The sequence below is a fragment of the Pantoea piersonii genome, assembly GCF_003612015.1.
Lineage (GTDB): Bacteria > Pseudomonadota > Gammaproteobacteria > Enterobacterales > Enterobacteriaceae > Pantoea > Pantoea piersonii.
In genome coordinates this window covers 115,344-172,447 of the sequence record NZ_RARB01000008.1, presented here as the reverse complement: position 1 = coordinate 172,447, position 57,104 = coordinate 115,344, and the positions used below count along the sequence as shown (strand labels likewise).

Below are 57,104 nucleotides of genomic sequence, written 5' to 3'. Positions count from 1 at the left end.
ATGGAGCTGCAGGATCACGCCGGTATCGGCCACACACAGCTGATGGCGATGCGCGATAAGCTGCTGGAGATGGCGGACAGCAACCCGTCGCTGTCGCGTGTGCGCCACAACGGTTTGGACGATAGCCCGCAGCTGCAGATCGATGTCGATCAGCGCAAAGCGCAGGCGCTGGGCGTCTCGATCAATACGATCAACGATACCCTGACGACCGCCTGGGGGTCGACCTACGTTAACGACTTCCTCGACCGCGGACGCGTGAAAAAGGTCTACGTGCAGGCCGCGCCGGCATTTCGCATGCTGCCGGACGATATTAATCAGTGGTATGTGCGCAACAGCAGCGGCGGTATGGTGCCCTTCTCCGCTTTCGCCACCAGCCGCTGGGAGACCGGCTCGCCGCGCCTGGAACGCTACAACGGCTACTCCTCAATCGAGATTGTCGGCGAGGCGGCGCAAGGCGTCAGCAGCGGCACAGCGATGGATGTGATGGAACAGCTGGTGGAAAAACTGCCGCTCGGCGTCGGTTTTCAGTGGACCGGCGCCTCGTATCAGGAGCGGCTGTCAGGCTCGCAGGCGCCTGCGCTTTACGCCATTTCACTGCTGGTGGTTTTCCTCTGTCTGGCGGCGCTCTATGAGAGCTGGTCGATTCCCTTCTCGGTAATGCTGGTGGTGCCGCTCGGCGTGGTCGGCGCGCTGGTCGCCACCTGGCTGCGCGGGCTGGAAAATGATGTCTATTTCCAGGTAGGGCTGCTGACGGTCGTGGGCCTCTCGGCAAAGAACGCTATTTTGATCGTAGAGTTTGCCAACGAGATGAACAGCAAAGGCGGCGAGCTGGTCGAGGCGACGCTCTCCGCTTCGCGCCAGCGCCTGCGCCCGATTCTGATGACTTCGCTGGCCTTTATTTTCGGCGTGCTGCCGATGGCGATCAGCGCAGGCGCCGGCTCCGGCAGCCAGCACGCGGTCGGAACCGGCGTTATGGGCGGCATGATCTCCGCCACGCTGCTGGCTATCTTCTTTGTGCCGCTGTTTTTCGTGCTGGTGCGTCGTCGCTTCCCGCTGCGGGCAAAGCCGCACGACTGAGTGCAAAAGTAAAGGCAGCCACCGAAGTGGCTGCCTTATTGCTATGTGTGGTCAGAATCAGAGCAAGGGGGAATCTTCCTGCCTGTTCGCCGCGCGTTACTTGTTGCGTAACATCGCCGCGATGAATTCTTTCCAGTTCCCCATTTCAGCGTCAATCATATAGACCTCTCTCTTATTGTGCTGTCGATTCTACGCGTAAATTTTCGTCAGGTGAATACGGTTACACCTGTTTTCACTATCGGCAAAGGCGATTAATTACTGTAGTTTTTTCGATCTGCTAGCTGACGCACATTTCAGCAAACCGCTATAAACGCAGAGAAAAAGCTGCTATTAACCGGACCAGCTCGCTTAAGCACACTCTAAGATAATTCTTAACAGGATCATGATAAACAGCGTGACAATAACCCGCACGAATGAAAGCGGTTACTAAGACAAATCCTAATGATTTTATTCGCGTTATTTCGCTGCTTTTCCCGCGAGGCGGGTTAGCACGCTGGCTCACTGTGGTAAACTGATGCCCTCATTTTTTGACGAGGGATCCTGATGACAGCGCAGTGGGTGATGTACGGCATAAAAAATTGCGACACCATAAAAAAAGCGCGCCGCTTTTTAGAAGCCGCCGACATCGACGTCGCGTTCCATGATTACCGCGCCAGCGGGCTGAGCGATGCGCTGCTGACGCAGTTTATCGATCAGCTAGGCTACCAGACGCTGCTTAACACGCGCGGCACGACCTGGCGCAAGCTGCCGGAAGCGGAACGCGACGCCATTACCGATAGCGACAGCGCCAAAGCGCTGATGCTGGCGCAGCCCGCCATCATTAAACGTCCCCTGCTGCGCGCGCCGGATGGCACGCTGCTCTCCGGCTTCAGCGAAGCCGCTTACCACGCGTTTCTCCAGGAGAAGTCATAATATGTTCTGTCCTGTAATCGAACTGGCGCAGCAGCTCATCCGCCGCCCCTCGCTGAGCCCGGATGACGCGGGCTGTCAGGCGCTGCTGATCGCGCGTCTGGAAGCGATTGGCTTTCACGTAGAGCCGATGCACATCGACGACACGCTAAACTTCTGGGCGACCCGCGGTCAGGGCGAAACGCTGGCGTTCGCTGGCCATACCGACGTAGTGCCGCCGGGTGACGCCAGCCGCTGGATCAATCCGCCCTTCGAACCCACCATTCGCGACGGCATGCTGTTCGGCCGCGGCGCGGCGGATATGAAAGGTTCGCTGGCGGCGATGGTGGTCGCAGCGGAACGTTTTGTCGCGGCGCACCCCAACCATAAAGGCCGCCTGGCGTTTTTAATTACCTCTGACGAAGAGGCGAGCGCGAAAAACGGCACGGTGAAGGTGGTAGAGCGTCTGATGGCGCGTCACGAGCGCCTGGATTACTGCCTGGTCGGCGAACCCTCCAGCACCGAAGTGGTGGGCGACGTAGTGAAAAACGGCCGTCGCGGCTCGATGACCGCCAACCTGACCATTCATGGCGTACAGGGCCACGTCGCCTATCCGCATCTGGCGGATAACCCGGTGCACCGCGCGATGCCGGCGCTTAATGCGCTGGTCGCCACCGAGTGGGATCGCGGCAATGAATTTTTCCCGCCGACCAGCATGCAGATCGCTAACGTGCAGGCTGGCACCGGCAGCAACAATGTGATCCCGGGCGAATTCTTTGTGCAGTTCAATTTCCGCTTCAGCACCGAACTCACCGATCAGATGATTAAAGATCGCGTCGCGGCGCTGCTCGACAGCTATCAGCTGCGTTATACCCTGGAGTGGGCGGTTTCTGGTCAGCCGTTCCTGACGGCGCGCGGCAGGCTGGTTGACGCCGTGGTTAAGGCGGTATCGCACTATAATGAAATTAAGCCGCAGCTGCTGACCACCGGCGGCACCTCAGACGGGCGCTTTATCGCGCGAATGGGCGCACAGGTGGTTGAGCTTGGCCCGGTGAATGCCACCATTCACAAAATCAACGAATGCGTGAAGGCAGCCGATCTGCAGACGCTGAGCCGCATGTATCAGCGCATTATGGAACAGCTGGTCGCCTGATCGCGATCGAGAGGAGCAGGCAAATGGAATTTATTAAAGATTACTGGTGGATCATTGTGATCCTGTTGCTGGTCGGCGTACTGATGAATGTTTATAAGGATCTGAAACGCATCGACCATAAAAAATATATGGCGAATAAACCCGACCTGCCGCCGCATCGCGACTTTAACGATAAGTGGGACGATGACGACGACTGGCCGAAGAAGAAGAAGTAACAGGTCAGACTACGCTTCCCTGCTGACGCCCTCGCCTGCGCGAGGGCGTTTTTACATCATCATAATCACATCGTCGTCGCCCGGTTTCGCTCCGCTTAACGCCTCATCGAAATAGCGCTTCGGCACGGTGTAGTGCAGGTGCTTCAGCGCCAGCGCCATGCTGCGGTCGTCTACCGCGTGCGGCAGATCTTCCACAATATCGAGCGTCACGTCCCCGCCCAGCGCGGTCAGCCGCTGCGCAGCCTGCTCGGCGTGCTGCATCGGGATCTGCTCGTCATACTCGCCGTGGATTAAATGGATAGTGGTGCGCGTCGACGCCTGCTCCGGCAGCGTAGCGTAGCGGCCGCTGAAAGCCACGACGCGGCCCGCCAGATCCGGCTGCGCTTTCACGCCCTCCAGCACCATGGTGCTGCCCTGCGAGAATCCCACCAGCGCGGTAGCGTCGGCGCGCACGCCGCTCTGCTCCTGCCAGTGTCGCACTGAATCGACGAACTGGGGCAGTACGGCGTTAACCCGCTGCTGCTCGCTCTGGTCGTGCTGCGCGGTTTCACTGAACCAGTAATGGCCCGGCGCAGGCGCGCCGACCGCCACTACCTGCGCCTGCGGAAACTCGCGCGCGAACCAGCCACCCAGCTGCGCCATAGAGTGGGGATTATCGCCGACGCCGTGGTAGAGCAGGAACAGCTGCTGCGCTGTCGCGCTCGGCTGCTGAACAATAACGTATTGCAGTGTCATATCGACCTCCTCAGATCACTATACGCCGCCTTGCGCGGAGCGCTATTGGGAAAATTTGAACAAGTTTGTGGATTTATTCCACTTGCTGACGCAGCTGACTGGCGCGCGCCGCGTCCAGCGCGCTCAGGGCGGCGGCGGCGTCAAGGCGGAGTTGAGTGACCAAAGCCTTGCGCCCGCTCAGCCCGGCCTGCTGCGCGAGGTGGCCAATATCCGCCTGCGGCTGCAGCGCGGCCTTCAGCAGCGGAGGAACAGAAATCCTGGCGGCGAGCCGGTGCAGCACCGGCAGGCTCGCCTCAAGCGGTCGCTGCGCCCAGGCGAACCCCGCCGCCAGCCAGGCGTCTTCGTCGTTGAAAGAGAGCGGCATCTCAGGCAGCGCAATGGACTCCGTTACCTGCTGACGCAGCTGCGGCCAGTCGCGCGCCAGCCGCTCAGCAGCACGCTGCTGAAGATCCGCGCCTGCGGGCGTCAGCGCGCGAATCGCCATCGCCGCATAGCAGCCGCTGCTGGCCTCGCGCTGCGTGCCGATGCGCACCAGAGTAAAGCCGCAGGCGCGCCAGAAGGCCCACAGCGCCTCGGTATAGCCGAAGCTGACAGAAAGAAAATCAACATCCTGTCGCCTCTGCGCAGCGGCCACTAATGCCTGCCCGATGCCCTGACGACGCTGTTCCGCCGCCACCGCGATGCGGCTGATACGGCGGGACCGTAGCGTCGCCGCCTCGACAAATCCGGCGTGCGCGGCCAGCGACTGTGCGACCAGGTTGCCGCGTGGCCGTCGCCTGCCCGCCCAGACCGCCTGCGCCAGTTCGGGCGTTAAGCCGCCCTCCTCCACCAGCCAGAGCGCGCCCTGTAAAGCGGACGCTTCGCCGCTCAGCCACAGCGTCATGCCAGGCGCATCCATTAACCGCCTCAGATCGAGCGGCGAGGTGCGATAGTGCGCGCTGGCCAGCAGGCGGTATGCGGCTTCCGGCTGCGCGGGGTCGTCGCGCCAGGCATCGGCGGGCATGAGCCGCGGCGCGGCGGGCAGGGAAACCGGCACGGGCGCGGCGTCCTCAAACAGCAGCGTCTGGTTGATCCAGGCTTCCAGCGGATCCTGACGCGACCAGCGCAGCGGCTCATCCAGCGTAAAGTAACGCACCTGCGCCAGTCCGGCGCAGAACTTCAGGATAAAACCTCGCCCGGTGCCCTCGTATCCCTGAACCGTGGTAGTCAGCAACACGCGCGGGAAGCGTGCCACCAGTTGGGTAAGGAGCGGCGCAGGGATCGCCGCGGCTTCATCGACTATCAGCCAGTCAGCGGCGGGAACATCGGGCTGAGCGAGAATGGCGTCGGGCGCCATAAAGTGAAAATGATCTGCCGCAAAGCGCATCACCACCTCTGTAGAGGCTTTCGCCGGCGCGGTGATAAGCGCCCGGGGGATCTGCTGCGCCAGCATTCCCGCCAGTGCCGATTTGCCGCGGCCGCGCGGCGCGGTAAGCACTGCGACGCCTGACGTCATCGCCAGCAGCTGCTGGACTATCGCTTTTTGTTGCTGCGGCGCGCAGCACTGCCAGCGAGGCATGATTGGCAACGGCGCGATACGCGCAGGCTCATCCTGTCGCAGCAGCGCCACGCCAGGATCGGCGAGCATCATTTTTTGCAGATGGCGAACAAAGTGCGGCGCAGGAAGAGGATGAGCGACGTCGGCCCAGCGCAGGCTGTCCTCGTCAGGCTGCTGCGGCCAGCGCATCCACGGCGGCGCTAACAGCAGTAGCCAGCTTCCGGCGCGCAGCGTGCCCGCCAGCGCGGCGAACGCCTCCGCGTGAAAACCGCGGCGCGCATCGAAAACAGCGTGAGTAAATTCGCGGCCGAGCAGCGTGCGTAACGCCGCTGGCGCGCAGTGCGGAAGGTTGTCGTCGACGGGGGCATCACTCACCACCAGCCAGTCGCCGGGTAAAGCGGCGCGCCATTCGGCGACGCGCGCCAGCGACCAGTCCGACTCGCCGCTAATGACGCAGAGCCGTCTGACGCCCGCCTGCTGCATCTGACGGCTGAGCTGTTCAGGCGACATCAGTTAGCTGCAAAGGTGTTGCACTGTCCAGGATCGCCGCTGTCGAATCCGCGTTTAAACCAGCTGTAGCGCTGCTCCGAGGTGCCGTGCGTAAAGCTGTCAGGCACCACGCGTCCCTGGCTGCGCTGCTGCAGGCGATCGTCGCCAATAGCCTGCGCCGCGTCGAGCGCCTGTTGCAGGTCGCCGGTTTCCAGCCAGTTATCTTTGCTGACGTAGTGACCCCAGACGCCAGCGAAACAGTCCGCCTGCAGCTCCATTTTTACCGACAGATGGTTGATTTGCGTCTGGCTCGCGCCCTGCTGCATTTCGCGCACTTTCGGTTCGATGCCGAGCAGTTTCTGCACATGATGCCCCACCTCATGCGCGACAACATAACCCTGCGCAAACTCGCCGCCCGCGCCGAGCTTGTTTTTCATTTCATCGTAGAATGACAGATCGATATAGACGCGTTGATCCGCCGGACAGTAAAACGGCCCCATCGCCGTCTGGCCAGTACCGCAACGGGTCTGGGTCGCGCCGCGGTACATCACCAGCGTCGGCGCGGTATACTCTTTGCCCATCTTCTGGAACAGCTTGCTCCAGGTATCTTCGGTGGAGGCCAGGATAACGCGGGTAAATTTCGCTGCTTCGTCGTCATTGGTGCTGACGCGCTGCTGCTGGCTGGTGGGCGCGACATTGCCGCCGGTAAGCAGCCCCGTCAGGTCATAACCGTAATAGCCAGCGACCGCGACCACGACTAACAGAATAATGCCGCCCTTCCCACGCGGCAGCCGGATCTGCCTTCCGCCGCCATAGGCTGGCCCTTGATCTCGACGGTCTTCTACATTGTCGCTCTCGCGACGTCCTTGCCAGCGCATAATCTGCTCCTGATTAAGATAGTTACCGTGATTTTAGTTGTGCGGCGAGACAACTACCAGCCTTGCGGCCAAATGAAAAAAGGAGAGCCGGGGCTCTCCTTTTCGCTTTCAGACGAGGTTAGTTCAGTCGAGCTTAACGCCCAGCCGCTGCGCTACCTCTTCATAGGCTTCGATCAGGCCACCCAGGCTCTGGCGGAAACGATCTTTATCCATCTTGTCCATCGTCTGCTTGTCCCACAGGCGCGCGCCGTCCGGCGAGAATTCGTCACCCAGCACCACTTCGCCTTTGAACAGGCCGAACTCCAGTTTGAAATCGACCAGGATCAGGCCTGCGTCGTCAAACAGTTTGCTCAGCACCTCGTTGGCTTTAAAGGTCAGCTCCTGCATGCGCGCCAGGTTCGCTTTGCTCACCCAGCCGAAGGTTTCACAGTAGGATTCATTGACCATCGGGTCATGCTTCGCGTCGTCTTTAAGGAACAGATCGAACAGCGGCGGATTGAGGATCATCCCCTCTTCCACGCCCAGACGTTTTACCAGCGAGCCGGCCGCGCGGTTGCGTACTACGCACTCCACCGGCACCATCTCCAGCTTTTTCACCAGCGCTTCGTTGTCTGAAAGCAGCGCCTCCATCTGGGTCGGAATGCCCGCTTCCTGCAGTTTTGTCATGATGAAATGGTTGAACTTGTTGTTTACCATTCCTTTGCGATCGAACTGCTCGATTCGGGCTCCGTCGCCTGCTGACGTATCGTTGCGGAATTCGAGTACCAGCAGATCCGGATTGTCGGTGCTGTATACGGTTTTCGCTTTACCGCGATACAACTCAGCTCGCTTTTGCATCTTGTTAACTCCAGACTTGAAAATTTCGGGTGTTCTGCGACGGCGGGCCGCTGGGGATTGCCGCGACGCAATCGTTTACTTCGCCGCGCGCTATTATGCCAGAGACGAAAAAAAAAGGCCGGAGAATCTCCGGCCCTGAGGCGATTTATTTGTTAAGAGCCGCCTGGAACACGGCCACCAGCGCATCGTTCTGCGACTGGGTGAGCACGTGGCCTTTAGGATCGATAAACTGCAGGCTGCTGCGGTTATCCAGATCGCCGACCTGTACTTTATAGTCGCCGTTCGGCAGTTCCGGATCTTTCGCGCCGACATCATCCCACGCGCTGCTGCCCGGCGATTTATAGGTGACGCTGAGGCTGCCCTGCGGACGGTTGCTGTCGGTTACTTCCATGCCAACGCGCTTCATCGCCTGCGGCAGACGCTGCCAGGCGACGTTGAACGGCGTACGCAGCACCAGCATCGGCAGACCGGTATCGTCCGCGCCGCTCTGCACGTCAATGCTGCCGCTGGCGCGACCCGCCGCCGCGTTTTCGCTGGCAAGGTCGATTTTGTCCAGCCCGGCGCTGATGGCATTAAGCATCTGCGCGGTGTAGCGCTGGATTTGCACCGGCGACGTGACCGCTTCGCCTTTCTGCTGCAGCTCAAGCAGGCGCACTGTCAGCACCTGCTGGTAGCTCTGCGACTGCACGCTGATCTCATAGCGGCCGCGATACTGATTGTCTTCGTCGGCGCGATTCCACTGCACCCAGTCGGTGGTCAGCTGCTGCCGCGCATCGTTACGCTGCGCAACAGGGAAATTGCTGGATTCGACAACTTTACTCACCTGCGACCAGACGGAGCCGCGGTTTTTTTCCAGCATCAGCACGCCGGTATTGCCGGTAAACTGCGCGCGCGCGCCGTTAACCAGCGCCAGCGGCTGAGCCGGCGGACGAATGTCGAGCTGCTTGCCGACGTTGCCGCTGGCGGTGGTGTGCGGCACGTCGTAATCGCCATGCGCCACCGGCAGGATCATGCCAGCCGGCGCCTGCAGATCGTGCAGCTCGCTGGCCTGTAAATAGGACTCGTCACCGCTTACCTGACGTTTATAACGCTGATCGCTAGAGCACGCCGTTAACAGCATCGCAGTAGACAGCGCCACGACGGTCGCAACCGTTGAGCGCTTTACAGAATGATTCATTGAAACTCCCTAACTTATCGCAAACCCGCTTTAATCAGCGCCTGCTCAACTTTTGGTATGGCCGCTGAAGTCAGCGGCGTCATCGGCAGACGCAGCGTGTCACTGGCGATTAATCCTAACTGTTTCGCCGCCCATTTGACCGGGATAGGATTGGGTTCACAGAAAAGCGTCTGGTGCAGATGCATCAGACGCTGATTCAGACGACGCGCCTCGGCGAAATTGCCCTGTTGCGCCAGCGCGCACAGTTCAGCCATTTCACGCGCCGCGATGTTGGCCGTTACCGAAATAACGCCCTTGCCGCCCAGCTGCATAAGGTCCAGCGCGCTGGCGTCGTCGCCACTGACAATAATAAAGGCCTCATCGACCAGTGCTTGGATCTGGCTAACGCGCGATAAGTTCCCGGTCGCCTCTTTGATTCCGATAATATTTTTGATTTCAGCAAGGCGCGCGACGGTTTCTGGCAGCATGTCGCAGCCGGTGCGTGAGGGGACGTTATATAACATTTGCGGCAGCGCCGTGCTTTCCGCGATTGCTTTAAAGTGCTGGAACAATCCTTCCTGTGTCGGTCGGTTATAGTACGGCGTTACGGTCAGGCAGCCAACCACGCCGCTGTTTTCGAAACGTTTGGTGAGAGAGATGCCTTCTGCGGTGGCGTTGGCGCCGGTACCGGCAATCACCGGAATACGTCCGTCCGCCAGCTCCAGCGTCAGCATCACCACATCGCCATGCTCTTCATGGCTCAGAGTCGCGGATTCGCCGGTGGTGCCGACGGAGACGATCGCCGCGGTGCCGCTGGCGACGTGATAATCAATCAGTTTCTTCAGACTCGTACGGCAGACATTACCTTTGTCATCCATTGGCGTAACGAGCGCAACAATACTTCCCGTGAACATTGGCGATCCCCTCGACAAACAAGTGCTTCATGGTACGTTTTACTTCTGTTGAAAAGCAAGCAGGCCACGCCCCTCCTGCGCTTGTCAGCAGTTTTTTTTATGTTTACCTTATGGTTATTAGCGAATGAACAGGAAATCCCACTTTGCCGCAGTCTCAACCCCACCATTTGGTGATCACCGCACTGGGTGTTGACCGTCCGGGTATCGTCAATACCATTACCCGCCACGTCAGCAGCTGTGGGTGCAATATCGAAGACAGCCGTCTCGCCATGCTCGGGGATGAGTTCACCTTTATTATGTTGCTCTCCGGCAGCTGGAACGCCATCGCGCTGATCGAATCGACGCTGCCACTGAAAGGCGCGGAGCTTGAGCTGCTGATCGTGATGAAGCGCACCAGCGCCAGAACGCGTCCGCCGATGCCGGCGACGGTCTGGGTTCAGGTCGAGGTGCCTGATTCACCCCACCTTATTGAACGGTTCACCGATCTGTTCGACAAACATGCGATGAATATCGCTGAGCTGGGTTCGCGCATCAAGCCGGGTCAGGCGGATCAGACGCCGACGCTCTATATTCAAATAACGGCGCATAGCCCGGCGGGCGTCGGCGACTCGCAGTTTGAACAGGCGTTTTATGGACTGTGTCGCGAACTCAATGCCGAAGGTACGCTGCGTTTTTACAGCCTGGCCGATGAAGATGCGGCGACGCTTCAGGGTTCACGCTAAGCTGTAAATAAACCGGGGCTATTCCTCCACATCACTGATGTCTGGCTATGTGGCGCAATATCCCCTGATGGCGACTGTCCACCTGACGCGGTTCGTCAGGCAGCCTGTCGCCCACAGCATAAAGAAAAATGGAGAGTAGTGATGAATCCACTGAAAGCCGGTGACACCGCACCGAAATTTAGCTTGCCCGACCAGGATGGCGAACAGGTAAATTTAACCGACTTCCAGGGACAGCGCGTTCTGGTCTATTTCTACCCGAAAGCGATGACGCCGGGATGCACAGTGCAGGCCTGCGGCCTGCGCGACAATATGGATGAACTGAAAAAAGCGGGCGTGGAGGTACTGGGTATCAGCACTGATAAACCAGAAAAGCTGTCGCGCTTCGCTGAAAAAGAGCTGCTGAACTTTACGCTGCTCTCTGATGAAGATCATCAGGTCTGCGCGGCGTTCGGCGTCTGGGGCGAAAAATCCTTTATGGGTAAAACCTATGACGGCATTCACCGCATTAGTTTCCTGGTCGGCGCCGACGGCAAGATCGAAAAGGTGTTCGACGATTTCAAAACGTCCAACCACCACGATATCGTGATGGATTACCTGAAGTCGCTTTAACACACGCGGATGCGGCTTAGCGCCGCATCCCGCCGCCTCTCTTTACGAGACAGCACTTCCCGAAAGCGGCGTTTGCGTTTCCGCTACCCTGACACAGTTTCGCCCGTCATTTTTCGCCTGATAAAGCGCGGCATCTGCCTGTTTCAGGCTCTGTTCCAGCGGCACCGATTCATCTTGCCAGGCCGCCACCCCGACTGAAAGGGTGATAGTGCCGACATCGGCAAGCGATGCCGCGGCGATCTCGGCGCGTATGCGTTCGGCAATGCGGCGCGCCTCTTCGATATCGGTCATTGGCAGCAGCATCAGGAACTCCTCTCCGCCGTTGCGGCATACCACATCGCTCTGACGCGCGCTGGCGTTCAGCGTTTCCGCCACCTGCTGAATCACCCGATCGCCAACATCATGCCCCCAGTTATCGTTGACCCGCTTAAAATGATCGATATCCAGCGCCAGCACGGCGAACGGCTGACGCATCGTCTGATAAAAGTCGAGCACCGCGCTCAGGCCGCGCCGGTTGAGCAGCTGCGTCAGCGGATCGGTCTGCACTTCTGACTTAAGGCGGCCGATTTTGTCCTGCACCAGGCCGATGCCGGTCAGCAGCGCGCGTTTTACCTGCGCCGCCTCGAAATACCAGGCATGAACAGCGCTGAGCTCCTGTGAGACGCCGGGCGCATCCATCTGACGCGCCTTACGCGCCAGCTGCCAGAGCGGCAACGCAATCAGCCGCGCCAGGATCACCGCCACCAGCAGCGTCAGCAGCGCGAAAGGCACCGAGCGTTTCAGCACCTGCATCAGCAGGCCGGAGAGCGGCTCAAGCGTTACGGCGGTGGGCTTAAGCGCCACCACCGTCCAGCCCGTAGTCGGCACCACCGCATAGCCAGCGAGGCGCGACGGTTCGCCCGCCAGCTGTAGCTGTAGCGAGCCGTTGGTCTCTTCATCATGACCGTTAAGCAGCGCAGGCAGCGTTTTGCCAATCAGCTGACCGTTCTGGTGATAGAGCACCCGGCTCTCGCTGTCCAGCACGTAGACGCTGGTGCCGTCGCGATAGTACTGCTCGCCGAGCAGCGTATTTAAAATGCTTTTCTTTTTCAGGTAGATGGTGCCGCCCACATAGCCGAGATAGCGTCCGTCACGGCTCCAGATCGGCCAGGAGACGAAGATAATCAGGTTGTTCGCCGCCGAAATGGTGGGTTTGCTGATGGCGGGCTGCCGCGCGCTTAGCGCTTCGCGCGACGCCTCGCTGGTAAGATGCATGCCCTGCAGCATCAGGGATTCTGGCGAGATAGCCTTAACGACGCCGTTAGCGTCGACCACCGCCACTGAGTTAAAGCTGCTGGTCTGCTCGCGCAGGCGATCGACCTCCCGACGCAGCAGAGCGGGATCGTTAAAATCGTCGCCGAGCAGCCTGGCGCTGTAGTGCAGCTGCGACTGCGCCAGCTGGAAAAAGATTTCGGTAGTGGAGGCCAGTTTGGTGGCATAGGCGCGGTTCGCCTCCAGCGTGCTGTCGATCAGCGCCATACGCTGCACGCGCCAGGTAGCATAGAGCGCGTTGGTCAGCGTAACCACGATGCTGACGATAGCGAGTAACGCGATAAGCGTGCGCAGATCGGTTCGGGGACGCAGGCGCATTAACATAGCGCGCCCGCTGCAAAAGATAAATACATGCTGAAAGGCCTGAGAATGTCGTTATTGTTGGAGGTTATCTGCCCTGGTGAGGCAAGAGGCAAGTGTACACCCTGCCGCCCTCCTGAGCACCTTTCCAACCGTTACATTCTCTGAAACCCGCGATTCGCGCCCGGCGCTAATCGATCAAACCGTGCTGATCGTAGAAGGGCCAGGGACCGGAATAGTCGCCGATGGCGCACTGGTGCGTCACCATGCCCTGCTCCGGCTGCCAGCAATGCAGCAGGAAGCCTGGCGGCTCCAGCACGAAATGGGCCGGGCCGTCCGGTTGCAGGTCAAGCGCCACCTGATGGGAAACGCCCGGCGCACACACCGCCAGCGTACCGGCGAAACGTGTCTGCAGGCTGCGATGCAGATGGCCGCACAGGACCCGCTCTACCTGCGGATGGCGGGCAATAATGGCCGCGAGCGCGTCGGGATTGCGCAGCCGCTGGCGATCCATATGATCGATGCCGCAGGTAAAAGGCGGATGGTGCAGCATGACCAGCGTCGGCGCAGCCGGTTCGCGCGTCAGGCTTTCCTCCAGCCACGTCAGCTGATATTCATCGACATAACCCCAGGGCTGTTCCGGCACGCTGGAGTCGAGCGCGAGCAGCTTCAGCGGCCCTACCTTCAGCTGCCAGTTAAGCGTAGCGCCGTGCTGGAGGTAGTCATGATCGATAAAGACGGCGCGCAGCGCCTGGCGATCGTCATGGTTGCCCGGCATCAGGCGGAACGGCAGCTGCAGGCGGCGCAGGGCCAGACGCAGCGTCTGATACTCCTCCACCGTGCCGAAATCGACCAGATCGCCGGTGATCACCACCATGTCCGGCTGCGGCCGCAGCGCGTTAAGGGTGTCAATGGCGCGCAGTAGCGCGGCCTGCGTATCCACTTTTTTATAGGACAGGCGACCGTTCGCCTTAATATGCAGATCGCTGATTTGCGCAATCAGCGTAGGTTTGGCAAACACAAAACTCTCCTTAATAACCGGTAAATTCTAGCGCGGCGCGCGGCGCCAGCGTCCAGGTAACGCGTTGCCCGGCGTGCCAGGCTTCCCGCGCATGACGCTCCACCTGAATCGGCGCGGCGAGACCGATATCGATCTGCAAACGCTGCGCGGCGCCTAAAAAAGTGCTGCCGACAATGTAGCCGTGGCGCGCGTAGCGGTTGTCGTCCGCCAGTAAGATATCCTCCGGGCGGCAGAACTGACGCGGCTCGCCGTGGACGTCGGTCTCGACGCAGTTAATCGCGCCGACGAAATCGGCGACGAAGCGCGTCGCCGGCCGCTGGTAAATCGCCTGCGGCGTGTCGATCTGGGCGATACGCCCCTGCTCCATCACCGCGATGCGGTCGCCGAGCGCCATCGCCTCCTGCTGATCGTGCGTGACGTAAACGGCGGTAATCGCGAGCTTTTTCAGCAGCGCACCGATCTCAAGCCGCAGACGCTCGCGCAGTTTGGCGTCAAGTGCCGCCAGCGGCTCGTCGAACAGCAATACTTTCGGCCGCGCGGCCAGGGCACGCGCCAGCGCCACGCGCTGCTTCTGCCCGCCGGAGAGTTTGTCGATAGCGCGGTTCGCCAGCGCGCTGAGATCCACTAGCGCCAGCATCTCTTTCACCCGCGCTTCACGCTCAACACGCGCCACGCCCTGCACTTTCAGGCCGTACTCGACGTTCTGCGCCACGTTCATATTGGGAAACAGCGCGTAGTTTTGAAACACCATGCCGACATTGCGCTTCTCGATCGGCAGCGCGGTGACGTCGCGATCGTCGAACCAGACTTTGCCGCCCTCGTCGCTGCTCTCCAGCCCGCTGATAATGCGCAGCGTGGTGGTTTTGCCGCAGCCGGATGGCCCGAGCAGCACCAGGGTTTCACCGGCGTGAACGGTAAGATCGAGCGGATGCAGCGCGGTATGTTGATGAAAGCGGCGCGAGCAGCCGCGCAGCGTGACGGTAACGGCATCGTTATTCATGCCAGCTCCTTAACAGCGTTTCGCGTCGCCTGGCGCGTCAGCCAGTGATTGCAGGCGTTCAGCATCAGCAACAGCGGTAAAATCATAACGATAAAGATCAGCGTGTAGGCCGATCCCACTTCCAGCCGCATCGAGGCGTAGCTGTCCGCCAGCCCTACCGGCAGCGTTTTCGTCAGCGGCGTATGCAGCATCCAGGTGATATTGAACTCGCCTACCGAGAGCGTAATTACCATAAACGCGCCCGCCAGGATGCCGTTGCGGCAGTTGGGCACCACAACGGTGAAAAAACGACGCCAGAATCCGGCCCCCAGGCTGGCGGCCGCCTCTTCAAGGCGCGGCAGCTGAATCGCCTGCATCACCGCCAGCACCGGACGGATCATAAAGGGCAGCGTAAAGAGCACGTGGCCGATCAAAATAAACAGCCAGCTGTCGCGCAGGCCGTTAAACCGACCATAGAGCAGAATAATGCCGAGCGCGGTAGCCAGACCCGGCAGCGCTACCGGCAGCATCAGACACTCTTCGATGCGGGCGGACCAGCGCGGCGGCGCCTTCAGCAAACCCCAGGCAGCGGGCAGCCCGATCGCGACGGTAATAGCCAGGCAGCAGAGCGCAATCAGCAGCGACAGCCAGAAGGTATCGGCGTACAGCTCCCATACCTGTCCGACCCACTTCAGCGTCAGGCCGCTGCGCAGGCCGATAAAGTAGTTCTCCGTGACGCCCGCCAGCATCGACAGCACCACCGGCACGATCATAAACAGCGCCGTCAGCGTGGTAATGCCGGCCTGCAGATAAAACAGCGTACGACGTTTCATCACGCTTCCTCTCCCGACGCCCGCGTCAGGGCGCGCGCCAGCATCAGGCCCAGCCAGGCTACTGCCCCCATAACCACCGACAGCGCCGCAGCGGTGGCGAAGTTGGCGTAGTTGGTGAACTCGCCGTAAATAGTCAGCGGCAATACGCTAAGGCTGGTGCCCAGCGTAAACGCGGTGCCGAAGGCGCCCATGCTGGTGGCGAAGCAGAGCGCGCCGCTGGAAAGCAGCGCCGGCTTCAGTCCCGGCACGATGACGTCCCAGGTAATGCGCCACTGACTGGCACCCAGCGAACGCGCCGCCTCTTCCAGCGAGCGATCCAGTTTTTCGCTCGCCGCCACCAGCGTGACGATGGCGCGCGGCAGCGAAAAATAGAGGTAGCCGATAAAGAGGCCGCTGAGCGAATAGGCGAGCGTCCAGCGCTCGTGAAACAGGCTCATGCTCAGCTGCGCCAGCACGCCCTGGCGGCCCGCCAGCATCACCACCAGGAATCCCACCACAACGCCGGGAAAGGCGAGCGGAAAGGTCAGCAGCGCCAGCAGCGTGCCGCGCCCGGCGAAGCGCTGACGCGCCAGAAAACAGCCGACCACGGCGGCGATCAGCAGCGTCATCAGCGTCACCGCCAGCGACAGCAGCACAGTGTTGAGCAGGCTTTGCAGATACTGCGGCTGGCTAATGACCGTCCAGTAGCCGCTCTGCTGCGTGGTGCGGTCGGGCGTGACGCCGATCTGCAGCAGACGCGCAAAAGGCAGCAGCCAGAAGGCGGCAAAAAACAGCAGCGCGGGCAGCAGCATCCAGGGCCAGCGCGCGCCCTGATGCGCCCGACGGCGCAGGGCCGTCGGCGCGCGGCTGCGGGTATCCAGCAGCGACATTAACGGATCTCGCTCAGGTAGCGGGCGGAAAAGGCTTTCTGCGCATCGGCCATCTGCTGGTAGTCAACAGTCTGGGCGCGGGCGTAGTCGCTGTCAGGCAGGAACTTCGCCTTCGCCTCGGCGGACATCGCCGACGGGCGCACCGGGCGCAGATAGGCATTAGCCCAGATAGCCTGCCCTTTATCCGAGAGCACATAGTCGATCACTTTTTTGCCGTTGGCTTCGTGCGGCGCGTTCTTCACCAGGCTGATGACGTAAGGCACCGTTACCGTGCCCTCTTTCGGGATCACAAAGGCGACGTTGGCATGGTCTTTATATTTTGCGCGGTAGGCGTTGAAGTCGTAGTCGAGCAGAATCGGGATCTCGCCTGAAATCAGGCGCGCATAGGCGGTCTGCTTTGGAACGATCGGCTGATTGACCTGCAGCTTTTTGAACCAGCTGAGCGCCGGAGTAAAGTCCTGCATGGTGCCGCCTTTCGCCTGGTTCACCGCCACGGCGGCGACATAGCCAACAAAGGCGCTGGAGGGGTCAAGATAGCCCACCATACCTTTATATTCCGGCTTGAGCAGATCATCCCAGGATTGAGGCACCGGCGCGCCGCCCAGCGCATCGACATTGACCATAAAGCCCATGGTGCCGGAGTGCAGCGCCACCCACTTGCCGTCGGGATCTTTCATGCCTGCCGGGATCGTATCCCAGTGCGCCGGTTTGTAGTCGGCGATCACGCCAGTGCCCGCCGCCTGGATGCCAAAGCTTACGCCGTAATAGACCACGTCGGCGACCGGATTGCTCTTCTCGGCAACCATCTGCGCCAGCGCCTGGCCGGAGTTTTTATTGTCCTGCGGCACCTGAATGCCGGTGTCGCGCGCGATGGCTTTCAGCTGCGTTCCCCAGTCCGCCCATTCCGGCGGGCAGTTGTAGCAGATCGCGCTTTCCGCCGCGTGGGCGGTCTGGCTCGCCATACCGCATGCAGCCAGCAGCGCCGCAGCGGTTAACATTTTCATTTTATTGTGCGTTGACATGTGGATTCCCTGGAGTTGACGAAAGTAGAGCGCGGCGCGGGCGCGATGCTCTCGCCCAACCGCAGGTGGTGTGCCAGCATGCGGGGCCCGCCGCTGGATTGTTGTAAAAGCATATCGATAGCGCATGCGCCAAGCAGATCGCTGGGCTGCACTACCGAGGCAAGCGACGGTGAAAGATGTTCGCCGGTTTCAATGCCGTCGAAGCCCATAATTGAGAGCTGAGTTGGCACCTGAACGCCTGCGCGTGCGGCGGCACCCATCAGGCTGATGGCCAGCAGGTCGTTACTGCAGATCACCGCCGTCAGCGGATTTGCACCCTGCAGACGTGGCCGCAGCTGCTGAAAATCGGAGCGCGTATGGCTCGGCATCTCAATCAGCGGAAAGGGTTTCAGCCCCGCCTGCTGCATCGCATCGCAGTAGCCGAGAAAGCGCTGCTGCGCGCGATCGGACTGCCAGACCGGCCCGGTAACCATGCCGATATGACAATGGCCCAGCGTCAGCAAATGTTCAGTGGCTTCTGCCATCGCGCGGCGGTTATCAACGCAGACGCTCGGCCAGCCCGCGCTCTGCGGCACGTTATGCGCCAGCACAAACGGCATCTGCGCCGCGGCAAGCGTTGGCAGCACGGCGCTGCGATCCGCGTCGGCCACCGTCAACACCAGCCCGGCGACGCGCTGACGCAGCATATGCTCCACAATCGCCGCTTCGCGCTCGGCCTGATAGTCGCTGGTGGCGACCAGCAGGCCAAATCCGGCCAGTCGCGCCTGTCGCTCCATCGCCTGAAGCTGCTGCGCAAATACCGGGTTTAACAGCGAGGGCAGCAATACGCCAAGCGTGGTGGAGCTTTGGGTGCGCAGCTGACGCGCAATATGGTTGGGCCGGAAGCCAAGCTGGTCGGAAGCCGCCAGCACGCGCTGCAGCGTACTCTCTTTCAGCAAATGGGGATCGGAGAAGGCGCGCGCCGCCGTGGCGCGAGAAACGCCCGCCAGTTTCGCTACGCTGACTAAATCCGTCATTTTTCCCCCTCAATACGCTGATGAGAACGATCTCATTGGCGCTCAAAGTAAAGGGGTTGTATGACAGAACAATCGCAGCGGGATGACGAACAGATGACAGCGGCGCGCGGCCGCTGTCAGAGAGAGGTTTACAGCATCAGGAAGGCGTAGCCTTCGTTTTGCAGCGTTGCGACGGTGGTGCCGCTGGAGATGGTGTGGGTAACGCGCTGATCGATCCACTCGCGCTGCAGGTTGTGGAAAGCCACCGACTGGTCGCAAATCGACACCTTCACGCCCGCTTTTTCCAGCTCGTCGATCAGCTTAAGGTTCGGGTTGTCCACGCCGTACGCTTTGTGGAACTGCTCGTTGTTCAGCGCCGCCGACACCGCATCGCTGTTGATCGATACCACGAAATTCAGCTGATTCAGCGGCACGCCTGCGGCGTAATAGAGGTTAGTCACGCGGGCAACGCGCTCCAGCCCCAGGTTCGGCTTACGAATATCGCCTTCACTGCGGTTAATCTGGAACACGATTTTATTGCTCAGGCCCGGTACGGTGCCTGGCTTATAAGCGGGCGTATCGACATAGTGAATTTTGCCGTAGCCTTCAATCGCGGGCGTACTCCAGAAATCTGCTGGCTGCGTGTTGTTATCGGCGAATTTGCCGCTTACTTTTTCATATAATTCCGGCAGCTGTAACACATTGCCGCCAATAAAACCGGCTATAGCCGCCACCACAATATAGGCCGCTGGACGCATCGTTATTCTCCTGCTTGTTATTTTCAAAGTGTGATTACATCTGTAGCCATGCGTAACCCTGGTTCTCCAGGGTTGAGACCGTGGTCGGGCTGGAAAGCGCATGGACAACTGATTTATCGATCCAGTCGTTGGGGTAATGGTGGAAAGCCACCGACTGGTCGCAGACGGAGACCTTCACGCCCAGCTTATTCAGCTCGCCGATAAGCTTGAGGTTGGGATTGTCTACGCCATAAAACTGTTTGAAATGGGCGTTATCCAGCATCGCTGGCGTTGCGTCACCCGTCACCGAGACCACGAATTTCAGATCTTCGGCGGGCACGCCGGAGGCGACATAGAGATTGACCACGCGCGCTACGCGCTCCAGGCCAAGGTTAACGTCGGTCATCTCGCCGTCGCTGCGGGTGATCTGGAAAACGATTTTATTGCTCAGGCCCGCGACCGGTTTAAAGGCGGCATCCGGCTCGTAGTGGATCTTTCCGTAGCCTTCGACGGCAGGTGTGCTCCAGAAGCCTTCGGGATCGCTGGGTTTGGCGGCGAAGTGGTTAACGACCTTTTGATAGAGCGCGCCGCTCTGGGTAACGCCCGCGCCAACAGCACCGCCAATAATGGCGATGAGCGCGTAAGATACAGCTGAACGCATAAATTATCTCCGGACAACAGCGTAGGGCTGATTCACATCCTGAATCGGGTGAGCTATCTATACCACAGCCCCGGCGTGGCAAAAGGGTGCGGCGCTGAGCCGCTGCGCCCTATTAATTTCAAATGAAATTATTAATTCACCAGCTTAATAAAGGAGTTTGATGGCGCTGCGTGTACAGCTCTGTATTGAGGTGGATCGATATAAAAGAGAAGAGGCAAGGAGAATAAAAAGGTCTGGGGTAAATAACGGGCCAGCGATTAATGTTGTTCAAAAGACTAGCGCTATTTCACAATAAAAATTATTGATTTTCACTTTCACTCCCCAGCGCTTTTTCGGCTGTTTTTTTCAGAGTAAGCCTGGAAAAAAACATGCCACATTCAATTTTTTTGAGCAAATTTACATATCTTTAATCGAGAGAGGGATCAGGAGCCCACTGATTCAACTGGAGAAAGCGCCTTTTACAGGCTCGTGAATAAAAGCGTTCGCTGCTACAGCGCGATTATGCTGGCGATGCGGCGTACCAGCGTCAATGCGCGTCGTGTTTTTTAATGAAAGCTTGCCAGCCGTTAATATTCAATTTTTTGCTGCAAAAGCACTGTTACGGCCTCCGTTAATGGCGGAGCAGACCGTTTCTTTCTCTCAAGGCTCTGGTTAAGATAGACGCGACGCGTCTTTTACCCTGAAAAAGCACAATGTACTTTCCAGGCCTCTGAGTTTCTCTACAGGATCCAGGCATGTTGAACCGGTTAAAGAAAACGCTACTCGCCGCGCTGCTTCCCACGCTGATGCTGATGCCGCACGCGCCTGCCTGGGCTGACGTCAGCGACTCGCTGCCTGATATGGGCACAACCGCGGGCTCGACGCTCTCTATCGGCCAGGAGATGCAGATGGGCGACTTTTATGTGCGTCAGCTGCGTGCCAGCGCGCCCTTGATTAACGATCCCCTGCTCAATCAGTATATTAACCAGCTCGGCCAGCGGCTGGTCGCCCATGCCGACTCGGTAAAGACGCCCTTTCACTTTTTTCTGATCCAGAACGACGAGCTTAACGCCTTCGCCTTTTTTGGCGGCAACGTGGTGCTGCACGCCTCGCTGTTTCGTTTTACCGAGAATGAGAGCCAGCTCGCCTCGGTAATGGCGCATGAAATCTCTCACGTCACCCAGCGCCATCTGGCGCGCGCAATGGAAGATCAGAAGCGCAACGCGCCTTTGACCTGGGTCGGCGCGCTGGGATCGATTTTGCTGGCGATGGCCAGTCCGCAGGCGGGCATGGCGGCGCTTACCGGTACGCTGGCGGGTACGCAGCAGGGCATTATCAGCTTTACCCAAGGCAATGAACAGGAGGCCGATCGCATCGGCATTCAGGTGCTGCAACGCGCCGGATTCGACCCCGAAGCGATGCCGAATTTTTTACAGAAGCTGGCCGATCAGAGCCGCTTCTCCTCGAAACCGCCGGAAATCCTGCTGACGCACCCCTTGCCGGACAGCCGCCTGGCGGATGCGCGCAACCGCGCCAACCAGATGCGCCCGGTGGTAGTGCAGTCCTCGCAGGATTACTACATGGCGAAAGTGCGCGCGCTCGGCATGTACGCCACCGGCCGCAACCAGCTTACCGACGAGCTGCTGGATGAGTATGGCCGCGGCAATAGCCGCCAGCAGCAGGCGGCGCAGTACGGCAAAGCGGTGCAGTTTTTACAGGCGAAAAGTTTCGCCAGCGCGAAAAAGATCATTGAGCCGCTGCTGGCGAAGCAGCCCGATAACATCTGGTTTCTCGATATTATGACCGATATCGATATCGGTCTGAACCAGCCGCAGCAGGCGATCGCGCTGCTTAACGCCGCAGGTGGCGCAAAAAACAGCCCGGTGGTGCAGCTTAACCTGGCGAACGCTTACGTCGAGGCGAAACAGCCCGCTAACGCCAGCCGCATTCTTAACCGCTATACCTGGTCGCATCCTGACGACCCCAACGGCTGGGATCTGCTGGCGCAGGCGTCAGCGCAGCAGGGACTCAATGACGAAGAGATGTCGGCGCGCGCCGAGACGCTGGCGCTTAACGGTCAGCTCGATCAGGCGATCACCGCCCTGAGCAGCGCCAGCGCGCAGGTGCCTGTCGGCAGCCTGAAGCAGGCGCGCTACGACGCGCGAATTGACCAGCTGCGCCAGTTGCAGAGCCGTTTTAAACAGTATCAAAAAGGATAAACGCCGATGGTCACTCTTTATCACAACCCGCGCTGCAGTAAGAGCCGCGAAACACTGGCGCTGCTGGAGGCGCAGGGCATCGAGCCGGAAATCGTGCGCTATCTGGAGACCCCGCCAGATCGCGAAACGCTGCAAATCCTGCTGCAAAAACTCGGTCTGAGCAGCGCCCGTCAGCTAATGCGCACCAAAGATGAGCTCTATAAAACGCTGCGGCTGGAAAACGCCAGCGAAAGCGAACTGCTTGACGCGCTGGCGTCGCACCCGGCCCTGCTGGAGCGGCCCGTGGTCGTCAATGGCGATCGGGCGCGAGTCGGCCGTCCGCCGGAAGCGGTGCTGGCGATCCTTTAAAGACCGAGCGTCTCTTTTACGAAGGGAATGGTGAGTTTGCGCTGCGCGCTGATGGAGGCGTGATCGAGACGATCCAGCGTATCGAACAGCGTGCGCATTTCGCGATCGAGGCGTTTCAGCAGGAAGCGCCCCACGTCCTCTGGCAGCTCAAATCCTCGCATGCCGGCGCGCAGTTGTAGCGCCTGCAGTTTATCTTCATCGCTCAGCGGTTGCAGCCGGTAGATCTGGCCCCAGTCGAGGCGCGACGCCAGATCGGGCAGATTAAGATTAAGCTGCCGCGGCGGCCGATCGCCGGTGATCAGCAGTCGGGTTTTGCCCGTTTCCAGGATGCGGTTATAGAGATCGAAGATCGCCATTTCCCACGCCTCTTCTCCCGCGATGCATTCGATATTGTCGATGCAGACCAGCGCCAGATGCTCCATGCCGTCCAGCACGTCCGGCACAAACCAGGTCCGTTTATCCAGCGGCACATAGCCGACCGCTTCGCCGCGCGCCGACATCTCCGCGCACGCGGCGTGCAGCAGATGACTGCGGCCTCCGCCTTCGCGCGACCAGAAATAGAGATAGCTGCCGTGTTGCTGATTGAGGGCGCCTTTGAGCGCGGCAATAAGGGACGGGTTTTCTCCCGGCCAGAAGCTGGCGAAAGTTTCGTCGTCCGGTAAATAAAGTGGCAGTGACAGTTGTGCCGGCGTGTTCAGAAGCACCTCAAAGAGAACAGGCAAAAAACGGGGCAAGTCTACCACAGTTTTCGCCGGGAGAGGATAACGGGCGTCCCTGCCCGCAGGGGCTTAGTGACCGCCCTTCTCTTCAGCGTCCAGCACTACTTCCTCCGGACGCAGCAGCGAAATAACGCGGAAAATCAGCGCCAGCAGCACGCCGACCAGCGTCGCCAACGCCATGCCTTTCAGCTCGGCGGCGCCGATATACACTTTCGCTCCGCTGACGCCGATGATCAGGATAACGGAGGTCAGGATCAGGTTTTGCGCCTTGCTGTAATCGACCTTCGATTCAATCAGCACGCGGATGCCCGACGCGCCAATCACACCATAAAGCAGCAGCGAGACGCCGCCCATGACCGGCACCGGGATCGCCTGAATTGCCGCCGCCAGTTTGCCGACGCACGACAGCAGGATAGCGATGATCGCCGCGCCGCCGATTACCCAGGTGCTGTAGACGCGGGTAATCGCCATAACGCCGATATTTTCGCCGTAGGTGGTATTCGGCGTCGAGCCGAAGAAGCCAGAGATGACGGTTGAAAGACCGTTCGCGAACATTGAGCGGTGCAGGCCGGGATCGCGGATCAGATCTTTTTTCACGATATTCGCGGTTACGACCAGATGCCCGACATGTTCAGCGATGACCACCAGCGCAGCGGGCAGAATCGTCAGCATCGCCGCCCATTCGAAACGCGGCGTATAGAAGGTCGGCAGCGCGAACCAGGGCGCGTTATAGACCGGCGTCCAGTCGACGATGCCCATTGCGAAAGAGAGCGCATAGCCCACGACCACGCCGACCAGGATAGGGATAATGGCGAGGAAACCACGAAACAGCACCGAGCCGAAAACCGTCACCGCCAGCGTCACCAGCGAAATGATTATCGTCGTGCTGTCGGCGCTGCTCCCTTCCGCCGGCAGCAGACCCGCCATATTGGCCGCCACGCCCGCCAGCTCCAGCCCGATAACCGCCACGATTGCGCCCATCGCCGCCGGCGGGAACATCACGTCGATCCAGCCGGTACCCGCCTTTTTCACAATCAGCGCGACGATACAGAACAGCACACCGCACAGGATAAAACCGCCCAGCGCCAGCTCATAGCCCAGCGGCAACAGCAGCAGCACCGGCGAGATAAAGGCGAAGCTGGAGCCGAGATAGGCGGGGATTTTGCCTTTACAGATAAAAAGATAAAGCAGCGTGCCGACGCCGTTGAACAGCAGCACCGTTGCCGGGTTGATATGGAACAAGATCGGCACCAGCACCGTCGCGCCGAACATAGCGAAGAGATGTTGCAGGCTGAGCGGTATGGTTTGCAGTAACGGCGGGCGTTCGCTAACGCCAATGGCGCGACGAGTCATCATTTATCCCCTTAAAAGGTTGTGTTTTTTTGCCAAAAAAAAGCCGACTCTCTGGTCGGCTGATTCAGTTATTTAGTCCCGAAAATTTTGTCGCCGGCATCGCCCAGCCCCGGAATGATATAGCCCTTTTCATTGAGTCCATGATCGACTGAAGCGGTGTAGAGCTCCACGTCCGGATGCGCCTTCTCCAGCGCGGCGATCCCTTCCGGCGCGGCAACCAGAACCAGCACTTTAATGCTGGTGCAGCCCGCTTTCTTCAGCAGATCGATAGTGGCGATCATCGAGCCACCCGTTGCCAGCATCGGGTCGACCACCAGCGCCAGACGCTCTTCGATATTGGAAACCAGCTTCTGGAAGTAAGGCACCGGCTCCAGCGTCTCTTCATCGCGGTAGACCCCGACCACGCTAATACGCGCGCTCGGCACATGCTCAAGCACCCCTTCCATCATCCCCAGACCGGCGCGCAAAATCGGCACTACGGTGATTTTTTTACCTTTGATTTGATCGATTTCCACCGGGCCGTTCCAGCCTTCGATGGTGACGCGCTCGGTTTCCAGATCGGCGGTGGCTTCGTAGGTCAGCAGGCTGCCGACTTCCGACGCCAGCTCGCGGAAGCGCTTCGTACTGATATCGTGCTCACGCATCAGGCCCAGTTTATGTTTGACCAGCGGGTGTTTGACTTCCACGATCTTCATTGGTGTTCTCCCGGAATGAGTTGAGCTAAAAAAAATCGCGGGATTATACCGCCTTTTCGCAAGCGCGCCATATGTCGTTGCGCAAAGAGGGAAACTTTAGATCCTGCATTCAAGGATTGATGAAAATCGTCCGGCGCGCAATTTGACCAGGCAATGGGGCTCGCAAACGTTTGCCTGCGCTGTTAGAATTGCCGCGCTTTTTGTTAACCACCAACCGCAATCGCGTGGGGATTCCGCAGTGACCGACAAGACCTCTCTCAGCTACAAAGACGCCGGCGTTGATATCGATGCTGGTAATGCTCTGGTTGACCGTATTAAAGGCGTAGTGAAAAAGACTCGCCGCCCGGAAGTGATGGGTGGGCTGGGCGGTTTCGGCGCACTTTGCGCGCTGCCGCAGAAATATCGCGAGCCGGTGCTGGTCTCCGGAACCGACGGCGTCGGCACCAAGCTGCGTCTGGCGATGGATCTGAAGCGCCATGACGCTATCGGTATCGATCTGGTCGCCATGTGCGTGAACGATCTGGTGGTTCAGGGCGCGGAACCGCTGTTTTTCCTCGACTATTACGCTACCGGCAAGCTGGACGTCGAGACCGCCTCTTCCGTTATCACCGGCATCGCCGAGGGCTGCCTGCAGTCCGGCTGCGCGCTGGTCGGCGGCGAAACCGCAGAAATGCCGGGCATGTACCACGGCGAAGATTATGACGTGGCCGGTTTTTGCGTCGGCGTGGTCGAGAAATCGGAAATTATCGACGGGTCAAAAGTGCAGGACGGCGACGTGCTGATCGCGCTGGGCTCCAGCGGCCCGCACTCCAACGGTTATTCGCTGGTGCGCAAAATCCTCGAGGTGAGCCAGACCGATCCGCAGACTAAGCAGCTGGACGGCAAACCGCTGGCGGATCATCTGCTGGCGCCGACCCGCATCTATGTGAAAAATATCCTGAGCCTGATCGAGCAGGTCGATGTCCATGCGATTGCCCACCTGACCGGCGGCGGCTTCTGGGAAAATATTCCGCGCGTACTGCCGGATAATACCCAGGCGATTATCGACGAGAAGAGCTGGGAATGGCCTGCCGTCTTTAACTGGCTACAGCAGGCAGGCAACGTCAGCCGTCACGAGATGTACCGCACCTTTAACTGCGGCGTGGGCATGGTGATCGCGCTAAGCGCCACCGAAGCGGATAAAGCGGTCGAGCTGATGCGCGCTGCAGGCGAGAAAGCCTGGAAAATCGGCGTGATTAAAGCTTCAGATGCGGAAGAGCGCGTGGTTATTAACGCATGAAAAAGCTGGTTGTGCTGATTTCCGGCAACGGAAGCAATCTTCAGTCCATCCTCGACGCCTGCGCAAGCGGGCGTATTAACGGCAGCGTCGCTGCCGTTTTCAGTAATAAATCGACCGCTTTCGGCCTGACGCGCGCGCGCGAGGCGGGCGTGCCGACCCATACGCTGGCGGCCAGCCATTTTCCCGACCGCGAAGCCTTTGATCGCCAGCTGATGCAGGAGATCGACGCCTACGCGCCCGATCTGGTGGTGCTGGCGGGCTATATGCGCATTCTGAGCAGCGCCTTTGTCGCTCACTATCAGGATCGCCTGCTGAATATTCATCCTTCGCTGCTGCCGAAATACCCCGGCCTGCATACCCATCGTCAGGCGCTGGAGAATGGCGACGCCGAACACGGCACGTCCGTGCACTTCGTCACTGACGAACTGGACGGCGGTCCCGTCGTGCTGCAGGCCAGCGTGCCGGTCTTCCCCGGCGACAATGAAGATGAGATCACCGCGCGCGTGCAGCATCAGGAGCATGCAATCTATCCGCTGGTGATTAGCTGGTTTGTCGAGGGACGTTTAGCGATGCGCGAAGGCAAGGCCTGGCTGGATAATCAGCCGCTCCCGCCGCAGGGCTATGCGCACGACTAACAGATACCGAGCCGTTGCCAACAGGCGGCTCGCAAAGTTACACGCAGGCGTCCCGCGTCAGGGACGCCTTAAACGCTTTTGCAATGGGCTGATGTCACCCTCCGCTAGCCGTAGCGTCCGGTAATGTAATCCTCAGTGCGTCGGTTGCGCGGCGAGGTAAAAATGCGATCCGTTTCATCAAACTCCACCACCGCGCCCTGATGCATAAAGGCGGTGTAGTCGGAGACGCGCGACGCCTGCTGCATATTGTGAGTGACCAGCACCAGCGTAAAATGCTGCTTCAGCGTGGTCATCAGCTCCTCAATCACCAGCGTAGAGATGGGATCGAGCGCCGAGGTCGGCTCATCCAGCAGCAACACCTCCGGTTCGATAGCAATGGCGCGGGCGATGACCAGACGCTGCTGCTGACCGCTGGAAAGCGTCAGGGCGTTCTGCCCCAGCTGATCTTTTACTTCGCTCCACAGCGCCGCCGCGCGCAGCGCGCGTTCGCACGCCTCGTTCAGCACCCGTCTGTCGCGCACGCCCTGCAGCCGCAGGCCATAAATCACATTCTCATAAATCGATTTGGGAAACGGATTGGGCCGCTGAAACACCATGCCGATACGACGCCGCAGCGCCGACAGATCCTGCGACGGCTGCATAATGGCGTGGTCGCCCAGCAGAATCTCGCCCTCAATGCGGCAGCTATCCACCACGTCGTTCATGCGGTTAAAACAGCGCAGCAGCGTCGATTTGCCGCAGCCGGACGGCCCAATCAGTGCGGTAATGCGCTTCTCAGGAATACGCAGCGAAATATCGTGCAGCGCCTGACGCTCGCCATACCACAACGAAAGGTGGTTTAGCGTCAGCGCCGTTTCGGTATCAGGCATCATAGTCATCATCTTTTATTGGGTCATCAGGCGATAGCGTTCGCGCAGCCGATGGCGCAGCGCCATCGCCAGCAGGTTGAGCGACAGGATAATCACCACCAGCAACAGCGCCGTAGCGTACACCAGCGGACGATCGGCTTCGACATTGGGGCTCTGAAAGGCGAGATCGTAAATCTGGAAGCCGAGGTGCATAAACTTGCGGTCGAGATGCAGATAAGGAAAGACCGCATCGACCGGCAGCTCCGGCACCATTTTAACCACGCCTACCAGCATCAGCGGCGCGGTCTCTCCCGCCGCGCGCGCCACCGCTAAAATCAGGCCGGTCAGCATCGCGGGAAGCGCCATCGGCAGCACGACATGCCACAGCGTCTCCGCCTGGGTCGCGCCCAGCGCCAGCGAGCCTTGGCGCAGCGAGTCGGGGATACGCGACAATCCCTCTTCAGTGGCGACAATCACCACCGGCAGCGTCAGCAGCGCCAGCGTCAGCGACGCCCACAGCAGCCCCGGCGTGCCGAACGTGGGATTAGGCAACGAACGGGAAAAGAAGAGCTGATCGAGCGTGCCGCCTGCCAGCCAGACAAAAAAGCCCAGCCCGAAAACGCCATATACAATCGACGGCACGCCCGCCAGATTCACCACTGCAATGCGCACCAGCCGCGTCAGGGTGTTGCGACCCGCATATTCATGCAGCCAGATGGCGGCGATGACGCCAAACGGCATCACCACCAGCGACATCAGCAGCACCATCAGTACGGTGCCGAAAATTGCCGGAAAAGCACCGGTTTCGCTTTCGCCGTCCGCGGGTGAATCGCTGACAAAATGCCAGATCTGACGCAGCGTGTGCGTGAGCTTTTGCAGCGCGTTCATGCCGTTGGGACGCCACGCCTCAACCACCTGCGCCAGCGGAATGACATGTTCGCGATCCTGCGCGTCGCGCAGAATCAACACGTCGCGCTGGCTCTCGCGTTGCAAGTCGGCCAGCTGGCTGCTGAGCCGGGCGAAACGGCGCTGCAGCGCCGCCTGGTTGGCCTCGAACTCCGACAGCGCGCGCGTATCGAACTGCTGCTGCTGCCGTAGCCGATCGGCGCGCGCATCCAGCGCCGCCAGCTGGTCGTTGAGGCGCGTCAGATCGACGTGACGAATGCGGTTGATTTTATGCAGTAGCGCGCGCACCTGATCCAGCCGCTGGTGCAGCAGCGCATCGGGATCGCGCGCCGTCAGCGCCTCGTTATCTTCGCGCAGTCCGGCAAACCAGCCGTAGGCGTTGCCGCCGCTGCGTCTCTGCAGCACCATCACCTCTTTCGGCTGGCTGACATGCAGCGCCTCACGCGCATAGATCACGCGGAAATCGGGCGCATCCCAGTCACGGTTGCCGGTTTTGATCAGGTAACGATGGACCTGGCTTACCGGCGGCAACGCATCATTTTCCGCCGCTGGCGCGGGGAAATGCGGCTGATGCTCAAGGGTTTCGCCCAGCAGCGCCGTCGGCTGGCCGCCGGGCTGCGTCAGCTGGTAGAGATCGACGCGCTGCGGCCAGAAGGCGCGTACTCCCTGCCATGCCAGCAGCGCAATCATCAGGGTAAAAGCCAGCAGACAGACGCCGACCGCGCCTGCGGTCAGCCAGCGCCAGCGGTCATTTTGTCGCATCGCCTTCATGCCTGGCCCTCGTGCTGGCTGTATCGCTGGCGCAAGCGCTGACGGATCAGCTCGGCCAGCGTGTTAATAATCAGGGTAAAGACCAGCAGCATCAGCGCGCTGAGAAACAGGATTCTGTAGTGCGCACTGCCTGCCGCCGCCTCCGGCATCTCAATGGCGATGTTAGCGGAAAGCGCGCGCAGCCCGGAAAAAAGACCGCCCTGGCTCTGCGGCGTGTTGCCGGTCGCCATTAGCACGATCATGGTTTCCCCTACCGCGCGGCCAAAGCCAATCATCAGCGCGGCGAAAATCCCGGCCGACGCGCCAGGCAGCACCACCCGCGTCAGGGTCTGCCACGGCGTCGCGCCCAGCGCCAGCGACCCCTGCCCCAGCGCCGCGGGCACGCTGAACAGCGCATCCTCCGAGAGGGTAAAAATCAGCGGCACCAGCGCGAAACCCATCGCCAGACCGGCAACCAGCAGGTTGCGCTGTTCGTAGTGCGGCAGCCATTCCGCAGCGTCGCGCATCAGGAACGTCGGGATAATCAGCGTAGCCAGCGTCACAATCAGCAGTAACGGCAGCAGCAGCATGACTTCGCGCCCCGGCTGACGCCAGCGCGGCGGCAGATGCCGGCTGAGCGCGCCGCAGATAAGCAGCGTCGCCGCCAGCGTCAGCGGCAGCAGCAATACGCCGAGCAGCGCCTGGCTGATATGCGGCGCCAGCCACAGTCCGGCGATAAGCCCAATAACTACGCTGGGCAGTGCACCCATCATCTCGATCGCCGGCTTGACCCAGCGTCGCAAGCCCGGCGCCATAAACCAGGCGGTATACATAGCGGCCGCCAGCGCCAGCGGCGTGGCGAACAGCAGCGACAGCGCCGCCGCTTTTAGCGTGCCGGTAACCATCGGCATAAAGCTGAACTTCGCCTGATAGCTGTCTGCAGCGTTAGTGGACTGCCAGACCCAGTCCGGCGCGGGATAGTTTTCATACCAGATTTTTTGCCAGAAGCTGCGCCAGCTGACGTCCGGCCAGGGATTGTCGAGACGCAAAACCTGCCAGCTGCCGGCGCGCTCCAGCAGCAGCGCGTCGCCGCGCGGCGAGAAGGCGGCACTTTCTATTCCAGGCGCAAGCTGGCGTTGCAGGACAGGGCCAGGCTGCTTGCTGGCGAACAGTTTCAGCGCGCCGCCGGGTTCCAGCGTGGCGAAGACGCGGCGCTGCGTTTCCGTGACGATATCTGCGGTCGGACTGCTCCCGGCGAAAGTGCGAATTTCATGCAGGCGCGGCCCTACCGCTCCGGCGATAGCGAACCACTGGGTGACGCCGCGGCCATCCTGAATCAACAGGCTCCGCCCGCCCGCCAGCAGATGCAGGCTACGCGGCGTCTGCGCCAGCGTCACCGTTTCGCGCAATGTTGCGCGATCGTCGTCGAGCTGCCAGACGCGCAGCACATTGCCCTCGCTGGCATAGAGCAGATCGCCCTGCGGCGACAAAAGCAGATGATCGGCATGCGCCTGCGGCAACTCGATGATGCGCGGTGCCTGCTGAGGCGCCAGCGTCAATACGCGCAGCCCCGCGTCGGTCAACACGCTGACACGCCATTTGGTTTCGTTTAGCGCCGCCAGCGCCATCGCTTTTATCGCGCCGTCCGGCAGCCGCAAAGGCGTATCGCCGAGCGGATAGCGCCATGCGCCGTCTACCGGCTGCAGCAGCGTCAGCGCGCCCTGTGCGTTAAGCAGCAGCGTGCGCTGGTCGGCGCTGCTGACCGCCTGTTGCGGCGCCGGACGCAGCATCAGCGGCGTTTCCGCGGGCTGACCGTTAAGCGGAATAAAGCGCGCCGCGCCATCCTGTCCGATCCGCCAGCCCCGATCGCCCTGATTTCCCACTATCAGCGCGGGCTCGCTATCCCACAGCCGCTGCGCGGCCTGGGGATGCACGCCCGGCGCGGCGAAGAGCGGCAGTACCACCCAAATCAACCAGAAAAAGAGCAGCAGCATCAGCAGTAAAATAGCGATGCCGCAGGATGTGACCAGACGCCGCGTAAAACGGTCGATAGCGCGGCGGCGGCGGTCGCTGAAGTTGACGGGAATATGCTTTAGGCTCATGCGGCTCTGAATGAGATCGGTAGTAAGCCGCTATGTTGCCCGTAGCTGGTTGATAAGACAACTATTGACGTTGGACAAGGTTGCCATACTCTCGCCATAATGATGACGGACACTGGTTCTTTAAGTCCTGCGAACGCGATATGGAGTCAGAATGGGTCAGGAAAAGCTGTATATAGAAAAAGAATTAAGCTGGTTATCCTTCAACGAGCGCGTTTTACAAGAGGCGGCGGACAAAACTAACCCGTTAATTGAGCGCATGCGTTTTCTCGGGATTTATTCCAATAACCTTGATGAGTTTTACAAAGTACGCTTTGCCGATCTTAAGCGTCGCATCCTGATTGGCGAAGAACAGGGATCGCCCGGCCTGCCGCGCCATCTGCTGAAGAAAATTCAGCAGCGCGTCATGAAGTCGGAACAGGAATTCGACGGTCTCTATAACGAACTGCTGCTGGAACTGGCGCGCAACCAAATCTTTTTGATTAACGAGCGCCAGCTTTCACCTAATCAGCAGGTGTGGCTGCGTCACTATTTCAAACACGATTTGCGTCAGCACATCACGCCGATCCTTATTAATCACGACACCGATCTCACCGAATTCTTAAAAGATGACTACACCTACCTGGCGGTAGAGATCATCCGCGGCGATGAGATTCGCTATGCGCTGCTGGAGATCCCCTCCGATAAGGTTCCGCGCTTCGTTAACCTGCCCGCCGAATCGCCGCGCCGCCGCAAGCCGATGATCCTGCTGGATAACATTCTGCGTTACTGTCTCGACGATATCTTTAAAGGGTTCTTCGATTACGATGCGCTGAACGCCTACTCGATGAAGATGACGCGCGATGCGGAATACGATCTGGTCACGGAGATGGAGTCGAGCCTGCTGGAGCTGATGTCTTCCAGCCTCAAGCAGCGTCTGACCGCCGAGCCAGTGCGTTTTGTCTATCAGCGTGATATGCCTGACGCCATGGTAGAGCTGCTGTGTAATAAGCTGACCATCTCCAACTACGATTCGATCGTGCCGGGCGGCCGCTACCATAACTTTAAAGATTTTATCGGCTTTCCGGACGTCGGCAAAAGCAACCTGGTCAACCGTCCGCTGCCGCAGATCCGCCATATTGGCTTTGATGGCTTCCGTAACGGCTTCGACGCCATTCGCGATCGCGACATTCTGCTCTATTACCCCTACCACACCTTTGAGCATGTGCTGGAGCTGCTGCGTCAGGCCTCCTTTGACCCGAGCGTGCTGGCGATCAAAATCAACATCTATCGCGTCGCGAAGCATTCGCGCATTATGGATGCGATGATGCACGCCGCCTATAACGGCAAGAAGGTCACCGTTGTGGTGGAGCTGCAGGCGCGTTTCGACGAAGAGGCCAATATTTTGTGGGCCAAACGTTTAACCGAAGCGGGCGTGCACGTTATTTTCTCTGCGCCAGGCCTGAAGATTCACGCCAAGCTGTTTCTTATCTCACGCAGAGAAGGCGACGAAGTGGTGCGCTATGCCCATATCGGCACCGGCAACTTTAACGAGAAAACCGCGCGCCTTTATACCGACTATTCGCTGCTGACCGCCGATGCGCGCATCACCAACGAAGTGCGCCGGGTGTTTAACTTTATTGAAAACCCTTATCGTCCGGTGAGCTTTGAGCACCTGATGGTGTCGCCGCAGAACTCGCGTCAGATGCTCTACCAGCTTGTCGATGCGGAAATCGCCAACGCGCAGCAGGGTCGCCCGAGTGGCATTACGCTGAAAATTAATAACCTGGTGGATAACGGTCTGGTCGATCGTCTCTATGCGGCATCCGGCGCGGGCGTGAAGGTCAATCTGCTGGTACGCGGCATGTGTTCGCTCATTCCTGATTTGCCTGGGATCAGTGAAAATATTCGCGTGATCAGTATCGTTGATCGCTATCTCGAGCACGATCGCGTCTATATTTTCGAAAACGGCGGCGACAAAAAAGTCTTTCTCTCTTCCGCTGACTGGATGACGCGTAATATCGATCATCGTATCGAGGTCGCTGTCGCGATCCTCGATCCGCGCGTGAAACAACGCATTCTGGACATTATCGCTATTCTGTTTAGTGATACGGTGAAAGCGCGTATCGTTGATAAAGAGTTGGGGAACCGCTATGTTCCGCGCGGCAATCGTCGTAAGGTCCGCTCTCAACTGGCGATTTATGATTACATCAAGAAACTGGAACAGCCTGAATAATCTATGCCCATTTCTCATAAAAGTACGCCGAGACCGCAAGAATTTGCGGCAATCGATCTTGGCTCAAACAGCTTTCATATGGTCATCGCGCGCGTGGTCGACGGCGCTATGCAGGTGCTTGGTCGTCTGAAGCAGCGCGTACATCTGGCTGACGGTCTGGACAGCAAAAATCGCCTGAGCGAAGAGGCGATGGAGCGCGGGCTGAGCTGCCTGGCGCTGTTCGCCGAACGTTTGCAGGGTTTCAGCGCGAGCAACGTCACCATTGTCGGCACCCATACCTTGCGCCAGGCGGTAAACGCGGAGGAGTTTCTGCAGCGCGCGGCGGAGGTTATCCCCTACCCTATCGAGGTCATTTCCGGTCATGAAGAGGCGCGCCTGATTTTTATGGGCGTCGAACATACGCAGCCGGAGAAAGGACGCAAGCTGGTGATCGACATCGGCGGCGGCTCGACCGAACTGGTGATCGGCGAAAACTTCGAGCCGCAGCTGGTTGAAAGCCGCCGCATGGGCTGCGTCAGTTTCGCCCAGCTCTACTTCCCCAACGGTGAAATCAGCCGCGAAAACTTCCGCCGCGCGCGCCTTGCGGCGACGCAAAAGCTGGAAACGCTGGCGTGGCAGTATCGCCTGCACGGCTGGCAGTACGCGCTCGGCGCGTCAGGCACCATCAAGGCGGCGTGCGAAGTGCTGCAGGCGATGGGCGAAAAAGAGAAAATGATCACGCCAGAGCGGCTGGACATGCTCTATGACGAGGTTATGAAGCATAAATCTTTCAGCGCGCTGAGCCTGCCGGGCCTCTCTGAAGAGCGTAAATCGGTGTTCGTGCCGGGGCTGGCGATTATCTGCGGCGTGTTCGACGCGCTGGCGATTCGCGAGCTGCGCCTCTCTGACGGCGCGCTGCGCGAAGGCGTCCTCTACGAGATGGAGGGCCGCTTCCGCCATCAGGATATCCGCAGCCGTACGGCGCAGAGCCTGGCGAACCATTACGCCATCGACAACGATCAGGCGCGTCGCGTGCTGGATACCACCGATCAGCTCTATCTGCAGTGGCGCGATCAGAATCCCAAGCTGGCGAACCCGCAGCTGGCGGCGCTGTTGAAGTGGGCAGCGATGCTGCATGAAGTCGGACTGACCATTAACCACAGCGGCATGCAGCGCCACTCTGCCTATATTCTGCAAAACACTAACCTGCCCGGTTTTAACCAGGATCAGCAAACGCTGCTGGCTGCGCTGGTACGCTTCCATCGCAAAGCCGTCAAGGTCGAAGATCTGCCGCGCGTCACGCTGTTCAAGAAAAAACAGTTCCTGCCGCTGCTGTTTCTGTTGCGCCTTGGCACCTTACTCAATAATCAGCGTCAGGCGACTACGCGACCCGATTCGCTCAAGCTGACCACCGATGAGGGGCACTGGACGCTGACGTTCCCGGCGGGCTATTTCAGCCAGAACAATCTGGTACAGCTCGATCTGGAGCGTGAACAGACCTACTGGACTGAGGTCACCGGCTGGAAACTGACGCTGGAAGAAGAAGCCTGAGGAGGTGGGCGCCTGCGCCCACGTAATGAAAGCGAACCATGATTAAAACTGAAAACTATTTTGCCGAAACCTATGGGCTGACGCCGACGCACTCTGAAGTGCTGGCGGCGTTGCCTCATCTCAATCCAGGCAAAGCGCTGGATCTCGGCTGCGGCAATGGCCGCAACAGCCTGTTTCTGAGCCAGAATGGCTTCGACGTCACCGCCTGGGACCACAATCCCGCCAGCCTGGCGCGTCTCGAGCAGATCGTCGCGCAGGAAGGGATAACCAATATTCATACCGAGCAGCGTGACCTGAATCAGACGCGCTTCAACGGCGGCTACACCTTTGTGTTCTCCACGGTTGTAATGATGTTCCTGCAGCCAGAAACCATTCCGCAGCTGATTGCCGATATGCAGGCGAGCACGGTGAGAGACGGGCATAACCTGATTGTCGCGGCGATGAGCACCGATGATTACCCCTGCCCGCTTGCTTTCCCCTTTACGTTTAAATCGGGCGAGCTGAGCCACTACTATCGCAACTGGCACATCCTGAAATACAACGAGCATGTTGGTCAGTTACATAAGCGCGACGAACAAGGCAACCGCATCAGCTGCCGTTTCGCCACGCTGCTGGCGCAAAAAGCCAGCCTGTAAACCGGGGCTGCGTAACGCGGCCCTCCAGCCCTGCTCTTTTTTTAATCGGCGGTTGATTTCAACGCAGCATTATGACTAAATGTTGCCATCGCCCGACAGGGTCTTTACAGGAAACACCTCGCGTGAACAGCGCCATCCCTTCCCGAAGACGTCCCAAATCCGGTTCATTTACCCGGATCGTTTTACTGATTAGCTTTATTATTCTCGCTAGCCGCCTGATCTTTATCCTGCCTGCCGCTTTTGAACATCATCAGCAGAAAAAAGCCGCGCCGCAATCTGCCCCTTTGAGCACAGCTATTCGCGACAACACTTAACCATCCTTCACTTTTGCATCTCCAGACGAAACGCAGCCTGAATAACCGCGTCTTTTTTTGCGTCCTTTTGCGAGGCGAACCGCTACACTTCGTGCTGTAACTTTCAGACACAAGGGACTCGTTATGTCTGCCTCGCATACTCAACGTTTAAGTGAAATTCGTCATCGCATTCTGACGCTGCTGCTCAGTGAGCCGGATCTGGTGGACGCGCTGCTGGAGAAATCTGGCGAGCGCAGCCCTGAACAGCAACGTGAAAATGCGGCGCACCAGGCTGCGCTGGAGCAGGATATCGCTCAGCTGCACGCAGCGGATTTAGCCGATATTCTTGAAGCGCTACCGGAAGAGGAGCGCCAGGCGCTGTGGCGTCTGGTTCCTACCGTGCAGCGCGGCCATGTGCTGGTCGAGGCTTCTGAAACCGTCTGGGCCAGCCTGACGGAAGAGATGAGCGACCGCGATATCCTGCGCGCCATTGAGCCGCTCGATATTGACGATCAGGTCTGGCTGGCGCGCTACCTGCCGCGCGATCTGACCGGGCGTCTGCTGGCGACGCTGGAGCCGGGCCAGCGTGCGCGCGTGCTCAGCGTGGTCGATTTTGATCGCGATCGTGTCGGGCGCATTATGGATTTCAATATCCTGACGGTGCGCGCCGACGTCACGCTGGCAACGGTGCAGCGCTATCTGCGCCACAGAAAAAGCATGCCGAACGGCACAGATAAAATTTTCATTACCGATGAAAACAACCTGCTGCTGGGCGAGCTGTCGCTGACCGATATTCTGCTGAACAAGCCGAAAAAACGCGTCGAGGAGGTGATGAACACCTCGCCTACCACCTTTCAGCTCAATGATAAAGCCGAGGACGCGGCGGGCGCGTTTGAACGCTATAACCTTATCTCCGCTGCGGTCATCGACGCGAAAGGCAAGCTGATTGGGCGCGTCACCATTGAGGACGTGGTCGATCTGGTTAACGAAGAGAACGAAAGCAATATTCGCCGCATGGGCGGCATCAGTCAGGAGGAGGATGTATTTGCGCCGGTGCGCAAAGCCGTGCGCCGACGCTGGGCCTGGCTGGCAATCAATCTCTGTACCGCCTTTATCGCGTCGCGCGTTATCGGCCTGTTTGAAGACACCATCTCCCAACTGGTGGCGCTGGCAACGCTGATGCCGATTGTAGCCGGTATCGGCGGCAATACTGGCAACCAGACCATCACGATGATTGTACGCGCGCTGGCGCTGCATCAGGTCGAACCGGGCAACTTCTCGTTTTTGATTGCGCGCGAACTGGGCGTCGCGCTGCTTAACGGCCTGTTCTGGGGCGGCGCAATGGGGCTGATTACCTGGCTGATGTACGACAATCTCGAGCTGGGTGGGGTAATGATGCTGGCGATGATGCTTAATTTGCTGCTGGCGGCGCTAATGGGCGTGTTGATCCCGCTGATCATGACCAGACTGAAACGCGACCCGGCGGTAGGCTCCAGCGTGCTGATTACGGCGATTACCGATACCGGCGGCTTCTTTATTTTCCTCGGTCTGGCGACGCTGTTCTTGCTCCATCACTGATTGTTGCCGTCAGCGGCGGAGGCTATGCAGTGCGCATAGCGCTGCATCGTCTGTTGCAGGTTGAGCCGCAGCGTCACCTGCGCCAGCTCACGCGTCGCATCGGGAATAGCGTAGCTGCCGCGCTGTTCCAGCCACTCCAGCACATCCGCCAGATGCCAGAGCGCGGTTTTGCCATCATGCACCGGCAGCGGAAACTGCGAACTGTGGCTGAGCATCAGCTTACGCATATTCTGTCGGGAAACGCCGATAATGTCGGCGACATCCGTCAGGCCGACAAGGTCGGGCGCAGCCTCGGTGAGCTGCGCCCCGGGCATTGCGCTCTGCACATTCCTGATGGCGCTCAGCACCGCTCGCTGTGCGCTGGACGCCTCTCGGGTAAACTCCAGTGCCACTTTTCCCGGCACGCCCAGCCCCACCAGCGCATCGTCACAGCCCGCGTCGATCAACTGCTTTAACAGCTCGTCTTCCGGTAAAAGAGGTTTCGGCAGCTGAAAACGCAGCGTAAAAATATATTCCATGTTTGCTCCTTAATGCAGTTTGCGCACCGCAATACATTTATCAACCACCCGCCGCAGCGCTCGCGCGTGGTTAAAAGCGTTCCGCGGCGTACTCCAGATAACGCTGATGCAAAACTCTCCGCAGCGGCATGCCACCGAGTGCATGGGACAATACATTTTGCCCCAGCCATGATGCCCCATTGTCACTATCTGCCACCCGTACGCTTCGGCATGACGCAGCGCCGCTTCAATCTCTTTAGCTGGATGCCGTCTTCTTTCCATCGTAATGCACCTTACCCTGAACACCTGAGGTTGTCAACTGACAACCTAGCTGCTTTTTTTGTCTGCTCAGCAGCATGCCTTATGTTGCTTTATTCAGGGAATTCCATGAAAAATCATGGAAGAGCCGCCGCAAAAGATTTTATGCAGGGGGACGCCGTGCGCCCTACACTTCCTTAAAACCAAAGGAGAAAAGCATGTTTAAACCTGATGATTTTGTGCAATCGAAAACCGGTGGACCAAAGATGCTGGTGCTGCGTGTGGAAGGCGAAACGCTGTGGTGCGCGCGTGTTGATGACGCGACGAAAAAAGAGATCGAAGTGAAGGCGGACAGCGTTAACCTCTACCACGAAGATGGGGATTTCGGCGTCTGCTGACGCCTGCGCCGGGCCTTTAGCCCGGCGGATTGTCCTGCTGAACGTTCTGGTTACCGAGACCGCCGATAAAGGGCAGACGCAGACGCAGCGGGGTAAAATCCACGCCCATATTTAGTCCCAGGACGTTAAGCTCAACCCCCTCTTCCGCCCCCAGCGTCACGCCAGCGACGCCCAGAATGGAAATCTGAATTCCACGGCCCGAGGGCGGCAAACCAACAGGACGCCACAGCGGCCGGTAATCTTTGCCGAGCGCGTTGGCTGGCATGTCGAGTTTCAAGGCCGGCACTTCACGTCCAATATGCGCAAGAAAGGTATTGCTGTTCGGTCCCGGCCAGGCGTGATAAGTATTTGGCCAGGGGTAAGATTTAATCGCCGCCTCAATGTGCGGGATCATCGCTTCAGCCTCCGCGCCGCGGTGCTCTACCAGCAGGCGCGGCTTCGCGCCATACCAGTAGCCGTCCGGCAAATTGCTGTTGCGGCGTACTTTGCCGCCACTGCCCCAGCTGATCACTTCATAACGGTTGTAATGCGTCTCGCCCGCACGCTTGAAGATAATCCACGGGTGCACCGCTACCGCCCCTTTCCAGCCGTAGGTCGGCGCGGCATAGACCTGCACAATAGCCTGAGCTGCATAGCGTTGCGGATCGGGTGCCAGGCCCGCGGAGTCGCGCCGTGCTGACCACCAGCCTCCCTGACCGCCGGAGAGTTCTCCATGGCGCGTCGCCTGCGCCAGACTGGCGCCCAGCGACAGCAGGATCACCAGCAGAATGCAAAGGCTCAGTGCTTTAAGTGGCAGCATAGGGGTATCCGGGAGTAAGGGGCAGAAAGAAAATCGCCAGCCTGTCTGGCGACAGGCTGGCGATGGATTAATCAACGCGCTTCAGTGTAAGCGGAAAGGTTATTCCCACTCAATGGTCGCTGGCGGCTTGCCGCTGATATCGTATACCACGCGGGAGATGCCGTTGACTTCGTTGATAATGCGGTTAGAGACGCGGCCGAGGAAATCGTACGGCAGATGCGCCCAGTGCGCGGTCATAAAGTCGATGGTCTCTACGGCACGCAGCGAAACGACCCAGTCATATTTACGACCGTCGCCCATCACGCCCACTGAACGCACCGGCAGGAACACGGTAAACGCCTGGCTCACTTTGTTATAGAGATCTGCTTTACGCAGCTCTTCAATAAAGATCGCATCGGCGCGACGCAGCAGATCGCAATACTCTTTTTTCACTTCGCCCAGCACGCGCACACCGAGACCCGGACCCGGGAACGGATGGCGATAGAGCATATCGTACGGCAGGCCCAGCTCCAGACCAATCTTGCGCACTTCATCTTTGAACAGCTCTTTCAGCGGCTCAACCAGGCCCAGCTTCATCTCTTTCGGCAGGCCGCCCACGTTGTGGTGCGATTTGATTACGTGCGCTTTGCCGGTAGCGGAGGCGGCAGACTCGATCACGTCCGGATAGATAGTGCCCTGCGCCAGCCATTTCACGTCGGTCAGCTTGCTCGCCTCTTCGTCGAACACTTCCACAAAGACGCGGCCAATGATTTTACGCTTGGCTTCTGGATCGTTTTCGCCCGCCAGCGCGTCAAGGAAGCGCGCTTCAGCCGGTACGTGGACGATATTGAGGCCAAAGTGGTCGCCGAACATATCCATCACCTGCTCCGCCTCATTCAGACGCAGCAGACCGTTGTCGACGAATACGCAGGTCAGGCGCTCGCCGATAGCGCGGTGCAGCAGCATCGCGGTTACGGAGGAATCTACACCGCCTGACAGGCCGAGGATCACTTTGTCGTTGCCGACCTGCACACAAAGACGTTCAACCGCGTCTTCAATGATTTTTGCTGGCGTCCACAACGCTTCGCATTCGCAGATGTCGAGCACGAAACGCTCCAGCATGCGCAGTCCCTGGCGGGTGTGCGTGACTTCCGGATGGAACTGCACGCCATAGAAACGCTTCTCTTCGTTAGCCATAATGGCGAACGGACAGGTTTCGGTGCTGGCGACGGTCACAAAATCGGACGGAATGGCGGTCACTTTATCGCCGTGGCTCATCCAGACGTCGAGCAGCGGCTTGCCTGCGGCGCTGATAGCGTCTTCAATATCGCGAATCAATGCGCTCGGGGTGATGACTTCTACCTGTGCATAGCCGAATTCACGTTCGTTAGAGCCTTCGACTTTGCCGCCCAGCTGCATCGCCATGGTCTGCATGCCGTAGCAGACGCCAAGCACCGGAACGCCTGCGTTGAAAACGTACTCCGGCGCGCGCGGGCTGTTGAGTTCGGTGGTGCTTTCCGGACCGCCGGAAAGGATGATGCCGTTCGGGTTGAACTGGCGGATCTGCTCTTCGGTGACATCCCATGCCCAGAGTTCGCAGTACACGCCCAGCTCACGGACGCGGCGCGCGACCAGTTGCGTGTATTGAGAACCAAAATCGAGAATCAGAATGCGATGTTTATGAATATTTTCCGTCGTCATTGAGGCGTTTCCAGAGCGGGTAACTTGATAATGAAAGCGCCCGGCTTATGCCGGGCGGTAAATCTTAAGGGATCAGGATCCCATACGGTAGTTCGGTGACTCTTTGGTGATGGTCACATCGTGCACGTGGCTTTCGTTGATGCCCGCGCCGCTGATGCGTACAAACTCCGCTTTGGTGCGCAGGTCGTCAATGGTCTGGCAACCGGTCAGACCCATACAGGAGCGCAGGCCGCCCATCTGCTGGTGAACGATCTCTTTCAGGCGGCCTTTATAGGCGACGCGGCCTTCAATGCCTTCCGGCACCAGTTTATCGGCGGCGTTATCGCTCTGGAAGTAACGGTCAGAGGAGCCTTTTGACATCGCGCCCAGCGAACCCATGCCGCGATAGGATTTGAAAGAGCGGCCCTGATAAAGTTCGATCTCGCCAGGGGACTCTTCGGTACCAGCCAGCATAGAGCCGACCATAACGGCTGCCGCGCCGGCAGCGATAGCTTTAGCAATATCGCCAGAGAAGCGGATACCGCCGTCAGCGATAACCGGAATGCCGGTGCCTTCCAGCGCTTCAACAGCGTCAGAAACGGCAGTGATCTGCGGAACGCCTACGCCAGTCACGATACGGGTAGTACAGATAGAGCCAGGACCGATGCCGACTTTTACCGCGCTTACGCCCGCCTTCGCCAGCGCCAGTGCGCCTGCGCCGGTCGCGACGTTGCCGCCGATAATGTCTAAATCGGGGTATTTTGCGCGCGTTTCGCGGATACGCTGCAGCACGCCTTCTGAATGGCCATGCGACGAGTCAATCAGCAGCACATCGACGCCAGCAGCGACCAGCGCATCGACGCGCTCTTCGTTGCCCGCGCCCGCGCCGACTGCCGCGCCAACGCGCAGACGTCCCTGCGCATCTTTACAGGCGTTCGGTTTACGTTCTGCTTTCTGGAAATCTTTAACGGTGATCATGCCGAGCAGATGGAAGCTGTCGTCCACCACCAGCGCTTTCTCAACGCGTTTTTCGTGCATTCTCTGCAGCACGACATCACGCGCCTCACCCTCTTTTACCGTCACCAGACGCGCTTTCGGCGTCATCACTGCGGTAACCGGCTGCGTCAGATCGGTGACGAAGCGCACGTCGCGGCCGGTGATGATGCCGACCAGCTCGTTGCTTTCGTTCACCACAGGATAGCCGGCAAAGCCGTTGCGCTCGGTCAGCGCTTTCACTTCCGCCAGCGTCGTGGTCGGCAGTACGGTTTGCGGTTCGGTTACCACGCCGCTTTCATGTTTCTTCACCTTGCGAACTTCTTCCGCCTGGCGCTCAATTGACATATTTTTATGGATAAAGCCCAGACCGCCTTCCTGCGCCAGCGCAATAGCCAGGCCCGCTTCGGTCACAGTGTCCATAGCGGCGGAGAGCATCGGGATGTTCAGACGAATATTTTTCGTCAGCTGAGTGCTGAGATCGGCCGTGTTAGGCAGAACGGTGGAGTGAGCAGGAACGAGCAGAACGTCGTCGAAAGTAAGGGCTTCTTTAGCGATTCTTAGCATGGCAATATCTCAACCTGGGGTGAATGAGAACAGATAAAATATTGCCGCGGCATTATACAGGCCGTAATCGTTTGCCTCCAGCATTATTTTAGAAAAACTCTTGATCCTCTCTATCAGCCATGTAGTATCGGTTAATTAACCCTCTGATTTACTATTTGATCTCCATCACATGTCGCTACCGCCGATTGCCAATGTTTTTACCGTCAGCCGCCTGAATACGACGGTGCGTCAGCTCCTGGAACAGGAGATGGGATCGGTGTGGCTGAGCGCGGAGATCTCTAATTTTTCCCAGCCCGCTTCGGGCCACTGGTATTTCACGCTGAAGGATGACGGCGCACAGGTGCGCTGCGCCATGTTCCGTAACAGCAACCGTCGCGTCACCTTTCGTCCACAGCATGGCCAGCAGATTCTGGTGCGCGCTACCATTACGCTTTATGAGCCGCGCGGCGACTACCAGCTGATTATCGAAAGCATGCATCCGGCGGGCGAAGGCGCGTTGCAGCAGCAGTTTGAATTGCTGAAGGCGAAACTGGCGAGCGAAGGCCTGTTCGACCAGCAGCACAAACAGCCCTTGCCCGAACCGGCGAAACAGGTCGGCGTGATCACCTCGGCGACCGGCGCAGCGCTGCATGATGTGCTGCGCGTGCTGCATCGTCGCGATCCTTCACTGCCGGTCGTTATCTACCCTACGCCAGTTCAGGGCGCGGACGCGCCAGCCGCTATCGTGCGCGCAATTGAACTGGCGAACCAGCGTGCGGAATGCGACGTGCTGATTGTCGGGCGCGGCGGCGGCTCGCTGGAAGATCTCTGGAGTTTTAACGAAGAGCGCGTGGCACGCGCCATTTTCGCCAGCCGCATTCCTGTCGTCAGCGCGGTCGGCCATGAAACCGACGTGACTATCGCCGATTTTGTCGCCGACCTGCGCGCGCCCACCCCTTCTGCCGCTGCTGAAATAGTGAGCAGAGATCAGACAGAACTGCTGCGACAGTTGCTCTCCCAGCAACAACGGCTGGAAATGGCCATGGATTATTATCTGGCGCAGCAACAACGCCGCTTCTCCCGCCTCGATCACCGCCTGCAACAGCAACATCCTCAGCTTCGCCTGGCACGACAGCAGACCGCTCTGTTCCGCCTGCAACAGCGGCTGAGCGAGGCGATGGAAAACCAGCTGCGTCAGACGCTGCGCCAGCAGGATCGCCTTGCGCAGCGTCTCGCCGCCCATCAGCCGCAGCCGCATCTGTTTCAGGCGCAGCGCCAGCTGGAGCAGATGCGCTATCGCCTGCAGCAAGGCATGGAAAAGATGCTCAACCGCGACAGGCAACGCTTTGCGACGCTTGCCGCGCAGCTGGAAGGCGTCAGTCCGCTGGCGACGCTGGCGCGCGGCTTCAGCGTCACCACCGATATCACGGGTCAGGTGGTGAAAAAAACGGCCCAGCTACAGAGCGGCGATACGCTGCGCACGCGTCTCGACGACGGCTGGGTGGAAAGCCAGGTGACCAGCCTGCTGCCAGAAAAAAAACGACGCCGTAAGACCACTTCCTGAGCAAAGACTATACTTTTTGACACATCACTTGTGCCAAGGAGTCGGGTATGTCCTACAGCGTTATTCCTCCCTATATATTGCGTAACATCGTCGCCCACGGTTCCAGTCATCAACAGGATTATGCACGCCGCACGCTGCTGCACGTTCAGCATCTGATGGCGGAGAACTGGCAGAAGCCGGTTGCGCCAAAGACGGCGGCGGGCGGTCATGTTGAGCGTGAAATCTACGATGCGAAAAACACTCAAAACCTGCCAGGCGATCTGCTGCGCACCGAAGGTCAGTCAGATACGGGCGACATCGCCGCCAGAGAAGCCTGGGATTATCTTGGCGTCACCTACGATTTTTTCTGGCAGGCCTATCAACGTAATTCGCTCGACAATCAGGGGCTGAAGCTGCTTGGCACCGTTCACTATGGCAAGGCGTATCAAAACGCCTTCTGGAACGGACAGCAGATGGTGTTTGGCGACGGCGACGGCGAAATATTCAATCGCTTTACCATCGCTATCGACGTGGTCGCGCATGAGCTGACGCATGGCGTAACCGAAACCGAAGCCGGGCTGATCTATTTCGAGCAGGCGGGTGCGCTGAATGAATCGCTTTCCGACGTATTCGGCTCGCTGGTGAAGCAGTACCATCTCAAGCAGAGCGCCGATAGCGCCGACTGGATTATCGGCGAAGGGCTGCTGGCAAGCGGCATTAAAGGACGTGGGCTGCGCTCGATGGCAGAGCCGGGTACGGCCTATGACGATCCAATGCTGGGTAAAGATCCTCAGCCCGCGCATATGGATCACTATGTGCAGACGCGCGAAGATAACGGCGGCGTTCACCTTAATTCCGGCATACCTAACCGAGCCTTTTATCTCGCAGCGAAAGCGCTGGGCGGCTATGCCTGGGAGCTGGCGGGCTGGGCCTGGTACGACACGGTGTGCGATAAATCCCTGCCTCAGGATGCCGATTTCAGCACCTTTGCGCGCCTGACTATTCAGCACGGCGAACGTCGCTTTAACCGTTCGGTGGCGCAGTCGATTGAGCAAGCGTGGAAGGAGGTTGGTGTGCTATGAGTTCCTTTCCTGAACTGACCGACGATGCGGTCATTGAGGTCGAACGCGAAGGCGGGCTGGCCTTTATCCCGGGCCTGCGCGGCGCGCGGCGCTTCGCGCTGGCTCAGCTGCCGCAACCGCAAAAGCAGCGCGTCTGTCAGGTTCTGGAACAGGCATTGCCGCTGGGCGAGCCTGAAGATAAAGCGCCGGAGATGGGGCGCAGCGATCAACGCTACTTCCGCATACAAATCAGCTATGCCACGCACCGTGAAGTCGGCACCATTGTATTGCTGATCCCGGAACAGATCGCGCCGCCGGCGCTGGAGGCGCTCTGGCGTGACGGCGAAGATCCTGAAGAGTAAAGGCCGTCACGCAAGTGACGGCCTTATGAAGGCGCTTCAGACCTGTCCAGCCAACAGTCGGTTAAGGCGGGGATTCACTCCCCGCCTTCCGGTTGCTACTTACCAGATTCGTAAGCCATCGAAGCAGCCACCTCGCGCTGGTTGTCCCGGTAGCGGATTTCACACAGCGATTTCCGCGTTAGCCAGGTAAAGATTAAAAGTGTGAGACACACCAGTAATACGCAACATACCAGCGTTAGCTGTGGCAATTTCATGGTCACTCCTCCTTGCGCAGAGCGCGGTAAGAGGCTACCCTGCTGTTGTTCGGACAGTGGGGCAGCCTCGTGGGTTAATGAAAATTAACTACGGGGCTTTCTCTTTTCTGCCTGACAATCAGCATGCCGATCGCTTAAGGCAGAAACCTCAAGCGCCGCCGCGATTATACCCTCTTCTCTCCCCTGCCCAACCCGCACGCTACTACTTAGCGAGCTGCTTATCAGGCGTTTATGCAATTGCCGTCACACTTACAATTCCTTGTGCGCCAAATAAAAAAACCCCACGCCGGAGCGCAGGGTTTTTAGTAAAAACGCTTAGCCGTTATGGCAGCGCATAGGCAATCACATAGTCGCCGCGATCGGGCGACTGACGCGCGCCGCCTGCGGAGATCAGGATGTACTGCTTACCGTTTTTCGGTGACACGTAGCTAATCGGGCCGCCCTGACTGCCCACCGGCAGGCGCGCTTTCCACACCTCTTTACCGGTTGAGCTGTCAAAGGCGCGCAGATAGTAATCCTGCGTACCGGCGATAAACACCAGACCGCCCTGCGTCGCCAGCGTACCGCCCAGCGTCGGCATGCCGATCGGCATCTGCGCATGCATTTTGATACCGAACGGACCCGTATCCTGCACCGTGCCTACCGGCACCTGCCAGACGATTTTACGCGTCTTCATATCGATCGCCGACAGCGTGCCAAACGGCGGCGCCTGGCATGGGATGCCCAGCGGCGACATAAAGCGGTTTTTGTTGACCGCATACGGCGTGCCTTTCAGCGGAACCGCGCCCATACCGGTATTGATCGCTTCGCCGCCGTTGCTGCCGCGAGCGATTTTGCTGGTATCGGTCGGGATCATCTGCACCCACAGGCCGAGACGCATATCGTTGACGAACATGTACTGGTTGTTCGGGTCAAAGGAGATGCTGCCCCAGTTCATCCCGCCGAGCGAACCCGGGAAGCTGAGCGACTTATCGGTGTCCGGTACGGTAAACAACCCATTGTAACGCATTGATTTAAATGCAATGCGGCACGCCAGCTGGTCAAACGGCGTCGCGCCCCACATGTCCGACTCGGTCAGCGTCTGGTTGCCAATCTGCGGCATCTCGGTCGAATGCGGCTGGGTTTTGGTGTACTGCTCGTTCGGGATATGGCCCTGCGGCATCGGCAGCTCTTCGACTTTGGTCAGCGGCTTGCCGGTTTCGCGATCCAGCACGAAGATCATGCCGGTTTTCCCGCCGATAACGACCGCGGGTTTAGTGGTGCCGTCCTTCATCGGGAAATCGACCAGGCTTGGCTGCATCGGCAGATCGAAGTCCCACAGATCGTTATGAACGGTCTGATAAACCCACTTCTCTTTACCGGTGGTTGCATCCAGCGCCAGTACGGAGGCGCCATATTTATGATCCAGCGCGGTACGGTTAGCGCCCCAGAGATCCACAGAAGAGCTGCCCATCGGGATAAACACCGTGTTCATCGCCGGATCGTATGACATCGGTGCCCAGGAGTTCGGGGTGCTGCGTTTGTAATTCTGACCCGGCATCAGCACGGCGTTTGGATCGACATTGCCTGGGTCGAACGCCCAGCGCTGCTTGCCGGTAATAACATCGAAGCCGCGCAGAACGCCGCCCGGCATATCGGTCTGAACGTTATCCGCAACGCGGCCGCCGACCACTACCGTCGTGCCCGCCAGCGTCGGCGCTGAAGTCAGCTGATATTTCGGATCCTGCGCTTCGCCCAGCCCTTCTTTCAGGCTGACCACGCCATGGTCACCGAAGTTTTCGCAGAACTCGCCGTTGTCGGCGTTGATGGCGATCAGACGCGCATCAATGGTGTTCATCAGAATACGGCGTTGACAGGTATCGCCCGCCGCCAGGGTGGCTGCCGGCACCGGCGTTGAGCCTGGTTTGCTCGGCTGGGTCAGCGGTTTGGTGGCGTCGAAGTAGGCCAGACCGCGACAGCGCGGCCAGACTTCCGCCTGCGCGTTGATTCCGCGTTTCCAGATCTGCTTGCCGCTGTCCGCTTCAACCGCAATCACGTTATTGTGCGGCGTACAGAGATAGATCGTGTTGCCAATCTGCAGTGGCGTTTGCTGATCTTCCGCGCCGTTGCCGGTTGGACTAATCGGCGTATCGCCAGTATGGAATGTCCAGGCGACCTGCAGGTCTTTTACATTGTCGCGCGTGATTTGATCCACAGCGGCAAAGCGATCGCCGCCTGGAGTGCGACCATAGTTATTCCAGTCCTGCTGCGGTTTGCTTTTATCAACCGGGATCAGCGGCAGCTCTTTGCCGGTGAACGCCACGGTTGGATGCGGCTGGAACATCTGCACCAGCGTGCCGACCATGCCAACAGCGATTAGCGCTGAGAGCGCATAAGAAACTTTCGCCAGCGAAGACTTTCCTTCGCGCTTGCGCAGCGCAGGCCAGGTAAGAAACGCCAGCAGCATCAGACCAGCCGGCACCATCAGGCGCGATACCAGCGGCCAGAACGACCAGCCCGCGTCCGCCAGCGCCCAAATCAGCGTGCCGACGAATACCAGAATAAACAGCACAACGGCAGAGGACTTACGACGGAAGAACTGGATCGCTGACAGCAGAGTCACAATACCTGCAATCAGGAAATACCAGCTACCACCCAGCGAAACCAGCTTACCGCCGCCGATAGCAAAGAACAGGCCGATTGCCAGCAGCACCAGCCCCAGCAAGATCGACCAGATACCCAATCCTTTGCCGGATCGGGATGTTGTTTCAGCCATAACACAAACTCTCCTGAAAAAATAAAGCATCCGCGCCGCAGCGAACGCACCGAACAATGTCGCTAAGCGTGACGTTGTCTGACGCGCCGGATATAGCTTTATTTTATTTCGTAATAGTACGGACCCATGTCCAGGTTGCAGGCATTGTGAGCGAGGAGGCATAAATGATGTTCTGCCCTCGTCGCAATACAGGGCAGGATTGTACCACTTGGTACATTATGAGGTGAACATTTATAACGGGATGTAAACGCGACAATAGCATTTTTGCTACAAACACCCGGGCAGGCCGCGCTGTTTCATTGCTTCTTACAGCCCGCCCAGGATCGTTTGCAAAAGTGAGAAAAGCGTCAGAGGTTTTTCTCTGCCCCTGAAAACAACAAAGGGACCTTTCGGTCCCTTGGGTTTAACGCTTGTTTTTCTTCAAATGCGCGAGCAGGCGCTTACGCTTGCGCTGCTGCGTCGGCGTCAGCAGGTTGCGTTTGCCCGCAAAGGGGTTGTCGCCCTCTTTAAACTGAATACGAATCGGCGTGCCCATAACGTTGAGCGAACGACGGAAGTAGTTCATCAGATAGCGCTTGTAGGAATCCGGCAGGTCTTTCACCTGGTTACCATGGATCACTACGATAGGCGGGTTATATCCCCCCGCATGCGCATACTTAAGCTTCACGCGGCGTCCGCGCACCAGCGGCGGCTGATGGTCTTCGGCAGCCATATTCATAATGCGCGTCAGCATAGAAGTGTTAACGCGTTTGGTCGAACAGTCATAGGCTTCGGTGACCGATTCGAACAGGTTGCCGACGCCGCTGCCGTGCAGCGCAGAAATAAAGTGCACGCGGGCAAAGTCGATAAAGCCGAGACGATAATCCAGCGTCTCTTTGACCTCGTCCTTGATCTCCTGCGTCAGGCCGTCCCATTTGTTCACCACGATCACCAGCGAGCGGCCGCTGTTAAGGATGAAGCCAAGCAGCGACAGATCCTGATCGGAGATACCTTCACGCGCGTCGATTACCAGCAACACAACGTTAGCGTCTTCAATCGCCTGCAGGGTTTTAATAACCGAGAACTTTTCGACTGTATCGGTGATCTTGCCGCGCTTACGCACGCCCGCGGTATCAATCAGGATATATTCGCGATCGTCGCGCTCCATCGGGATATAGATGCTGTCGCGCGTGGTGCCCGGCATGTCGTACACCACCACGCGATCCTCGCCGAGGATACGGTTAGTCAGCGTGGACTTGCCGACGTTGGGACGGCCGACGATAGCAAGCTTGATCGGCAGACCGGTCGGGTCAAACGCCTCTTCTTCCTCTTCTTCCAGCGTTTCGCCGTTCTCTTCCGCCGCGAGCGCCGCCCAGTAGGCTTCGTTCTCGTCCTCTTCCGTTACTTCGCGCGGATCGACTTCATCCATCCACGGCAGCAAGACGGTTTCCAGCAGGCTGGTGACGCCACGACCGTGCGATGCGGCAATAGCGTAGATATCACCCAGCCCCAGCGAGTAAAAATCGGCAACCGCTGAGTCGGGATCGAGGCCGTCGGTTTTGTTCGCCACCAGGAACGTCGGCTTTTTACGCGAACGGATATGGTTAGCGATCTGCTTGTCCGCCGGCATCAGGCCCGCGCGCGCATCCACCATAAACAGCACGACATCAGCCTCTTCAATCGCCAGCAGCGACTGCTCAGCCATACGCGTTTCGACGCCCTCTTCAGAGCCGTCGATACCGCCGGTATCAATAACAATAAATTCGCGCCCTTCCACTTCGGCGCGACCATATTTGCGATCGCGAGTCAGTCCAGGAAAATCCGCCACCAGCGCATCACGAGTGCGCGTTAAGCGGTTAAACAGCGTGGATTTCCCCACATTGGGACGCCCAACCAGCGCGACCACAGGTATCATAACAATGCCTCAATAAAAAAATTAATCGCCCGAATGGCGTGATTATAACGGTTTTAACCGCCAGGTTCAGGCTGAAGGCGCTAAGAATATCATGCCTGACTAAAAACGAAACGGCTCCTGACGCGTCAGGAGCCGTTAGACGGAAGGCAAATTCCGGTAGCGGATTAACGCGTAATCGCGTAAACCTCGCCGCCTTTAGCCTGAATGATCAGCTTATCGCTGGCGACGACCGGCTCGGTCTGGAAGCCATCGCTGTCCACTTTCTGCTGCGCCACGAAACGGCCGTCAGCGGTATTAAGCCAGTGCAGATAGCCTTCGCTGTCGCCCACAACCAGGTAGCCGTTAAACAGCACCGGCGCCGTCAGGTTGCGGTGCAGCAGATCGCTCTGACGCCAGATGGCGACGCCGCCATCAGCATTCAGCGCGATAACGCGGTCATCCTGATCCACCAGATAGATGCGGCCGGCATCGACAATCAGATCTTTGACGCCGCCGATTTCACGCTTCCACAGGATCTGGCCGGAACGCAGATCGAGCGCGGTGAGGTTGCCGTTATACGCCAGCGCATAGACGACACCGTTGACGATTACCGGCGTCGTATCGACGTCGTTCAGGCGATCGATTTCGGTCGCGCCGCTCGGCTGAGAGATACGCTGCTGCCAGATTAACTGGCCCTGATTCATGATCACTGCGCTGACGCGGCCGTTATCGCCGCCGACAATCGCGCCGCCGAAGGCGGTCGCTGGCGCAGACTCGCCGCGCAGCGACAGCGCAGGCATGTCGAGGTTAACGCTCCACTTCACTACGCCGCTGCTCTGATCCAGTCCCTGCAGCATACCGTTGCTGGTATGCACCAGCACCAGACCGTCACTCACTACCGGGCGCGACAGCGCTTCGCCAGCGACTTTGGTCTGCCAGGCGAGACTGCCGTCGCTGCTGTTCAGGGCGAACAGCTGACCGCGCTCACTACCGATGTAGAGATGATCGCCTGCAGCGGTCACGCCGCCGGAGAGCAGTGCTGAGATATTTTTCGAGAAAAAGCCGGTTTTCTCAGAGAGATCGACTTTCCATTTTTCTTTGCCGTTGGACGCATCCAGCGCTTTTACCACGCCGAAACGATCAGCCGCAAATACGGTATTGTCCTGCCATGCCGGATGCAGGTTAGAGTAGAAATCGCCAACGCCGTCACCAACCGACGTGCTCCACACTTCCTGGGGAGTAAACTGGTTTTCCACCTTTGGCAGCGGGGCCATTTTTACTACATCTTCTTCGCCGCTGAACAGCGAACAACCGCTGAGCAAAGTGACTGAAATCAGTCCTGGCAGCAGGTATTTACGTAATTCCATGCGCTCTCTCTTGACTGGCTTAGCTTAAGTTATTCATCTTCATCTGCATCATTTGCTTCAGCGCCGGAGAAGCGTCTGACTCAACGCCTTTGCTCCACGCATCGCGCGCGCCCTGCTTATCGCCTTTGCTCAGCAGCGCTTCGCCGCGAATATCCGCCACAATGGCTGTCCAGCCATCGCCCTTGACAGCGTCGAGGGTTTTAAGGGCGGCATCCGCCTGATTCTGTTGCAGTTGAATGCGCGCCAGCCGCAGGTTAATCACCGCCTGCAGATTGGCATCCTTGGTGTTCTTCAGACCGTTTTCCAGCAGGGAAGAAGCCTTGTCCAGCTGGTTGGCGTCAACATACTGTTTCGCCACGTCCATCGCCGCCAGCGCACCGTAGGTATTGCTGTTTTCGCTGACGAATTTCGCTACCGCATCCAGCGTCGCTGGCTGATCGGCTTTCATGGCGGTGGTCACTTGCTGATACTGTGCGGAAAGCGCTTTTGACGAGCCCTCTTCATGACTGGCCCAGTAGCGCCAGCCGCCCAGCGCGGCAATGCCGATAATCACGCCGACCGCCAGCGCCTTGCCGTTATTAGCAAAAAAGCGACGTAACGCGTCAACCTGCTCATTTTCATTGCTATAAACTTCCACGCGATCCCTCTCCTTTCTCTGGTTGGCGCCGTGCCACGCTTACTGTAACAGCGTGCGCAATGCAGCAGCAGCCTCTGTCTGCGCCAGCGTTTGCTGATCGCCGCTGCGCAGATCTTTGATAACGACCTGACCGGCTTTCACTTCATCTTCACCTACCACCAGCGCGACGCGAGCGCCCCACTTGTCGGCGCGGGCAAACTGTTTCTTGAAGTTGCCGCCGCCAAAGTTGGTCATCAGCTTCAGTTCCGGCGCTTCGTCGCGCAGTTTTTCCGCCAGCTGCATAGCAGCGGACTGAACGCCCTGGCCCGAAGCGATAACATAGACATCAACAACGCGCGTCGGTTCAAATTCAGGATTGACCGCCTGAACCAGCAGCACCAGACGCTCCATGCCCATGGCGAAACCCACCGCCGGCGTGGCGCGGCCGCCCAGTTGCTCGACCAGACCGTCATAACGGCCGCCGCCGCACACAGTGCCCTGCGCGCCAAGGCTCTCGGTCACCCATTCGAAAACGGTGCGGTTGTAGTAGTCGAGGCCGCGAACCAGGCGCTGATTGACGCGATAGGCGATGCCCGCATCGTCCAGCAAGGCGCACAGCCCCTGGAAATGGTCGCGTGATTCATCGTCGAGGTGATCCATCAGCTGCGGCGCGTCGTTAAGCAGCGTCTGCACCTCTGGATTTTTGCTGTCCAGCACGCGCAGCGGGTTGGTGTACATACGGCGCTTGCTGTCTTCGTCCAGCGTCTCTTTGTGCTGTTCAAGGAACGCCACCAGCGCTTCGCGATAGTTGGCGCGCGCCTCCAGCGAACCAATGGAGTTAAGCTCCAGGCGCACATGATCAGCGATGCCCAGCGCTTTCCACCAGCGTGCGGTCAGCATAATCAGCTCGGCGTCCACGTCCGGGCCCTGCAGACCGAACACCTCGGCGCCCATCTGATGAAACTGGCGATAGCGGCCCTTCTGCGGACGCTCATAGCGGAACATCGGGCCCATATACCACAGACGCTGCTCCTGATTGTAGAGCAGGCCATGTTCGATACCGGCGCGCACGCAGCCCGCGGTCCCTTCGGGACGCAGCGTCAGGCTTTCGCCGTTGCGGTCGTCAAAGGTGTACATCTCTTTCTCGACCACGTCGGTGACTTCGCCGATGGCGCGTTTAAACAGCGGAGTCTGCTCTACGATCGGCATGCGTATTTCGCTGTAGCCGTAGCTGGCCAGCACCTGCTTGAGCGTGCCTTCAATGCGCTGCCAGATAGCCGTATCCGCTGGCAGGTAGTCGTTCATGCCGCGGATAGCTTGAATATTCTTCGCCACGTTAAAATCTCTTAATACAAAAAAACCTGTCCGGCATCATACCTTATGAGGATGAAACCGCACAGGTTCATTAAACAAAGTCGCGCTGCGCGCGCCGACGCTTAGTTTTCCAGCTGCTGTACGTTGATGCGGCGATTCTCGTCCAGCATGGTCGCTTTGGCGCGGATACGCGCTTCAAGCTGATCGATCATATCGTCGTTGTCGAGACGATCGCGCTGACGCACGCCATCTTCGTAGAAGCCGCTTTTCTTGTTGCCGCCGGTCACGCCCAGCGTCGACACCGTAGCTTCGCCGGGACCGTTAACCACACAGCCGATAATTGAGACGTCCATCGGCGTGATGATATCTTCCAGCCGCTGTTCAAGCGCGTTCACCGTGCCGATAACGTCAAACTCCTGACGCGAACAGGTCGGGCAGGCGATAAAGTTGATGCCGCGCGCGCGGATGCGCAGCGACTTCAGAATGTCGAAGCCGACTTTCACCTCTTCTACCGGATCGGCCGCCAGCGAAATACGCAGCGTATCGCCAATCCCTTCAGAGAGCAGCAGCCCCAGCCCGATAGCTGATTTCACCGCGCCCGCACGCGCGCCGCCCGCTTCGGTAATGCCGAGGTGCAGCGGCTGATCGATCTGTTTCGCCAGCAGGCGATAGGACTCAACGGCGAGAAAAACGTCCGAAGCCTTTACGCTGACTTTGAACTGATCGAAGTTAAGACGATCGAGATGATCGACGTGGCGCATCGCTGATTCCAGCAGCGCCTGCGGCGTCGGTTCGCCATATTTTTCCTGCAGATCTTTTTCCAGCGAACCGGCGTTCACGCCGATACGGATCGGAATATTGTGGTCGCGCGCGCAATCCACCACCTGGCGGATACGTTCGTTGTTGCCGATATTGCCTGGGTTGATACGCAGGCAGTCGACGCCATATTCGGCGACTTTCAGCGCGATGCGATAGTCAAAGTGGATATCCGCCACCAGCGGTACGTTTACGCGCTGCTTGATCAGCTTAAAGGCTTCGGCGGCATCCATGGTCGGCACAGAGACGCGGACGATATCTACGCCGACGCGCTCAAGCGCTTTAATCTGATTGACCGTGGCTTCTACATCGGTTGTACGGGTATTGGTCATCGACTGAACGGCGATAGGCGCGCCATCGCCGACAGGCACCTTGCCGACATAAATCCGGGTCGATTTACGACGGATGATGGGTGCTTCGTTATGCATATTCTTTCTCCACAATTGCCCGGGGCGCGATGCAGCGTTATTGCGCACCCAACGTCAGGCGAGCAACCTGGTTATTACGGATAAAACGACTTAAATCAACCGGCTGGTTCTGATATTGCACCTGCACCGCAGACGGCGCGCCGATTTTCAGGCGATAAGGCGCAGTACCGGAAAGGCTGAGTTTACCACCGCTACGTTGCATTCCGCTGAACAGTTTTTTACCGGTGGCGTCGGAGACTTCGAGCCAGCAGTCGGCATTGAAGTTCATTACGACGGTATTAGGATCGGCGGCCGCTTCGCCAACGGCTGCGCCGCTGGTCGGCAGCTGGCCAGCGGTAGCTGACGGGCTGGCTGCGTTACCGACCGGCGCCTGGCTCGGCGACACGACGGCGCTGTTCGCCGACGTTGCGGCTGGCGCGGCGCTGTTGGCGGCTGGCTGTGCAGGCGCGGTGCTGGAGGGCTGGCTGGCGGCTGGCGCCGCCGCGCTGGCGTCCGCGCTGTTAGTTTCGTCCGGCGCGGCAGGCGCAGCCGTCTCATTGCTGGCGTCATTGCTGCCGCCGTCGAGCGGAATCGACTGGCTATTGTCGCCGCTGCTGCCGTTTTGATCGGCCATAGAGACCAGATCGTCCTGCGAAGCTTTATGGTTTTGCCACCACCACGCGCCGGTCAGGCCGATCACCACAAATAACACCAGCCAGGTGAAAATCATCAGCCAGCCGTCGCGTTTTTTGCGGCGTTTGCCCAGCGAGAAGTTCTGCATCGGTTCGATTTTGGCGGCACGCACCGGCGTCTGCTTCGCCATCATCGGCAACAGTTCCTCTTCAGGAATGTGCACCAGACGCGCATAAGAGCGAATGTATCCACGCAAAAAGGTCGATGCCAGATCGGCAGGCGATTTGTCCTCTTCGATATCGCGTACGGTCGTAAGTTTCAGGCACAGGCGTTCAGCCACGTTTTGCTGAGTCAGCCCCATTTTCTCACGGGCCAGACGCAGGCGTTCGCCTGTGGAATGTACTGCAGAGTTGTCTTGAGTGGCTTCAGTATTCATTAGCTAAATAACGCTGGTACTGTATCGATTGTGGAAAACTTCGCGCCAACCGGTCGCCATAACGTGTAACGTCAGCAGCGTTTCCCTGTTGCGCGGCGAAACGTATCTGTAACTCTAAGCTGCGCGCCGTAGCAGGCAGATATTGCTGATAAAGCTCCATTAACAGTAGAGCACGCGCCGGATAGAGGGGGCGTTGTTTTTCCGCCTCATCCAGTAATGCGTCGCCTTTCGCGCGGTTCGCCCCAAGCGCCCGACTCAGCGCCGCTCGCGCGGCCAGCATATCTTCCGCCTGAAGATAACAATATCCCGACAGCTCCCACGCATCGATGCGCGCTTCGCTCTCCGACGCGCTCATCGCCCGCTTAAACTGTTGATGCGCTTCGTCATACTGCCCTAAAGCGCAGAGAAACGCACCGTAATTGTTAGCGACGTAGCCATTTGTCGGCGCCAGCCGCTGCGCCTGTTGATAGTCGCGCGCCGCCTCATCACGGCGGCCCT

Annotated in this window: 54 protein-coding genes (2 of these 54 cut by a window edge); 19 read left to right on the top strand and 35 right to left on the bottom strand. The window is 58.9% G+C overall.

The window, feature by feature from the left end; translation table 11 throughout:
- Positions 1–1,077, top strand: partial view of a multidrug efflux RND transporter permease AcrD gene (gene acrD, locus D7S44_RS19320; protein ID WP_120457635.1) — the final stretch only. The gene continues 2,040 nt to the left of window position 1, outside the view; only the last 1,077 of its 3,117 coding nucleotides appear in the window; its start codon lies off the left edge, out of view; it ends in the stop codon at positions 1,075–1,077.
- Positions 1,078–1,173: 96 nt separating this feature from the next.
- On the opposite strand, the gene ypfM is transcribed toward acrD, so the two are convergent.
- The gene (gene ypfM, locus D7S44_RS24145) at positions 1,174–1,236 is read right to left on the bottom strand and encodes a protein YpfM (RefSeq protein ID WP_143806259.1); all 63 of its coding nucleotides are present in this window, start codon (positions 1,234–1,236) and stop codon (positions 1,174–1,176) included.
- A 384-nt stretch (positions 1,237–1,620) separates the two neighbouring features.
- On the opposite strand from ypfM, the gene D7S44_RS19315 reads away from it, so the two are divergent.
- The 3 genes from D7S44_RS19315 to D7S44_RS19305 are packed head-to-tail and all read left to right on the top strand — an operon-like array spanning position 1,621 to position 3,333.
- The gene (locus D7S44_RS19315) at positions 1,621–1,989 is read left to right on the top strand and encodes an ArsC family reductase (protein ID WP_120457633.1); all 369 of its coding nucleotides are present in this window, start codon (positions 1,621–1,623) and stop codon (positions 1,987–1,989) included.
- A gap of 1 nt (position 1,990) precedes the next feature.
- A complete protein-coding gene (gene dapE / locus D7S44_RS19310; protein WP_120457631.1) occupies positions 1,991–3,118 on the top strand; it encodes a succinyl-diaminopimelate desuccinylase in 1,128 nt (375 codons plus the stop codon).
- Positions 3,119–3,141: 23 nt separating this feature from the next.
- Complete coding sequence (locus D7S44_RS19305) at positions 3,142–3,333, top strand: YpfN family protein (RefSeq protein WP_120457629.1); 192 nt, start codon at positions 3,142–3,144, stop codon at positions 3,331–3,333.
- A 51-nt stretch (positions 3,334–3,384) separates the two neighbouring features.
- Here D7S44_RS19305 and ypfH read toward each other — a convergent pair whose 3' ends face one another.
- From ypfH to dapA, 6 genes are all read right to left on the bottom strand, one after another.
- Complete coding sequence (ypfH, locus tag D7S44_RS19300; protein ID WP_120457627.1) at positions 3,385–4,068, bottom strand: esterase; 684 nt, start codon at positions 4,066–4,068, stop codon at positions 3,385–3,387.
- A gap of 73 nt (positions 4,069–4,141) precedes the next feature.
- Entirely contained in the window at positions 4,142–6,115 is a 1,974-nt protein-coding gene (locus D7S44_RS19295) for a tRNA(Met) cytidine acetyltransferase TmcA (protein WP_120457625.1), read from the bottom strand.
- Positions 6,115–6,972 (bottom strand): KPN_02809 family neutral zinc metallopeptidase, encoded by an 858-nt coding sequence (gene ypfJ / locus D7S44_RS19290; RefSeq protein WP_120457623.1) that lies wholly within the window; start codon positions 6,970–6,972, stop codon positions 6,115–6,117. Before ypfJ ends, D7S44_RS19295 begins: the two co-directional genes overlap by 1 nt.
- A 123-nt stretch (positions 6,973–7,095) precedes the next feature.
- Entirely contained in the window at positions 7,096–7,809 is a 714-nt protein-coding gene (gene purC, locus D7S44_RS19285) for a phosphoribosylaminoimidazolesuccinocarboxamide synthase (RefSeq protein WP_033753802.1), read from the bottom strand.
- Positions 7,810–7,954: 145 nt separating this feature from the next.
- A complete protein-coding gene (gene bamC / locus D7S44_RS19280; RefSeq protein WP_120457621.1) occupies positions 7,955–8,986 on the bottom strand; it encodes an outer membrane protein assembly factor BamC in 1,032 nt (343 codons plus the stop codon).
- Positions 8,987–9,000: 14 nt separating this feature from the next.
- A complete protein-coding gene (gene dapA / locus D7S44_RS19275) occupies positions 9,001–9,879 on the bottom strand; it encodes a 4-hydroxy-tetrahydrodipicolinate synthase (RefSeq protein ID WP_120457619.1) in 879 nt (292 codons plus the stop codon).
- A gap of 143 nt (positions 9,880–10,022) precedes the next feature.
- Here dapA and D7S44_RS19270 point away from each other — a divergent pair, with 143 nt between their 5' ends.
- Positions 10,023–10,601, top strand: coding sequence for a glycine cleavage system transcriptional repressor (locus D7S44_RS19270; protein ID WP_120457618.1), 579 nt, complete (start codon positions 10,023–10,025; stop codon positions 10,599–10,601).
- 141 nt (positions 10,602–10,742) lie between these two features.
- Positions 10,743–11,210: a thioredoxin-dependent thiol peroxidase gene (gene bcp / locus D7S44_RS19265; RefSeq protein ID WP_120457616.1), complete on the top strand. Its 468-nt coding sequence runs from the start codon at positions 10,743–10,745 to the stop codon at positions 11,208–11,210.
- A 42-nt stretch (positions 11,211–11,252) separates the two neighbouring features.
- Here the strand turns inward: bcp and D7S44_RS19260 are convergent, their stop codons facing one another.
- From D7S44_RS19260 to D7S44_RS19220, 9 genes are all read right to left on the bottom strand, one after another.
- Positions 11,253–12,845, bottom strand: a complete 1,593-nt coding sequence (locus D7S44_RS19260; RefSeq protein ID WP_120457614.1) for a sensor domain-containing diguanylate cyclase — start codon at positions 12,843–12,845, stop codon at positions 11,253–11,255.
- Between the two features lie 166 nt (positions 12,846–13,011).
- Positions 13,012–13,842, bottom strand: a complete 831-nt coding sequence (locus D7S44_RS19255) for a phosphodiesterase (protein WP_120457612.1) — start codon at positions 13,840–13,842, stop codon at positions 13,012–13,014.
- A gap of 10 nt (positions 13,843–13,852) precedes the next feature.
- The gene (locus tag D7S44_RS19250; protein ID WP_120457610.1) at positions 13,853–14,842 is read right to left on the bottom strand and encodes an ABC transporter ATP-binding protein; all 990 of its coding nucleotides are present in this window, start codon (positions 14,840–14,842) and stop codon (positions 13,853–13,855) included.
- Positions 14,839–15,654, bottom strand: a complete 816-nt coding sequence (locus D7S44_RS19245; RefSeq protein WP_120457608.1) for an ABC transporter permease — start codon at positions 15,652–15,654, stop codon at positions 14,839–14,841. The genes D7S44_RS19250 and D7S44_RS19245 overlap by 4 nt, the downstream gene beginning before the upstream one ends.
- Positions 15,654–16,523 carry an ABC transporter permease gene (locus tag D7S44_RS19240; RefSeq protein WP_120457606.1) on the bottom strand — a complete coding sequence of 290 codons (870 nt, stop codon included), beginning with the start codon at positions 16,521–16,523 and terminating at the stop codon, positions 15,654–15,656. The genes D7S44_RS19245 and D7S44_RS19240 overlap by 1 nt, the downstream gene beginning before the upstream one ends.
- Positions 16,523–17,545, bottom strand: coding sequence for an ABC transporter substrate-binding protein (locus D7S44_RS19235; RefSeq protein ID WP_120457604.1), 1,023 nt, complete (start codon positions 17,543–17,545; stop codon positions 16,523–16,525). Before D7S44_RS19235 ends, D7S44_RS19240 begins: the two co-directional genes overlap by 1 nt.
- Positions 17,524–18,561: a LacI family DNA-binding transcriptional regulator gene (locus tag D7S44_RS19230; RefSeq protein ID WP_120457659.1), complete on the bottom strand. Its 1,038-nt coding sequence runs from the start codon at positions 18,559–18,561 to the stop codon at positions 17,524–17,526. Before D7S44_RS19230 ends, D7S44_RS19235 begins: the two co-directional genes overlap by 22 nt.
- A gap of 128 nt (positions 18,562–18,689) precedes the next feature.
- Complete coding sequence (locus tag D7S44_RS19225) at positions 18,690–19,298, bottom strand: DsrE family protein (protein WP_120457601.1); 609 nt, start codon at positions 19,296–19,298, stop codon at positions 18,690–18,692.
- Positions 19,299–19,332: 34 nt separating this feature from the next.
- Entirely contained in the window at positions 19,333–19,938 is a 606-nt protein-coding gene (locus D7S44_RS19220) for a DsrE family protein (protein WP_120457599.1), read from the bottom strand.
- A gap of 734 nt (positions 19,939–20,672) precedes the next feature.
- Here D7S44_RS19220 and bepA point away from each other — a divergent pair.
- Positions 20,673–22,136, top strand: coding sequence for a beta-barrel assembly-enhancing protease (gene bepA, locus D7S44_RS19215; protein WP_120457597.1), 1,464 nt, complete (start codon positions 20,673–20,675; stop codon positions 22,134–22,136).
- 6 nt (positions 22,137–22,142) lie between these two features.
- Positions 22,143–22,484, top strand: coding sequence for an arsenate reductase (glutaredoxin) (gene arsC, locus D7S44_RS19210; protein WP_120457595.1), 342 nt, complete (start codon positions 22,143–22,145; stop codon positions 22,482–22,484).
- On the opposite strand, the gene hda is transcribed toward arsC, so the two are convergent.
- The 3 genes from hda to upp form a co-directional block, all read right to left on the bottom strand.
- Positions 22,481–23,182, bottom strand: a complete 702-nt coding sequence (hda, locus tag D7S44_RS19205; RefSeq protein ID WP_218834638.1) for a DnaA inactivator Hda — start codon at positions 23,180–23,182, stop codon at positions 22,481–22,483. The genes arsC and hda overlap by 4 nt on opposite strands.
- A gap of 90 nt (positions 23,183–23,272) precedes the next feature.
- Positions 23,273–24,556 (bottom strand): uracil permease, encoded by a 1,284-nt coding sequence (uraA, locus tag D7S44_RS19200; protein WP_120457593.1) that lies wholly within the window; start codon positions 24,554–24,556, stop codon positions 23,273–23,275.
- Positions 24,557–24,624: 68 nt separating this feature from the next.
- The gene (gene upp, locus D7S44_RS19195; protein ID WP_120457591.1) at positions 24,625–25,251 is read right to left on the bottom strand and encodes a uracil phosphoribosyltransferase; all 627 of its coding nucleotides are present in this window, start codon (positions 25,249–25,251) and stop codon (positions 24,625–24,627) included.
- 238 nt (positions 25,252–25,489) lie between these two features.
- Between upp and purM the strand changes: the two genes are divergently transcribed.
- Positions 25,490–26,530 carry a phosphoribosylformylglycinamidine cyclo-ligase gene (gene purM, locus D7S44_RS19190; RefSeq protein WP_120457589.1) on the top strand — a complete coding sequence of 347 codons (1,041 nt, stop codon included), beginning with the start codon at positions 25,490–25,492 and terminating at the stop codon, positions 26,528–26,530.
- A complete protein-coding gene (purN, locus tag D7S44_RS19185; protein WP_120457588.1) occupies positions 26,527–27,165 on the top strand; it encodes a phosphoribosylglycinamide formyltransferase in 639 nt (212 codons plus the stop codon). Before purM ends, purN begins: the two co-directional genes overlap by 4 nt.
- Before the next feature lie 104 nt (positions 27,166–27,269).
- Here purN and pstB read toward each other — a convergent pair whose 3' ends face one another.
- From pstB to D7S44_RS19170, 3 genes are read right to left on the bottom strand one after another with little or no spacing between them, the layout of a single operon-like run.
- Positions 27,270–28,037, bottom strand: coding sequence for a phosphate ABC transporter ATP-binding protein PstB (gene pstB, locus D7S44_RS19180; protein WP_120457586.1), 768 nt, complete (start codon positions 28,035–28,037; stop codon positions 27,270–27,272).
- Positions 28,038–28,049: 12 nt separating this feature from the next.
- On the bottom strand, positions 28,050–29,690 hold the full coding sequence (pstA, locus tag D7S44_RS19175) for a phosphate ABC transporter permease PstA (protein WP_120457584.1): 1,641 nt from the start codon (positions 29,688–29,690) through the stop codon (positions 28,050–28,052).
- The gene (locus tag D7S44_RS19170) at positions 29,687–31,771 is read right to left on the bottom strand and encodes an ABC transporter permease subunit (RefSeq protein WP_120457582.1); all 2,085 of its coding nucleotides are present in this window, start codon (positions 31,769–31,771) and stop codon (positions 29,687–29,689) included. The genes pstA and D7S44_RS19170 overlap by 4 nt, the downstream gene beginning before the upstream one ends.
- 151 nt (positions 31,772–31,922) lie before the next feature.
- On the opposite strand from D7S44_RS19170, the gene ppk1 reads away from it, so the two are divergent.
- The 5 genes from ppk1 to mgtE all read left to right on the top strand — a co-directional run bounded on the left by ppk1 (position 31,923) and on the right by mgtE (position 38,019).
- Entirely contained in the window at positions 31,923–33,983 is a 2,061-nt protein-coding gene (ppk1, locus tag D7S44_RS19165; protein ID WP_120457580.1) for a polyphosphate kinase 1, read from the top strand.
- 3 nt (positions 33,984–33,986) lie between these two features.
- Entirely contained in the window at positions 33,987–35,513 is a 1,527-nt protein-coding gene (ppx, locus tag D7S44_RS19160; protein ID WP_120457578.1) for an exopolyphosphatase, read from the top strand.
- Between the two features lie 38 nt (positions 35,514–35,551).
- Positions 35,552–36,148 carry a tellurite resistance methyltransferase TehB gene (gene tehB / locus D7S44_RS19155; RefSeq protein ID WP_120457576.1) on the top strand — a complete coding sequence of 199 codons (597 nt, stop codon included), beginning with the start codon at positions 35,552–35,554 and terminating at the stop codon, positions 36,146–36,148.
- Positions 36,149–36,270: 122 nt separating this feature from the next.
- Entirely contained in the window at positions 36,271–36,462 is a 192-nt protein-coding gene (locus D7S44_RS19150; RefSeq protein WP_120457574.1) for a YfgG family protein, read from the top strand.
- Positions 36,463–36,585: 123 nt separating this feature from the next.
- The gene (mgtE, locus tag D7S44_RS19145) at positions 36,586–38,019 is read left to right on the top strand and encodes a magnesium transporter (protein ID WP_120457572.1); all 1,434 of its coding nucleotides are present in this window, start codon (positions 36,586–36,588) and stop codon (positions 38,017–38,019) included.
- On the opposite strand, the gene D7S44_RS19140 is transcribed toward mgtE, so the two are convergent.
- A complete protein-coding gene (locus D7S44_RS19140; RefSeq protein ID WP_120457570.1) occupies positions 38,013–38,537 on the bottom strand; it encodes a helix-turn-helix transcriptional regulator in 525 nt (174 codons plus the stop codon). The two genes, mgtE and D7S44_RS19140, sit on opposite strands and share 7 nt — an antisense overlap.
- A gap of 455 nt (positions 38,538–38,992) precedes the next feature.
- Between D7S44_RS19140 and D7S44_RS19130 the strand changes: the two genes are divergently transcribed.
- Entirely contained in the window at positions 38,993–39,172 is a 180-nt protein-coding gene (locus tag D7S44_RS19130; protein ID WP_120457567.1) for a DUF2158 domain-containing protein, read from the top strand.
- Between the two features lie 16 nt (positions 39,173–39,188).
- Here D7S44_RS19130 and D7S44_RS19125 read toward each other — a convergent pair whose 3' ends face one another.
- From D7S44_RS19125 to guaB, 3 genes are all read right to left on the bottom strand, one after another.
- Positions 39,189–39,971, bottom strand: coding sequence for a DUF3750 domain-containing protein (locus D7S44_RS19125; protein WP_120457565.1), 783 nt, complete (start codon positions 39,969–39,971; stop codon positions 39,189–39,191).
- 99 nt (positions 39,972–40,070) lie between these two features.
- Complete coding sequence (guaA, locus tag D7S44_RS19120) at positions 40,071–41,651, bottom strand: glutamine-hydrolyzing GMP synthase (protein ID WP_120457563.1); 1,581 nt, start codon at positions 41,649–41,651, stop codon at positions 40,071–40,073.
- 72 nt (positions 41,652–41,723) lie between these two features.
- Positions 41,724–43,190, bottom strand: coding sequence for an IMP dehydrogenase (gene guaB / locus D7S44_RS19115; protein WP_120457561.1), 1,467 nt, complete (start codon positions 43,188–43,190; stop codon positions 41,724–41,726).
- Positions 43,191–43,359: 169 nt separating this feature from the next.
- On the opposite strand from guaB, the gene xseA reads away from it, so the two are divergent.
- Genes xseA through D7S44_RS19100 form a run of 3 tightly spaced genes read left to right on the top strand, consistent with a single transcriptional unit; the run spans position 43,360 to position 46,135 of the window.
- Positions 43,360–44,733: an exodeoxyribonuclease VII large subunit gene (gene xseA, locus D7S44_RS19110; protein WP_120457559.1), complete on the top strand. Its 1,374-nt coding sequence runs from the start codon at positions 43,360–43,362 to the stop codon at positions 44,731–44,733.
- Between the two features lie 47 nt (positions 44,734–44,780).
- A complete protein-coding gene (locus tag D7S44_RS19105) occupies positions 44,781–45,794 on the top strand; it encodes a M4 family metallopeptidase (RefSeq protein ID WP_120457557.1) in 1,014 nt (337 codons plus the stop codon).
- Positions 45,791–46,135: a protealysin inhibitor emfourin gene (locus D7S44_RS19100; RefSeq protein ID WP_120457555.1), complete on the top strand. Its 345-nt coding sequence runs from the start codon at positions 45,791–45,793 to the stop codon at positions 46,133–46,135. The genes D7S44_RS19105 and D7S44_RS19100 overlap by 4 nt, the downstream gene beginning before the upstream one ends.
- Before the next feature lie 95 nt (positions 46,136–46,230).
- Here the strand turns inward: D7S44_RS19100 and D7S44_RS19095 are convergent, their stop codons facing one another.
- From D7S44_RS19095 to pilW, 9 genes are all read right to left on the bottom strand, one after another.
- The gene (locus tag D7S44_RS19095; protein ID WP_081141507.1) at positions 46,231–46,389 is read right to left on the bottom strand and encodes a type I toxin-antitoxin system Hok family toxin; all 159 of its coding nucleotides are present in this window, start codon (positions 46,387–46,389) and stop codon (positions 46,231–46,233) included.
- Positions 46,390–46,711: 322 nt separating this feature from the next.
- On the bottom strand, positions 46,712–49,144 hold the full coding sequence (locus D7S44_RS19090) for a glucose/quinate/shikimate family membrane-bound PQQ-dependent dehydrogenase (RefSeq protein ID WP_120457553.1): 2,433 nt from the start codon (positions 49,142–49,144) through the stop codon (positions 46,712–46,714).
- Between the two features lie 403 nt (positions 49,145–49,547).
- Entirely contained in the window at positions 49,548–51,038 is a 1,491-nt protein-coding gene (gene der, locus D7S44_RS19085; RefSeq protein ID WP_120457551.1) for a ribosome biogenesis GTPase Der, read from the bottom strand.
- 164 nt (positions 51,039–51,202) lie between these two features.
- Positions 51,203–52,384, bottom strand: coding sequence for an outer membrane protein assembly factor BamB (gene bamB, locus D7S44_RS19080; protein WP_120457550.1), 1,182 nt, complete (start codon positions 52,382–52,384; stop codon positions 51,203–51,205).
- 19 nt (positions 52,385–52,403) lie between these two features.
- Positions 52,404–53,021: a YfgM family protein gene (locus tag D7S44_RS19075; protein ID WP_120457548.1), complete on the bottom strand. Its 618-nt coding sequence runs from the start codon at positions 53,019–53,021 to the stop codon at positions 52,404–52,406.
- A 39-nt stretch (positions 53,022–53,060) separates the two neighbouring features.
- Positions 53,061–54,335, bottom strand: coding sequence for a histidine--tRNA ligase (gene hisS, locus D7S44_RS19070; RefSeq protein WP_120457546.1), 1,275 nt, complete (start codon positions 54,333–54,335; stop codon positions 53,061–53,063).
- 101 nt (positions 54,336–54,436) lie between these two features.
- A complete protein-coding gene (gene ispG / locus D7S44_RS19065; protein WP_120457544.1) occupies positions 54,437–55,558 on the bottom strand; it encodes a flavodoxin-dependent (E)-4-hydroxy-3-methylbut-2-enyl-diphosphate synthase in 1,122 nt (373 codons plus the stop codon).
- 37 nt (positions 55,559–55,595) lie between these two features.
- The gene (gene rodZ / locus D7S44_RS19060) at positions 55,596–56,606 is read right to left on the bottom strand and encodes a cytoskeleton protein RodZ (RefSeq protein ID WP_120457542.1); all 1,011 of its coding nucleotides are present in this window, start codon (positions 56,604–56,606) and stop codon (positions 55,596–55,598) included.
- Positions 56,596–57,104, bottom strand: partial view of a type IV pilus biogenesis/stability protein PilW gene (gene pilW / locus D7S44_RS19055; RefSeq protein WP_371315540.1) — the 3' portion only. The gene runs 229 nt beyond the window's last position; 509 of the gene's 738 nt are visible here — the last part of the coding sequence; its start codon lies off the right edge, out of view; the stop codon is at positions 56,596–56,598. Before pilW ends, rodZ begins: the two co-directional genes overlap by 11 nt.

What these genes read in the sequence shown, in the direction of transcription:
- D7S44_RS19315 (WP_120457633.1), top strand. Translation starts at nt 1,621, where the DNA reads ATGACAGCGCAGTGGGTGATGTACGGCATAAAAAATTGCGACACCATA.
- dapE (WP_120457631.1), top strand. Translation starts at nt 1,991, where the DNA reads ATGTTCTGTCCTGTAATCGAACTGGCGCAGCAGCTCATCCGCCGCCCC.
- D7S44_RS19305 (WP_120457629.1), top strand. Translation starts at nt 3,142, where the DNA reads ATGGAATTTATTAAAGATTACTGGTGGATCATTGTGATCCTGTTGCTG.
- ypfH (WP_120457627.1), bottom strand. Translation starts at nt 4,068, where the DNA reads ATGACACTGCAATACGTTATTGTTCAGCAGCCGAGCGCGACAGCGCAG.
- D7S44_RS19295 (WP_120457625.1), bottom strand. Translation starts at nt 6,115, where the DNA reads ATGTCGCCTGAACAGCTCAGCCGTCAGATGCAGCAGGCGGGCGTCAGA.
- ypfJ (WP_120457623.1), bottom strand. Translation starts at nt 6,972, where the DNA reads ATGCGCTGGCAAGGACGTCGCGAGAGCGACAATGTAGAAGACCGTCGA.
- purC (WP_033753802.1), bottom strand. Translation starts at nt 7,809, where the DNA reads ATGCAAAAGCGAGCTGAGTTGTATCGCGGTAAAGCGAAAACCGTATAC.
- bamC (WP_120457621.1), bottom strand. Translation starts at nt 8,986, where the DNA reads ATGAATCATTCTGTAAAGCGCTCAACGGTTGCGACCGTCGTGGCGCTG.
- dapA (WP_120457619.1), bottom strand. Translation starts at nt 9,879, where the DNA reads ATGTTCACGGGAAGTATTGTTGCGCTCGTTACGCCAATGGATGACAAA.
- bcp (WP_120457616.1), top strand. Translation starts at nt 10,743, where the DNA reads ATGAATCCACTGAAAGCCGGTGACACCGCACCGAAATTTAGCTTGCCC.
- D7S44_RS19260 (WP_120457614.1), bottom strand. Translation starts at nt 12,845, where the DNA reads ATGTTAATGCGCCTGCGTCCCCGAACCGATCTGCGCACGCTTATCGCG.
- D7S44_RS19250 (WP_120457610.1), bottom strand. Translation starts at nt 14,842, where the DNA reads ATGAATAACGATGCCGTTACCGTCACGCTGCGCGGCTGCTCGCGCCGC.
- D7S44_RS19245 (WP_120457608.1), bottom strand. Translation starts at nt 15,654, where the DNA reads ATGAAACGTCGTACGCTGTTTTATCTGCAGGCCGGCATTACCACGCTG.
- D7S44_RS19240 (WP_120457606.1), bottom strand. Translation starts at nt 16,523, where the DNA reads ATGTCGCTGCTGGATACCCGCAGCCGCGCGCCGACGGCCCTGCGCCGT.
- D7S44_RS19235 (WP_120457604.1), bottom strand. Translation starts at nt 17,545, where the DNA reads ATGTCAACGCACAATAAAATGAAAATGTTAACCGCTGCGGCGCTGCTG.
- D7S44_RS19230 (WP_120457659.1), bottom strand. Translation starts at nt 18,561, where the DNA reads ATGACGGATTTAGTCAGCGTAGCGAAACTGGCGGGCGTTTCTCGCGCC.
- D7S44_RS19225 (WP_120457601.1), bottom strand. Translation starts at nt 19,298, where the DNA reads ATGCGTCCAGCGGCCTATATTGTGGTGGCGGCTATAGCCGGTTTTATT.
- D7S44_RS19220 (WP_120457599.1), bottom strand. Translation starts at nt 19,938, where the DNA reads ATGCGTTCAGCTGTATCTTACGCGCTCATCGCCATTATTGGCGGTGCT.
- bepA (WP_120457597.1), top strand. Translation starts at nt 20,673, where the DNA reads ATGTTGAACCGGTTAAAGAAAACGCTACTCGCCGCGCTGCTTCCCACG.
- arsC (WP_120457595.1), top strand. Translation starts at nt 22,143, where the DNA reads ATGGTCACTCTTTATCACAACCCGCGCTGCAGTAAGAGCCGCGAAACA.
- uraA (WP_120457593.1), bottom strand. Translation starts at nt 24,556, where the DNA reads ATGACTCGTCGCGCCATTGGCGTTAGCGAACGCCCGCCGTTACTGCAA.
- upp (WP_120457591.1), bottom strand. Translation starts at nt 25,251, where the DNA reads ATGAAGATCGTGGAAGTCAAACACCCGCTGGTCAAACATAAACTGGGC.
- purN (WP_120457588.1), top strand. Translation starts at nt 26,527, where the DNA reads ATGAAAAAGCTGGTTGTGCTGATTTCCGGCAACGGAAGCAATCTTCAG.
- pstB (WP_120457586.1), bottom strand. Translation starts at nt 28,037, where the DNA reads ATGATGCCTGATACCGAAACGGCGCTGACGCTAAACCACCTTTCGTTG.
- pstA (WP_120457584.1), bottom strand. Translation starts at nt 29,690, where the DNA reads ATGAAGGCGATGCGACAAAATGACCGCTGGCGCTGGCTGACCGCAGGC.
- D7S44_RS19170 (WP_120457582.1), bottom strand. Translation starts at nt 31,771, where the DNA reads ATGAGCCTAAAGCATATTCCCGTCAACTTCAGCGACCGCCGCCGCCGC.
- ppk1 (WP_120457580.1), top strand. Translation starts at nt 31,923, where the DNA reads ATGGGTCAGGAAAAGCTGTATATAGAAAAAGAATTAAGCTGGTTATCC.
- ppx (WP_120457578.1), top strand. Translation starts at nt 33,987, where the DNA reads ATGCCCATTTCTCATAAAAGTACGCCGAGACCGCAAGAATTTGCGGCA.
- tehB (WP_120457576.1), top strand. Translation starts at nt 35,552, where the DNA reads ATGATTAAAACTGAAAACTATTTTGCCGAAACCTATGGGCTGACGCCG.
- mgtE (WP_120457572.1), top strand. Translation starts at nt 36,586, where the DNA reads ATGTCTGCCTCGCATACTCAACGTTTAAGTGAAATTCGTCATCGCATT.
- D7S44_RS19140 (WP_120457570.1), bottom strand. Translation starts at nt 38,537, where the DNA reads ATGGAATATATTTTTACGCTGCGTTTTCAGCTGCCGAAACCTCTTTTA.
- D7S44_RS19130 (WP_120457567.1), top strand. Translation starts at nt 38,993, where the DNA reads ATGTTTAAACCTGATGATTTTGTGCAATCGAAAACCGGTGGACCAAAG.
- D7S44_RS19125 (WP_120457565.1), bottom strand. Translation starts at nt 39,971, where the DNA reads ATGCTGCCACTTAAAGCACTGAGCCTTTGCATTCTGCTGGTGATCCTG.
- guaA (WP_120457563.1), bottom strand. Translation starts at nt 41,651, where the DNA reads ATGACGACGGAAAATATTCATAAACATCGCATTCTGATTCTCGATTTT.
- guaB (WP_120457561.1), bottom strand. Translation starts at nt 43,190, where the DNA reads ATGCTAAGAATCGCTAAAGAAGCCCTTACTTTCGACGACGTTCTGCTC.
- xseA (WP_120457559.1), top strand. Translation starts at nt 43,360, where the DNA reads ATGTCGCTACCGCCGATTGCCAATGTTTTTACCGTCAGCCGCCTGAAT.
- D7S44_RS19105 (WP_120457557.1), top strand. Translation starts at nt 44,781, where the DNA reads ATGTCCTACAGCGTTATTCCTCCCTATATATTGCGTAACATCGTCGCC.
- D7S44_RS19100 (WP_120457555.1), top strand. Translation starts at nt 45,791, where the DNA reads ATGAGTTCCTTTCCTGAACTGACCGACGATGCGGTCATTGAGGTCGAA.
- D7S44_RS19095 (WP_081141507.1), bottom strand. Translation starts at nt 46,389, where the DNA reads ATGAAATTGCCACAGCTAACGCTGGTATGTTGCGTATTACTGGTGTGT.
- D7S44_RS19090 (WP_120457553.1), bottom strand. Translation starts at nt 49,144, where the DNA reads ATGGCTGAAACAACATCCCGATCCGGCAAAGGATTGGGTATCTGGTCG.
- der (WP_120457551.1), bottom strand. Translation starts at nt 51,038, where the DNA reads ATGATACCTGTGGTCGCGCTGGTTGGGCGTCCCAATGTGGGGAAATCC.
- bamB (WP_120457550.1), bottom strand. Translation starts at nt 52,384, where the DNA reads ATGGAATTACGTAAATACCTGCTGCCAGGACTGATTTCAGTCACTTTG.
- ispG (WP_120457544.1), bottom strand. Translation starts at nt 55,558, where the DNA reads ATGCATAACGAAGCACCCATCATCCGTCGTAAATCGACCCGGATTTAT.
- rodZ (WP_120457542.1), bottom strand. Translation starts at nt 56,606, where the DNA reads ATGAATACTGAAGCCACTCAAGACAACTCTGCAGTACATTCCACAGGC.